The sequence below is a fragment of the Sporosarcina sp. 179-K 3D1 HS genome (assembly GCF_047228905.1).
In the GTDB taxonomy this organism is placed as follows: Bacteria; Bacillota; Bacilli; order Bacillales_A; family Planococcaceae; genus Sporosarcina.
In genome coordinates this window covers 346,030-403,700 of the sequence record NZ_JBFEGI010000003.1, presented here as the reverse complement: position 1 = coordinate 403,700, position 57,671 = coordinate 346,030, and the positions used below count along the sequence as shown (strand labels likewise).

The following is a 57,671-nucleotide window of genomic DNA, read 5'->3' as shown; positions in this document are numbered from 1 at the left end:
CGATTGTCAATCAATTGCTGAAAGAACCCATTTTACAGGTGAAGGAATTGGCGACGGACAGCAAGGCAACCGAAAAACTGGAGCTGTTCCAGCAAATTTTCGGCATTGACGAAGATGTTGAAAAAGAAAAAGAGATGCTTGCAAAGCAAGCGAAAGAGCGGCTGAGAGCCAGGGCAGAGAAAAACGTAATCGCACAACCCGGTTTAACGTTTTAACATGTATCGGCGGAAGCCCCATTTCTACAAATAAAATCCCTTGATTCCGGAAACGTTACAAGTTGAGAGGAACTTATGTTTTCTTCAGTTTGACGGAGAGCACTTCCGCTTCTCGGAAAGCTCGATTCAAAATCCGGACACAATTATGCAGAAGTGTAATTGATAAAGTTGGTCTATAGGGGTGTTTCTGCTAAACTAAAGTTGTGCAGAAACACCTTTTTATTATGGTTTGAAATAGGGATGGTCCTGTTGCGCGGAAATAAAGGCAAAATCGAACCCTTGGCCTTAATTTCTGCAAATCGAACCCTTCGAGTTCGAGGGCTGTGCCTTAATTTCTGCAAAGGGCGCAGAAATACGGCAAATCGAACCCTTCGCGGTTCGATTCGTAATTGATTGGAAAGGCAGTGGGGTCATCTTGGCAGATATTACGATGGCAAGGCTGCAGGAATTGACGGTTATTTTGTATGCTGTAGGCCTGGTCTTTTATTTTATTGATTACTTGAATAAAGACAAAGTGGCACATCGTAGTGCTTTTTGGATTGTCATGGCCGTTTATGTGTTGCAGTCCGCCTATATTGTCCTAACGATTATTGAAACGAAAAGATTCCCGGTTCTATCATTAGTCGAAGGTATTTATTTTTACGTATGGCTTTTGATTGCCTTATCCATTATTTTGCATTTGTTTTATAAGGTGGGTCATGCGGTCTTTTTCTTGAATGTCCTGGCATTCACGTTCATGACCATCCATACATTCGCCTATGATCAGCAACATCAAAGCCCGATCGGTGAAGCTCTCATATCGGAATTGTTATTTATCCACATAACGTTCGCCATTTTGTCCTATGCCGCATTTGCAATGTCATTCGTTTTCGCGATCCTCTATTTGCTAGTCTACAAAATCTTGAAAAAGAAGAAGTGGTCCAAGCAATTCAATCGACTCCCTTCATTGCATCAAGCTATCATAGGAATGAAGGTGTCCATCTATACGGGGATTCCCATTTTGCTCGTCAGTCTCATTTTAGGAGTTCGATGGGCATGGATTGCATTGGATGACTGGACGATATTTGATATGAAAATACTCGGCTCGTTTTTCTTGATTGCAGTCTATGGGATGGTATTGTATTTCAATCGCAGTGGCAGACTGACTTCAAATGATTTTGCCTGGGCGAATATCATCGCTTTTCTTTTTGTCATCGTTAACTTCTTTTTAGGCAGTAAACTATCGCAATTCCATTTTTGGATGTAAGGAAGGAAGAGTATATTGAGAAAAATTATTGTAGGTTCCCGACGAAGCAAACTAGCACTAACCCAGACCAATTGGTTCATCGATCAAATGAAGGCGGCCGGCGCGCCGTTTGAGTTCGAAGTAAAAGAGATTGTGACCAAAGGGGATCAAATCCTGGATGTCATGCTATCGAAAGTAGGGGGCAAAGGGCTCTTCGTCAAAGAAATCGAGCAAGCCCTTTATGACAAAGAAATTGATTTTGCGGTACATAGCATGAAAGATATGCCGGCCGTTTTGCCGGAAGGGCTGACTATCGGCTGTATTCCACCTCGTGAAGATGCACGTGATGCGTTCTTATCCAATGATCACGTGAAATTTATGGACTTGCCGGTCGGCGCTGTTGTAGGAACGTCCAGCCTGCGCAGAAGCTCCCAGCTTCTCTTGTTGCGTCCTGACCTTGAAATCAAATGGATCCGTGGCAATATTGATACCCGTCTGAAAAAAATGCAGGATGGGGAGTATGATGCCATCTTGCTCGCTGCGGCGGGGATGAAACGTATGGGATGGAGCGAAGATTTGATTACCGAATACATGGACTTCAAAGACTGCATTCCGGCGGTAGGTCAAGGTGCGCTTGCCATTGAATGTCGTGCAGATGATGAGGAACTGCTCGCAGAACTTGCTCGCCTGACCGATAAAAAGACATGGCTTGAGGTCGAAGCAGAACGGACTTTCCTTCACGAGATGGACGGTTCTTGCCAAGTTCCGATTGCAGGTTTCGCGAAATCCGATGGCCAAGAAATTGAATTGACCGGCTATATTGCCACTCCGGATGCGGTGGAAGTATTTAAGACAACAGTCCGGGACCAAGACCCGGTCAAAGCCGGAAAAGAAGTTGCCCGGATTTTACGTGAGGAAGGCGCCGGCGAAGTGATTGAGAAAGTGAAGGCGGAGATGGATGCGTAACGGACGACCTTTGGAAGGGGAGCTCGTCATCTTCACCGGGACGCCAAAATCGTTGGACGTACTGGATCAGGTGAGGCGATACGGCGGGACCTCCGCCTCCTTTCCTTTGATTCAAGTGGAGGAAGTAATTGAACCGACAGATGAACTGCGGCTGAATGCCTGCTCTTTGTATGACTGGCTCATTTTCACGAGTCAAAGTGCGGTTGCAGCATTTGGTGCAAAGATGGAAAGACATTCGATTTCTTCGGAGAGCATTCCTGCGAAGATCGGGGCGGTCGGCAGCAGGACGGCTGCAGCATTGGAAAAACTCGGGTTCACGGTTGATTTTATACCGACTATCTTTAGTGCCGATGTTTTCGTGCGGCAATTCAGTCCATCTGAATTCGAAACCCGAAGAATACTTTTTTTACGCGGTTCGATGGCTAGCGCGACGATCAAAGAGGAATTGCCGTTTGAAGTGGATGAATGGACCGTTTACTCAACTGAGCCGACAGTCGAGTCAATCAATGAATTATTGGAAGCTTTGCGACAAGATAAGCCAAAAAGCGTCCTTTTTGCCAGTCCTTCCGCTGTGGAAGTTTTTGCAAGAGAAATCGTGCCTCGCATCGGTTGGGAAGGTTATGTAATCGCAGCGATCGGACATGTGACGGAAGCGGCACTCCTGGCAGCCGGTGCAACCGTCCATGTCAGGCCGGATACATACACGTTAATGGATCTCGTCGATGAATTGGCGAAACGAAAGGAAGTTATGTGATGACAAATTTACAATTCAGAAGAAACCGTCGCTTGCGCAGCTCTAAAACGCTACGGGCGATGGTGCAGGAAACCGTTTTGCGAACAGAGGATTTGATCTACCCTCTATTCGTAGTGGATGGGGAGAATATTAAAAATCCGGTTGTTTCCATGCCTGGCGTATTTCAGTTTTCGCTGGATCAATTAGGGGCAGAAATAGATGAAGTCGTTTCGTTAGGCATTCCATCTGTCATTTTATTTGGCGTTCCTTCTGACAAGGATGCCGTTGGTTCCGGTGCCTATCATGATGAAGGGATTGTGCAGCAAGCAACTCGTTTCGTGAAAGAACGCCATCCGGAACTGATTGTCATTGCAGACACATGTTTATGCGAATATACCGACCATGGACATTGTGGTGTAGTGGAAGGGGAGAAAGTCCTCAATGATCCGTCTTTGGAACTGTTGGCGCGCACAGCGGTGAGCCAAGCAAAGGCGGGAGCGGATATTATCGCGCCATCCAATATGATGGATGGATTCGTTGCGGCAATCCGCCAAGGACTGGACGAAGCGGGCTTCATTGACACACCGATTATGTCCTATGCCGTCAAATATGCGTCCGCTTATTATGGGCCATTTCGGGATGCGGCCGATTCCACTCCGCAATTCGGAGATCGGAAGACGTATCAAATGGATCCAGCCAACCGAATGGAAGCCTTGCGTGAAGCTGAGTCGGATGTGGAAGAAGGCGCCGATTTCCTGATCGTCAAACCGGCTCTGTCTTACCTCGATATTATGCGGGATGTAAAAAACTCCGTGTTATTGCCTGTCGTGGCGTACAATGTAAGCGGCGAGTACGCAATGGTGAAGGCGGCTGCCATCAATGGTTGGGTGGAAGAGAAGAAAATTGTTTTGGAGACATTGACAAGTATGAAGCGTGCAGGGGCGGATCTCATTATGACGTACCACGCCAAAGATGTGGCACGCTGGTTGGAGGAGAACTAATTGGGAAATCGTTATGAACAATCGAAGCAGGCTTTTACGGAAGCCGTAAATTTATTGCCGGGCGGAGTCAACTCGCCGGTCCGTGCGTTCAAATCGGTGAATATGGATCCGATTTTCATGCAGAGCGGAAAAGGGGCTATGATTACAGATATCGATGGAAATGAATACATCGATTACGTCCTGTCATGGGGACCCCTGATCTTGGGACATAGCGATCCGGACGTCGTGGCGGGAATCAAGCGCATCGCGGAAACGGGGACAAGCTTTGGAGCACCGACCTTGGTTGAGAATGAACTTGCGAAAATCGTCATAGAACGTGTGCCTTCCATTGAAATGGTCCGCATGGTATCATCCGGTACGGAAGCGACGATGAGTGCATTGCGGCTGGCACGGGGCTATACAGGGCGCAATAAAATCCTGAAATTTGAAGGCTGTTATCATGGCCATGGGGACTCCTTGCTTATTAAAGCGGGATCCGGCGTAGCAACATTGGGTCTTCCGGATAGCCCGGGCGTTCCGGAAGGCATCGCAAAAAATACCATTACAGTTGCGTATAATGATATGGAAAGTGTCCAAGCCGTTTTCGATCAATTCGGAGATGACTTGGCAGGTGTCATTGTAGAACCGGTTGCAGGAAATATGGGGGTTGTTCCTCCAGAGCCTGGTTTCTTGGAAGGATTGCGTGAACTGACGGAGAAAAATGGCACGCTTCTCATTTTTGATGAGGTGATGACAGGCTTCCGCGTAGGTTATAACTGTGCACAAGGCTATTTCGGTATCACACCGGACTTGACTTGCCTCGGGAAAGTGATCGGCGGTGGTCTACCGGTAGGCGCATATGGCGGCAAGCGTGAAATCATGGAGCATATCGCGCCGGCAGGATCGGTCTATCAGGCAGGAACGCTATCCGGGAATCCACTGGCGATGACTGCGGGAATTGAAACATTGAAGAAGTTGACACCGGCTTCTTATGACTATTTCATGAAACTCGGCGACCAATTGGAATCCGGTTTCCGTGAAGCGGCGACGAAATACAACATTCCGCACACGGTAAACCGTGCAGGTTCCATGATCGGCTTCTTCTTCACGGATGAGAAAGTGTCCGATTATGACAAAGCCAAAACATCGGACTTGGAGTTGTTCGCGGAATATTATCGCTTGATGGCTGAAGAAGGCATCTTCCTGCCACCATCCCAGTTTGAAGGCATGTTCCTTTCAACAGCTCACACGGAAGAGCATATGGCTAAAACCGTGGAAGCATTCCATAAAGTCTTTGCTCAGTTGGCGAGATAATAAACAACAGCTATCCTTTTTTATAAGAGGGTAGCTGTTTTTATTGTGAGTTCATAACTTCGCGAGAGCGCCATAACTTCGGTCGTGCGCTGATAATTTCGCGTAGGCGCTCATAACTACGCGTGAGCGCTTATAACTTCGTGCGTCCGCTGATAATTTCGCTGGGGCGCCCATAACTTCGCGCAGGCGCCGATAACTCCGCACGAACGCTCATTCTATCCACTCCAGCTCCCGGATCCACAACTACTCTTCTATTGTCATTCCATGCCGCATACAATAATCAGTGAATGAAAATGAGGAGGGACGAGATTGGATAAAAAAAAATGGACGATGCAGGAGAACTTTATGTTTCCAGCGGAAGCGGGAATGCCTGCGGAGGCAATTTCGTTAAAGGTCACCCCAGGATTTATGGAAGAGAGATCGGAACAGGGGGTCCGTCTGTCGGGGATTTACCATATCGCCGCGAAAATCAGATTTACAGAGGAGGAGCCAATCCAAGAAGCGGAAGGGCTGGATGCAGCGGTTCTTGTAGAGGATGTCGAGCTGGATGGGAATAAAGGCTATTTTGAGTATGCGGTCCCACTTCATATTGATCTCCCGCCTGAAGCCAAGAGCCCGATTCATGTGACAGCTTCTCATGAGCGAAGCGAATGGGACGGACAAGGCTCGATCGGTATCGTTTGGGAGGTCGAATGTGAATACAATCAAGCTCTCGCTGAGGCAATCGAATCTTCTTCCTTGCATCATGCAACAGCGGAAGCTGTCCAGATGACGGAGGAGGAGCCTGTCACATCTCCGATTGCCATGTCGGAAGAATCTCTTGAAAAGCCTGGTTCTCACAAGGAGGCTGCAACCTCTTTAACGGAATCAATGAATGACAGTGCTTCTTATCAGGAGTCCAATGAAGCCCTGTCATTCATTGCCGGATTGAAGGATGAATACTCTACGACCCTCTTCCGATTAAATGATATTTTTGTAAAAAAGGAAAGCTAAGCCGCATAGACCGACCAACAGAAGAAAGTCTCCAGTCGTCGGAACAATCAATAGCCGGATCAGTTGGAATGCACAGAGTGGAATAATGATCCCTTTGCAATAAAACCTTGTCTTCCGAAGCCAAGAGGGCAATAAGTACGGGTTATATCCTTTTCGCATCACACCATCCTTTCATCTTTATTCAGCGAAATTGATTCCATACTTGACGTTCCGCGCCCGTTTCCGTACAATGATTGTAACTGCATATCATTGCGATGAACGGGAGAGTACGCAACATGGTTTAGCAAAGAGAGGGCACCAATGGTGAGAGGGCCTGTAAATCAATTGCCGAATGTCACCCGCGAGCAGTTTCCGTGATAGGATTATTCCAGTAGCGGAAGCCGGTTTGAAGCCGTTATCCGAGATTGAGGTGTACTTTTTTAGTACACGAATTAAAGGTGGTACCGCGAAATAACTCCTTCGTCCTTTTGAAGACGAATGGAGTTTTTTTATTTCCAAAAAATCAAAGGAGGAATAACAAATGGCAAATGATGAATTAACGATGCCAACGAAATATGATCCCCAAGCGATTGAAGCAGGTCGCTATGAATGGTGGCTCCAAGGTAAATTTTTTGAGGCGCAGCCGGATAGTGGAAAGGAACCGTATACGATTGTCATTCCTCCTCCGAATGTCACCGGGAAACTTCACCTCGGACATGCGTGGGACACAACATTGCAAGACATCCTGATCCGGATGAAGCGAATGCAAGGATACGATGCGCTCTGGTTGCCTGGAATGGACCACGCGGGCATTGCGACGCAAGCGAGAGTGGAAGAGAAATTACGTGCAGAAGGGAAAACGCGCTACGATCTCGGCCGTGAAAAATTCTTGGAAGAGACATGGAGATGGAAAGAGGAATATGCAAGCCATATCCGTGAGCAATGGGCTAAACTTGGCCTCGGCCTCGACTATTCCCGGGAGCGTTTCACGTTGGACGAAGGTCTTTCCCGTGCGGTCCGCGAAGTGTTCGTCAAGTTGTATGAAAAAGGGTATATTTACCGCGGCGAATACATTATCAACTGGGATCCCGCCACGAAAACGGCACTGTCCGATATCGAGGTCATCCATAAAGATGTGCAGGGTGCCTTCTATCATATGCGCTATCCTCTGGCTGACGGCACGGGCAGCATCGAAATTGCGACAACCCGTCCGGAAACGATGCTTGGAGATACCGCGGTTGCGGTCCATCCGGAAGATGAGCGCTATAAGCACCTTATCGGTAAGATGGTAAAATTGCCGATCGTCGGCCGGGACATTCCGATTGTAGCGGATGATTATGTTGATATGGAATTCGGAAGCGGCGCCGTGAAAATCACGCCTGCCCATGATCCGAACGACTTCGAGATCGGCAATCGCCACAATCTTCCTCGAGTGCTTGTCATGAACGAGGATGGCACGATGAATAAATTGGCTGGCAAGTACGAAAGTATGGATCGTTTTGAATGCCGGAAGCAAATTGTGAAAGATTTGCAGGATATGGGTGTTTTATTTGAAATCGAAGATCACTTGCACTCGGTCGGCCATTCGGAGCGAAGCGGTGCTGTAGTTGAGCCTTATCTATCGACGCAATGGTTCGTCAAAATGCAGCCGCTTGCCGATGAAGCGGTCAAATTGCAGCAAGGCGAAGAGAAAGTCCACTTCGTTCCGGAACGTTTTGAAAAGACCTATTTGAACTGGATGGAGAACATCCATGATTGGTGTATTTCCCGTCAGCTTTGGTGGGGCCACCGCATCCCGGCGTGGTACCATAATGAAACAGGCGAAGTGTATGTCGGCCACGAAGCACCTACGGATAGCGAAAACTGGACGCAGGATAATGATGTCCTCGACACTTGGTTCTCCTCTGCACTTTGGCCGTTCTCCACGATGGGCTGGCCGGATGTTGACAATGAAGAATTCAAGCGGTACTATCCAACCGATGCCCTTGTTACAGGGTATGATATCATTTTCTTCTGGGTGTCCCGGATGATTTTCCAAGGCCTTGAATTTACCGGAAAGCGTCCGTTTGACGACGTCTTGATTCACGGCCTCGTCCGTGCAGAAGATGGCCGGAAAATGTCCAAATCGCTTGGCAACGGGGTAGATCCGATGGATGTCATTGACCAGTATGGTGCGGATGCGCTCCGTTATTTCCTATCAACTGGGTCTTCACCAGGTCAGGACCTTCGATATTCCAATGAAAAAGTGGAAGCTGTCTGGAATTTCGCGAACAAGATTTGGAACGCTTCCCGTTTCGCCCTCATGAATATGGATGGCATGACATATGAGGAAATCGACTTGTCTGGTAAAAAATCCGTGGCGGATGCTTGGATTTTGACACGTCTCAATGAAACGATCGAGCAGGTAACCAAATTGGCCGATAAATACGAGTTTGGTGAAGTGGGCCGTGCTTTATATAATTTCATTTGGGATGATTTCTGTGACTGGTATATCGAAATGGCCAAACTCCCATTGTACGGGGAAGACGAAGCGGCGAAGAAAATGACCCGTTCCGTTCTGGCACATGTACTCGACCAAACGATGCGTCTTCTACATCCGTTCATGCCTTTCATTACCGAAGAAATTTGGCAGAACTTGCCGCATGAAGGCGAATCCATTACAGTGGCCGCTTGGCCGGTTGTGGATCCCGCATTGTCCGACAAAACACGCGCAGCCGATATGAAGCTGCTCATGGACATCATTCGCTCCGTCCGGAATATCCGTTCGGAAGTGAATACACCGTTAAGCAAGAAAGTGCCGCTTTATATTTCCGCCAAAGACGACGCGACCGTTGCCGTGTTGGAAACGAACGAGAAATTTATCGAACGGTTCTGTAACCCGGAAACACTAACAATCGGAAAAGACATTACCGCTCCAGGGAAATCGATGTCTGCCGTTGTCACTGGAGCCGAATTGTTCCTGCCGCTGGAAGGCTTGCTCGATATTGAGGAAGAGCTCGCCCGTCTGACGAAAGAACTGGCGAAATGGGACAGTGAAGTGAAACGGGTCCAAGGCAAATTGTCCAATGAACGTTTCATGTCCAAAGCGCCTGAAAAAGTCGTCGCGGAAGAACGCGCGAAAGAAAAGGACTATCTAGAAAAATACGCTGCCGTTGAGCGCCGTATGCAGGAATTGAAAGAAATCTAATGAAAACATCCTGTCCCTTTATAGGGATGGGATGTTTTTCGTTTATTTAGAAAACAAGCTATTTCTCACAGTCTATGGTAGAATGAGAGGGCTTACAGTTTGCTGAACATTATGAAAGAAAGAGGGGATGTTGAATTGATTAATTATGGGACTATTCGTGAATTGAAAAAAAGGTATGAGAACAAAGAGATCTCGCCAGTAGAAGTGACGAAGCAGATGCTGGATCGTATTCATCAATTCAAGGACCTGAACGCTTTTATTACTATTAATGAAGAACAAGCGCTGCGGCAGGCGGAACTGTCGGAGAAAAAATATGCACTAGGCGAACAAATCGGATTCCTGGAAGGGATTCCAATTTCGTATAAAGATAATTTATATACTGACGGTTTGCGCACGACGAGCGGTTCGCACATCGATGAATCGTTCGTTCCGGATGTAAACGCGGGCGCTGTGGAAATCCTTCAAAGCGAAGGGGCGGTCAATCTCGGAAAGACAAATATGCATGAGTTTGCATTTGGCATTACGTCCAACAACCCTTTCTACGGACCGGCTAAAAACCCATGGAATCCAGAATACACACCGGGCGGTTCAAGTGGAGGCTCCGGTGCCGCGGTTGCCGCCTCTTTGGGAGTTGCGTCCATTGGCACGGATACGGGCGGCTCCATTCGTATCCCAGCGGCAGCATGCGGCGTAGTCGGATTAAAGGCGACGCATGACCTGATCGCTTCCTCAGGAGTGAAAAATATTTCTTGGACGCTGGATCATGTCGGGCCACTCGTGAAAAATATGGACGACCTTGCCGTTATGATGGAAGCACTGACAGGGGAAGACTATGCGGGTTTCCTCAATGAAGATATCCGCGGCTTACGAGTCGGCGTACCGAATAATTACTTGAATGAGCAGATGGATGAAGAAACTGCTGCACTCTATGAAAAATCGTTGGAACAGCTCAAATCTTTGGGCGCGGTGTTGGTGGAAGTAGATATTCCATTCACGAACGACGATCTCGGCCTATTGACGGTACTTGCCGTGTCAGAGGCGGGCTATGTCCATGATGCTTATATTGATAAGCCAGAGTCTCGTTTTGGAGCGGATGTCGGGGCCGTCTTGAAATCGAGCCGAGATATTTCCGCTTTGCAGTACATGCAGGCGTTAAAACGCAAAGAAGAAGTGCAGGAGCAATTCGAAGAGTTGTTCACGAAAGTGGACGTCATCGTATCCCCAGTAACACCGACATCCTCGCAGAAAATCGAAGTGGAAGAAGTGACGATCCATGAGCAGGCGGAAGATATATTTAGCGCGATGATCCGTTATCCATCCGTATTCAATATGACGGGACAACCAGCTTTATCGATTCCGCTCGGTTTCGGGGCAAATGAATTACCAGTCGGTCTCCATTTCGCGGCAGCCTCCTACTGCGAGCCGATCCTAATGCGTGCCGGCTTTGCATATGAACAGAACTTCCTGAAAGAGTTTTATGCCAAACGCGATCAAATGTTGGCGGCAGCACCGACATTATCTTAAAATAAAGAGCCATTCCACTGGGCACTCAGCCTGGTGAAATGGCTTTTTTCATTTCTGATAATAAATCCATTGTCCTTCTTCGAACTTGCGATCGCACTCTCCGGCACGACGCAAATACTCCAGATGGGCAATTGTTTCCCCGATGGCGAAGCGTGTTTCATGGACCGTCAATTGCATCTTGAACAAGCGACCGCAAGCCTCGTAGACCGTCGTAGCGTCGGTAATTGAACGCAATGTATCTTCCAAGCGGTCTTCGTGGTGCCGGATGATCTCATCGATCCGTCCATTGGCTCCGTGAAATGGTTTGCCGTGGGAAGGGATGACGAAATCGATATCCAGTCGCTTGATGCTTTCCAAAGAAGCCAAATAGGATTGCAACGGGTTATCATCCCCATGAAACCAATAGGAAATATTCGGTGTGATTTTCGGTAAAATGTGATCGGCGGAGATTAGGACACTTTCTTCCGCATTGTAAAAGCAAACCATGCCGTCCGAATGTCCAGGTGCATGAATGATTTCATATTCATACCGTCCAATGGGCAGCTTTTCACCTTCCTTGAAATAATGGCCAATGGTCGGGTACGGTGTGACGAGCGATGTAAACTCACCGGTGTTTCCGACCATTTCCCGTGCCATATGCTCGGGAATGCCTGACGTTTTATAATGCCCGTACAGATTCTCGACATAAGATTCTTCCCAGACAGTGAGGGCGGAGCGGGCGTCTATTTCACTCATGGAAACGCGCGCTCCGGTCCATTGCTGCAACTGGCCCGCATGGCCGAAATGGTCGGGATGATAATGGGTGATGAATAGGTCGGATACTTTCTTATTACCGATCCGCTCTTTCCATACATTTTGGGTGTATGTATTGTTCAAGCCGGCATCGATGACCGTCCAGCCGGTCTCTCCTTCCGCCATAAAACAATTGACGTGATTCAGGCGGAATGGCAAGTCAATCCGCACCGTCTCGATTCCAAGTTTCTCTAACATTCAATTTCCTCCTTAATTGGTAAGTTCCCGCTTTAGATAATCCATCAACCTTTCGGCGACGGAAAAATCATGTGTTTCGTACAAGGACCGTGCCCCGACGGGATCTTCGATTTCATTCAACAACCAACGGCCGTCCGGCAATAAAAGAAAGTCGATGCCGATATAATCACTTTTCAAGGCTTGTGTAATGGTTTGTACCTCATTTACTTGTAAATCGTTCAATTCGTATTTGGTAACGGATCCGCCGAGCGTAAAGTTGGATTTGAATGAATCATTTCCTTTTCGCAAGACAGCACCGAGCACTTCATTGCCAAGCATGAACACCCGGACATCTTGTGCATTGGATTCGACATAAGGTTGCACGATAATAAGGCACTCCCCGAACTGACGGAAAAAGGCTTCGGCATCATTTGGAGAGTGGCAGAGGAAGACCTCGTTCCCGCCATGCCCATCGACTGTTTTCAAGACAGATGGATAGGATGTGACATCGTCGCTGAAACGGATTTTCCTCGTCGGTACGGCGGGTATCCCGAGCAAGGTCGCCAATTCGAATGTCTTGAATTTATCGTTTGCAATCCGATTCACTTCAGACCGATTGAAAACCCGGATCCCTTCCGCTTCCCATCGGGCAGATTGGTCAGAGTTCCGCCTTCGGGACAGGATAAAGTCAATCGGTTCTTCCGGCAAGTCGTCACGCGTCCACAAATCCAGACAGATTCCGGCACTTTCTGCTTCATTCATTAAATCCTCGATAAATGCCCGGTTTCGTTCTGCATCCATTGAAGAGTAGGCTATTAAACCTCTCATTGCAGTTTCCTCAATATATAGGCAATCATGGCATCTGCAACATTGATGCCCGTTACATTGTAAATATTGCGAATATGGGCGGCGGCGTTCACTTCACAGACGAGGGGCTCTTCATTTTCCCCATACAGAAGGTCGACGCCTGCAAATTCGGCACCCACCGCTTTCGCCGCCTGCATTGCGATCTCTTGTTGCGCCGGCGTTAGGTCCACTTTTGTGGCACTGCCTCCATTCGTAATATTAGCGCGGAAATCAGTTTCAGATTTGCGTGCCATGGACGCGACAATTTCATCCCCTACGATATTCACCCGGATATCCCGCCCCCTGCTCGAAGCGACGAATTCTTGGAACACATAGTCGACGCCCCGCAAAGCATCCGTCCATTCAAAAAACTGTTCTTCCGTTTCAACCAAATAGACTTTCATTCCAAAAGATCCATGGCCTTCTTTAATGACCATCGGCAAACCAATTTCGTTTAGCACCTTTTCATAATAGCCCGATTCCCGGATAGAGAAGGTGGGATAGACTTTTGGCGCAATAATTGTTTTCGGCATCGGCAAGCCATACTTCGCCAGCTGTAAATATTGTTTCGCCTTATTGTCGCAAGTTTCGATGACATCCGGATCATTGAAGACAGGAATCCCCATATTTTTCAGAAACGAGGCAAGTAAAATATCCTTATCAAGAAAAACTATAAAATCAGGAAGATCCGTGAGGCCATTCTGCAAGTCCATCATCACTTCATAATTTTTTTTCGCGACAGCGAATATGCCAGCCCGTTCCGCCGCTTCACGCAGCAACTCTGCCTGATCGCTGAATTTATCGTTCGTCAGGCTCCCGTTATAGATTACCCAGCATGTACTCATTTGGCAGTCCCCCGACCATGCTATACTTGTAAAGTGTCTACACTATTGATTTTACCATATGGAGGGTTTCGAATGATTCCTAAATTAGATGAGTATAAAAAGCGTTGGAACATAGCAAGCGAAAACATGGTGAAACCCGGGTTGGAAAGTATTCGGGCCGCCTTGCGAAAAGTCGATGACCCGCATAAGAAATTGCAAGTGATCCATGTTGCGGGAACGAACGGCAAAGGCTCGACAATTGCGTTCATGGAAGCGATTTTGCGGGAGCATGGCTTTACGACCGGTGTATTTTCATCACCAGCGATTGTCGATATCCATGATCAAATCCGGCTAAATGGAGAGCCGGTGTCTGAAGAGGAGCTGAATCAATCGTTCCAATCCATGAACGAAGCCGGGCTGAGCGGAATGCTGACCGATTTCGAACTGCTCACCGCAGCCGCGTTCGTTACTTTCGGTCGCGTAAACCCCGACTTTGTCCTATTGGAAACAGGCATGGGAGGAACTTTGGACAGTACCAATGTCGTTGAGCCACTCGTTTCGGTCATTACATCCATTGCGTTGGACCATACAGCCATCTTAGGGGATACGATTGAAGAAATCGCAGTCCAAAAAGCGGGTATCATCAAACCGGATAAACCAGTTGTCACGGGCCCTTTGCCGATTGAAGCGATGAAGGTAGTTGCAGATATAGCCCGAAAGTCGGCAAGCCGGCTTTTAGTCTACGGAACGGATTTCTCCATGGAAGTCGAAGAGGTGGAGCGCTTCCATGGTACTGATATTTTTCAATTATCGGGCCGGAAGATGAAAGGACCTCACCAAGCAATTAACGCAGCGGTCGGCATCCAGTCGTTATTGACTGCCGGCGTCCCACTTGTAGAAGACAAAGTGAGCCGTGCCATAGCAGAGACCGGGCTGAAAAACCGGTTCGAGGAAGTGGCGCCGAATATCTTTGTTGATGGCACACACAATCCAGCTGCCGCCAAAGCGCTCGCCGAGACGATCCGGGAGACGTTTCCTGGAGAGAAAGTGGATTTTATTATCGGCATGTTGAAAGGAAAAGATGTACGAAGGACGCTCGATGAACTAATGCCTGTCGCGGCATCATTTTCTTTCCTGACCTTTCCGCATCCGCAAGCAGAAACCCCCGAGACGATGATGGAACAATGTAAACATCCGAATAAACGAGTGATAAATGAAGTTGGTAAGCATATACTACTACAACACGAAAACGGAAGAAAGAAAATAGTCACAGGTTCACTTTACCTTTTAATGGGTCTTTATAATCAAATAAGAGGAAAATAAGTCAAAATCTATAGTCGATAGATAGAGGTTATGATAGTATCATCTTACATTCATTATTGCCTATATTCGGAAAAATCAAAAGAGGGGTGGGTTGTCGATGGAAAATAGGGAAATGTCCGTTGTACGCAGTTTTTTCATATGGCTACTGCTAGTTCCTGCAGGTTCTATTTATCTATTTAAGAATCAACCACCCGTCGACCCGAATTGGTTAGCCGTCTTCCTATTTACCGCACTTGGGTTCCTTAGCATTTACTCCACGAAAAATCACAGGGGAAGACCTGTTTTTCTAGTACTATGGCTGACGATTCCTGCCTTTTTGTTGTACGGCATTTTCGTAGAAATGATGATTATGCAATTGGCAGTAACCGCGTTCCTCATTACGGATAAAAGCGAACGTTCGTTATGGTATCACTTTTTCTTTAATTCGTCAGTCGTATTTATCTTATCTATCACTGCTGCTGGCGCTTACCATATTGCTGGAGGCCAAATCGGTTCCGAGGCATTTTGGCCGACCGCATTTGCCGTTTTTGTTTACCAATTGACACACGCCGCCGTACATGACGGTATTTTGAGTGCATGCGGTCTTCTGAAGCGCGATCCATTGTCTTTTACAATGTTGGAAAATGCACTGATTCTTTCCAGGTTTTTTGTCATCATTCCGCTTGCCCTTTCTTTATATTTTTTAATTCAAACTATTGGTATGGGTGCGTTTCTGCTTCTCGGTATTCCCTTTTTTCTTATCATGATTGTTGTTCGGCTATACACGGACAACGAAAAAAGCAATTTCTACTTGAGAAAATCGGGAGCTATTGGACGTGAGCTATCGAATCTATTGGATGAAAATGAAATCATGGACCATTTCGTCAAAAAAGCTGCTAACCTCTTTAAAACAGAGTATGCCATGCTGTTCGACAATCACAAGAATTGGCTGAAAATTGCACGGTACTTCGATCGCAATCAGTATGTCGATGTGAACTTTGCCCCATTGGCGAGGGGACAGGGCATAGCTGGAAAGGTGTGGCAGAAAAATAAGCCCGTTATTTATCAAAACCGGGATGAATGGAATTATTTTACGATTAATCGGGCAGCACAAGACATGCAAAGCATGGTCGGAGTGCCGATCAACCGCAACCAAGAAACGGAAGCTGTGTTGCTATTGGCAGCCAAGAAGAAGCGGGCCTTTAACGACAACCAACTGAAAATACTTGATTTACTCTGTTCCTATTTCACCGTATCGATCGAAAAAGCACGCTATATGAACGATGCAAAACTTATTAGCGAGCGGTGTGCCTTGACGAAATTATACAATTATCGATTTCTGGAAGAGGAACTTGAGCGGGAAATGAAGAAAGTGAATGAGGGGAGCCTTACAGATCTCTCCGTCATCATGCTCGATATCGACCATTTCAAGAAGGTGAATGACACGTACGGGCATCAGGGCGGCAATGATATTCTTTGTGGGCTGGCGACCTTGCTGGCGACTGCGGCCCCCGAAGGTTGCACCGTGGGTCGATACGGTGGAGAGGAATTCGTCTTCATCATGCCGGGCTGGTCGAATGAAGAGACCTATGGATTCGCGGAAAACTTACGGTCGGATATTGCCTCTAGCGTTTTTCGGATTCAGTCGGATTTAAGTGAGGAAACGACGGCAGTGGAGGCGCAAATCACATTGAGTATCGGCATCTCATCTGCACCTCAGGATACGGACGAAGCCATCACCTTATTGCGCTGTGCAGACCGGGCATTATATATCGGTGCAAAACAGGCGGGACGAAATCGTGTAGCAACCTATCGGAAATGAAGGCCAGGGGGAATGGAAATGACGAAGAACAAACAGTGGTTTATATTTTTCGTATGGTTGGTAACCGTCCCATCGTTTTCTTTTGTTGCATGGCATAATTTCCCTTCCCGTAGTATTGATCCGGTCACCTTCCTGCTAATCTTTACAATCCTCATTTCTTTGGCCTTATTTCCCGTCTATGTGAATGAAATTAACATCACATTGGACCGATGGGTGATATTCGCGGTATTTTTCATGCACGGCGCGTTCATAGAAATGATAATGATGCAAGTCGTGTTAGTGTTCGTCCAATGGCGGACAAAATCGACTTTACCGCCTTTGTCGCGATTTTTCCTTAATTCATCGATGTTTGCGGCGATTTCCCTTGTAAGCGCTTCCGTTTTCCATTTCGTGGGCGGCACGTTGGGGTTCTCGGAATTTTGGCCGCTTGTCATGGCGGGCATCGTATATGCGGTCGTCTATACATTGTCGAATAGCGCACTTCTGGTACTGTTCTCCAAGCTGTCTGGAAGGCCTGTCCTAACCATGAAGAGGGCGATAGCCTGGGATTTTTTGATTACGATGGTATTATTACCGCTAGCTATTTCGTTCTGTATTTTATCAATGCGCCTCGGAAATATAGCAATTTTCCTGACCGGGGTCCCGTCTATCCTCATATTGCTCGTTGTACAGCTATATCATAAATCGGATCGCCTACAAGCGAAATTATCTTCTGCGACAGAAATTGGACACGAATTGGCAGGGCGGCTCAGGACGGAGGAAGTGTTCGAGACATTCATCCGGAAGCTGAGGGATGTCCTTCATTATGACCAAGCGTACTTATTTGATTTTTATGACCAGAAAAAAAGAACGTTTTTACATTGTTCCGATACGGGATTGCTAAAAAACGATACGTGCGGATTTACAGAAAGTCCCGCCGAACTATTCGGAGGACTGATCGATTTAGATGAAATCCGCATCTATCCGAATCGAAAAGCGGTGGAAGCATTGCACCCATTAGCTTTCGAACCGACAACGAGAAGTGTACTGACAGCGCCGATCCATTGGAAAGGGAAAACAGAAGGGGTGCTTATGGTAGCCTCCGATCGCCCTTATTTTTTCGGATCATTGGATAAAGAAATCATCCACCTATTGACCGGTTATTTTGCGACTTCCGTAACGAAAGCGAAACTATATGAGCGGACAGTGGAAAAAAGCGAACGGTGCGGATTGACCAAGCTGCACAACCTACGGCATTTATTAGGGCGTTTGGATGAAGAACTCGTCCGAATCAACGAAGGAGAAATCCAATCTCTTTCGGCCATCATGATGGACCTCGACCATTTCAAATCGATCAACGACACATACGGACACCAAAGCGGCAACGATATTTTGGTCGAATTCGCTAACTTGCTATGCGGATTTGCGGAGGAAGATCACGTGTTGGCACGCTACGGGGGAGAAGAATTCGTGTTGGTCATGCCGGGCATGGAGAAAGGGGAAGCCGTCCATCTAGCCGAGGCCATCCGCCAAAAAGTCGCGGACCATACCTTCCGCATCATCCCTGACCTTTCGGAAGACCAAGAACCCCTAGATGTTCATATCACCCTCAGTTTAGGCGTCGCTGCGATTCCCGAAGACGGTGAAGACGGAAACGGATTGCTGCGAAACGCGGACCGTGCGTTGTATATTGGCGGGAAGCAGGCGGGGAGGAATCGGGTGGGGGTTTATGGGGAGGGGTTGGTGGGGAGTTTGGTGGTTGGGGTGGAGTAAGTGGAGAAGCGGGCATTGGTGGGGCGCTCATAATTCCGCTAGAGCGATCATATTTCAGGAAAGGCGCTCATAACTTTGTTTAGCTGATTATAACTCGTGGGGAATGCTCATATGTTCACGTGAGCGCTTATAAATGTAGAAATTCGCTCATATAATTGGATAAGCGCTCATAAGAGGCAATGGCAGGCGTGATTATCCAAACGTAAATCAATTGGAAAAGATCGGGAGAACCGGTCTTTTTTTATTTTATAACTAATTTCCTAACACTCATGTTTTTTCGTGACAAAACTCATCATATCTATGATAATAGTATTAATAGATAGTAGAAGGGAGAGAGACGGACAATGCTGAATCATAAGAAGTTGCAATGCCAAAAAGGGCTGACTCTTGTTGAAATCTTAGCTGCCATCGTTATTCTTTCCATTGTTCTATTATCCTTCTCCAGTTTTTTTCTCCAATCCGCAAAAAATACGAAATATAATGAGAAGAAATTGACGGCCATCGAGATTGCGGAAGAAGTTGTGGCGGATATACGAACTATTTCTGATATTTCATCCCTAGATAACTTTTCTAAAATATCAACCGATCCTAATCCTATAGAATATGAAAACAATACAACTTACCTACCGCACAAAGTAAAGGTGAAGGTGGAGGATGGACCAGTTGGGAACCTAATGAAAGCAACCATAACAGTGTCCAGCGACGAAAACAGAAAACAATTCACGACCGAGATGTATTTTGAGTAGGGGTGATAGGATGAAAAACGAACGGGGCCTCACACTTGTCGAATTACTTGCCACCCTAGCCCTTATTGGTGTTATTTCTGCATTGATTATTGGAGTTCTCATCAACGGCATGAAAGCCTCGGAACGTTCCACTACCAGTCAACGATTGCAACAGGAAGCGAATTATATAACCGAGGTTGTGAGAAACGAATATTTACAATCGTACTATGATTATCTTGATGAGATAGAATTTAAGGTAGATGGAGATGCACTATTTATGAATGAAATCAGAATTTCTGAAGGGTTTTCTTATGAGAATCTATCTATCGTTGATGATACTTTTAGCTTGACGCTTAGTGAAAGGGACTATTCTTATGTTATAGAAACTACTTTCAGTAAACTAAATTAAATTGAAGAGAGGAGGAGTTTCCATGCAGAAAAATTTGAATGAGTTGGGGAACGCACTACTGCTGGTGCTTATGGTAATAGTAATCTTTTCAGTGCTCGGATTAGGTTTAATAACACTAAATGTTTCTGCGACAAAACAATTTGCCAAAAAGGAAGAACAGGTGCAAGCCCGTCACCAAGCTGAGATGGGGGTATTGCATTATAAGGCGGAGATTGATAAAGCTGTGAATGGATATATTCCCGAACTGTATGATGAAAGTGGTAACCTATATACCGAAGAAGATATTAGACAAAAGGTTTGCAGTAAAATAAAAGGAATCTCCAAACCAGAAAAAGAGGATAATTCATTTGAATATCATACAAAAGCCAAGACCGGCGAATGCAGTACGGGGCCAAATAACGGATTGATATATGAGTTTGCTAGTATTGGAAAGGCGGGAGATACAAATAAGGAAATCGAAGCGAAAATAGTAGTCGTTCCGGAGCCTGCCGCATTACCAGCCTTAGAAAATCCGGGAGAGGAAGATCATTCTAATGATAATTCCTTACCGTTCGAACAGCCTAAGATTCCCTCGGATACGAAGCCTAAATCGAAACTCCCGCCAAGCAATACGAAGGATAAATTTATAGTAATTAATGAAAAGGTTACTACTCATAAAGATAACCGTAAATATAATGGGACACTCATAATAAATGTAGAACCTGATAAAGATGCTTTTGAAATTAAAGGAGGGAAAAGTGATAACTTATACGTTGGAGGAGATTTTTATGTAGGAGGGAATGTGCATGTTCAAAACCACGCCTGCATGGTAATAGGCGGTAATATGACTGTTGATGGGTCTTTTAACTTTCAGGGAAACCCTGAATCCAACATAATTATTATTGGGGACGCTTATTTCTCTAAAATGCCAACATATAAAGAAAAAATAAATTTTCATGTAGTCGGAAAAACATATATTGGAAAACCTCCAATAGAGTACACAAGTGGGCTTAAGAACACTGATGCCTTAAAAAGCAGTTGCTACCAAAATTCCGGATTGCCAAATACCGCGGACCCTGACCCAAACCCTAATCCACCTACCCCACCTATACCATTGCCTGGGTCTTGGACTGTGGAAGGTTCTGTTAATGCAGAGTACAAATAAGGATTTAGATTAAAAAGGGGCTGATGATATGCTCACGTACATTTTCATACTACTAGCCGCCATCATCATCTTCCCCCTGCTATTCACTTTGGTTGCCCGGGGTGTTGTGCGGAAGTCGTCTTTATGGATTGCCCTATCCGGCTTGAACATCGCAGTCATTGGCACCTTCATCCAACAGAATTTCTCCCTTTATTACACAATCCTTGCCATGGCGGGATTGGTGTTTGCCATTTCTGTCCTATTGGAAAAACGGCGGGGACAGGAGAAGGCGGAGAAACCGTCACATGAATCGAAGGAACCGACCGTTGTGTTGCCGACTGAACCAATTCTAGTAGAAGATGAAGCTGCCGCGACGACGGCGGGCGAGTTCGATGACGAGTTCGCGTTGACTCCGCTGGAACATGATTTGGATCGCTGGATGGCGTCGGAACAAAAAGAGGTATCCGGGGAACCGGTGAGGAAGGAGGGGCAGGATGAACAATAAACGTTTTGTTCAAACCTTATTGGCGGTCTCGGTCACAACAGTTTTCTTTTACGGATTCTCTTCCGTCGGCGCGCTTGCGTATACGAAGATTGTGTCACCCGTGAAAAAGTTCACGGAGCAAACGTATATCGGGCCTTTCGATGTGCGGGGATTGGATGAACATAGCGCGAAGGACAAGCTTGTTGGTGATTTTGCGGAGTTGCATAGCAAGCTTGGCGCACAGTTGACGTATCAGGATGCGACCGTTGAGCTGCCGGCTGATTTGATCGCCTATGACGTGGATAGAACGATCGAACTGGCTGTTCCGGGAGAAGAAAACTCGATTATTGCAGAAGTATCCCGGGATGGTCTCCAAACCGTATTGAATCAGCAGTTTTCCTTTATACCTTGGGTGGAAGATGATATCGAAGCGATTGCCGAAGGGATTGAAAACGAGTTGAAGACCGGCATCATCCCTGTCAACGTACATATCACCGACTATATGGATTCCACCATAGCGGAAACGGAGATTGCTTCCTTTTCCCTTCAAGGGATCCAACTCACCCCGGCATTGGAACAATTGGTGAATGAGCTTGATGGGACATCCATCGAATTCAATACGGCATTCTCGCTGTTGGACTTCGCAAAACTTGACGGGGCGGTTGTAGCGACAAACGCGGATTTGACAATGATTGCCTCTGCCTTCTATGGAGCAGTTTTGCGAACGAATCTGGACGTCGTCGAACGGAATATTGGCAGGGAGCTGAACCCTTCCATTCCGGCCGGGTTCGAGGCGGCAATCAACCAGCAGCTTGGACTCGATTTCATTTTCCGGAATCCGAATCATGCGCCGATGGCCATCCAGATGGAAATGGCTGGCGATACGCTGACAGCCACTATTACCGGACTCCCCCTTCACTATACATACGATCCATATGTAGCCAAAACGGCGGACTTCGAACCGAGGACTGTCCGACGTTTTAGTGCAACGGTTCCAGTTGGCCAAGTACATTATGCAGAAGAAGGACGGAAAGGGATGGAAGTGACTGTGAATCGGATGGTCTTGATCGATGGTGAAGTGCTGGAAGACATACTCATCTCCACGGACTTCTATGCACCACTGCCGATCGTCGAAGTCCATCCGCTTCAAAAAGAAGAGACACCATCCGACGATAATTCGGAACAGCATGCGGGAGTGGAAGGAAGTGCTGATGGGGAGCCGAATCTAAATAATTCCGATCCTGATAGTTCCGACTCCGAATCAGACAGAACGAGTTCGAAACATGGTGGAACAGGGAATGGGACTAACAATGAAGAAAATAATGGCTCCGGCGATGTCTCCACCACCAAGCCCGGCAAAACAAATGGAAACCATCCAGTCGCCCCGCCAGTGAAAGATGGAAACCAATATGACAAAGGCGGAAATCTCATCAAATAGAAAGAGGGATGGAGATGGCAACAACACGTAAACGATTAGGGGATTTGCTTGTGGAATCCGGTTTAATCACCGATGATCAGCTCCAGTCCGCTCTGGTGGAAAAGCCTCGCGACCAGAAGCTTGGGGACTTGCTGCTGCAACGCGGGTATATTACCGAACAGCAACTGATCGAGGTGCTCGAATTCCAGCTCGGCATCCCGCACATCAACTTGTTCCGGTATCCGTTCGATCCGAAGCTGTTTAACGTCGTACCGAAAGAATTCGCGAAGCGCAATCTGCTCGTACCGTTGAAAGCGGAAGAGGATAAACTTTTTGTCGCCATGGCGGATCCAATGGATTATATTACCGTCGACGATCTCCGCCTGTCGACTGGCTTCCAGATTGAGACGGCTATCGCCTCCAAGGATGATATTTTACGGACTATCTCGAAATATTATGAAGATGAAGCATTCGACGAGTTATTCGTCGAGCAACCAATTGATGAGGGCGACCAACAGGACGAGTTGACAGACCTTGATTCACCCGTTGTCCGCCTTGTCAATCAACTCATGGCTTCCGCGATCACGCAAAAGGCCAGCGACATCCATATCGATCCGCAGGAGAATCAAGTCGTGATCCGCTTCCGGATTGACGGTCTTTTGAAAACAGAGCGTTTCTTGCCGAAACATATGCAGGCAATGATCAGTGCCCGTATCAAAATCATGTCGAAACTGGACATTACGGAACACCGGGTTCCCCAAGATGGCCGAATCAAGACGACGGTTGACTTTAGGCCAATCGACCTCCGTGTGTCCACGCTGCCGACAGTCTTTGGCGAGAAAATCGTCATGCGGATTCTGGACTTGAGCAGTTCATTGAACGATTTGACGAAACTCGGATTCAATCGCATCAATATGGAACGGTTTCTCGAACAGATTGCGAAACCGAATGGCATTGTCCTCATATCGGGACCGACCGGCTCGGGGAAATCTTCGACACTATATGCGGCGTTGAACCGGCTGAATACCGAAGAAGTGAATATCATCACCGTCGAAGACCCGGTTGAATATCAGCTGGTAGGGATCAATCAAATCCAGGTAAATGCCAACGTGGGGCTGACATTCGCAGCCGGACTGCGGTCTATTTTACGGCAGGACCCGGACATCGTAATGGTCGGTGAAATCCGGGATCGGGAGACGGTCGAAATCGCGATTCGGGCGGCTCTCACAGGGCATCTCGTGTTAAGCACAATCCATACGAATGACTCGATCGCTTCGATTACCCGGTTGCTGGACATGGGCGTCGAGCCATTTTTGGTGACGTCGTCATTGAATGCAATCGTGGCGCAACGGCTCATCCGGCGCGTCTGTCGAGACTGCCGGAATCAGATGGATGCGACCGTCCGGGAAAAGGAGATTTTCGCAAAGCGAGGTATTGAAATTGAAACCGTCATGCGCGGATCGGGCTGCCCGTCTTGCAATATGACGGGATACCGAGGCCGGATTGCGATCCACGAAGTGCTCGTCATAAATGATGCGATGCGTGACATTATCAATAACAGCGGATCGATTGCCCAGTTAAAAGAAGTGGCCGTTCAGAATAAAACCATCTTCTTGATTGATGACGGATTGTTGAAAGTGAAGCAAGGGATCACGACGACGGAAGAAGTGTTGCGCGTCGCATTGATCGAATAGGGGTGAGGACAATGAAGCAAGTGATCGATAACTTATTGACAGCGGCGTTCCAATCCAAGGCATCCGATATTCATCTGACGGTCGGCGTGCCTCCGATTTTCAGAGTGCATGGCGATTTGAAGCGCTATGGGGAAAGTTCGGTGGATGAAAATTTCACTGGCTCCGTGGCACAATTGACGATACCTGAAAAGATGTATGATCAGTTCAAGGAGCACGGTCAAGTCGATTATTCGTATGAAGTACAGGGTGCTGCGCGGTTCCGGGTGAATGCGTTCCAGCAGCGGGGCAATACTTCCCTCGCGTTCCGGACAATCCCGACTCAAATTCCGACCATCGAGGATTTACAGATGCCAGGGATATTGAAAACTTTATCGGAAACGCGCCAAGGGCTTATCTTGGTAACAGGTCCTACAGGGTCAGGGAAATCGACAACATTGGCGGCGATGATCCGGTATATCAATGAAACGATGCGCAGGCATATCATCACGCTGGAAGATCCAATTGAGTATGTCCATCTGCATGGAGCGTCCATCATCGACCAGAGGGAAGTCGGCTTTGACACGGATTCCTTTGCGGATGGTTTGCGTGCTGCATTGCGGCAAGACCCGGACGTTATACTCGTGGGGGAGATGCGGGACCTTGAGACGATTTCAACCGCCATCACCGCCGCAGAAACCGGCCACCTCGTCTTCGCGACGCTGCATACATGGAGCGCCGCGTCCACGATCGACCGGATTATCGACGTGTTTCCACCGGGACAACAGGCCCAAATTCGGATACAGCTTGCGGGCGTATTGACCGCCGTCATTTCACAGCGCCTCTTCCCGACAGCGGATCGGCGAGGGAGACGGGCGGCGACCGAAGTAATGATTAATAATCCGGCGATCGGGAATTTGATTCGGACCGAAAAAGTGCACCAGATTCCGAACGTCATCCAGACGAACCGGGGATCGGGCATGCATATGATGGCGGCTTCCGTCAAAAACTTTTTGGATCAAGGCATCATCACCTATGAAAATGCCAAACCGTACTTGGAAGGTGAAGAGTAAAGATGGCCCGATATCGTTATGAGGGGCGGGACTATCGGTCGGTCCGGACAGGCGTCATCGTGGCTGCAGATAAAAGGGAAGCGGCGGAGAAGCTGAAAAAGCAAGGGATCCGTGTGACCAATTTGACGGAACAAGCCGAAACCATGTTGACGAAAGAGCTTACGATCGGCAAGCCGGTGAAACGGGCACAGTTCATCATGTTCCTCCGCCAATTTTCTACGTTATTGCGGGCGGGCGTCACGATTGTCGATGCAATCCGGATTCTTTCCGTCCAGGTGGAATCGAAGCCTTTCCGAAAAATCCTCGTCGCAGTTGGGGATGATCTGCGGGCGGGAGGTGCCTTGTCCGACGCCTTCGCAAAACATCCGAAGGCGTTTGAGCCATTAGTCATCAATATGGTGCGGGCGGGGGAACTTTCGGGAACGATCGACGACTCGCTCGACCGACTGGCGATCCATTTTGAAAAATCGTATCAGACGAGGCAGAAGGTCATGTCGGCATTGTCCTATCCGATTGTCGTCGGTATTGTGGCGATTGGGGTGGTAATCTTTCTTTTGACAACAATTGTTCCAATGTTCGTCGATATGTTTGATAGCATCGGAGGCGAATTGCCGTGGTTGACGCAATTTGTCATGAAGGCGAGCGAGGTTGCGGTGCGATATTGGTACTTATTCGTTTTGTTTGCTATTGCTGCAATAGTCAGCATCATGCTCGTTCGTAATAATAAAGAAGGAAAGCTGGTACTCGACACATTCCTATTGCGGTTGCCGATTTTCGGGGATATTGTGAAGAAATCGGTGCTCGCGACAATGACCCGGACATTAAGTTCGCTGTTTTCCAGCTCGGTCCCGATTTTACAGGCACTCGCCATGGCAGAGAAAGTGGTGGAAAATGAAGTCATTTCCCGGGTAATTGCCAAATCGCGGGAATCATTGGAACGGGGAGGTTCATTGACGGAGCCGATGGACGGGCATTGGGCATTCCCGCCATTGATTCCCCATATGATCGCCATCGGGGAACAGACTGGGTCGTTGGACTCGATGTTGGCCAAAGTGGCGGACTTCTACGAGAAGGAAGTCGATGCCTCGACCGACCGGTTAAAGGCGTTGATTGAGCCGTTGATGATCGTATTGTTAGCGGGACTTGTCGGGACTATTGTACTTGCAATTTTATTGCCGATGTTCGGGATGTTTGAAAACATCGATTCGTTATAGTAGGACATTCGATAGATTTAGTTAAAAAGACATAAATGCGGTTAAATTTTAGTTTGCTAGTTTCCTCTTCGTGGTATAATAGTAATGTAAAGGAAGTAGAAGACAATTAAGGAGGAAATGATATGAAAAAATTCATGCAGAAACGTTTGAAGAATGAAAAAGGGCTGACGTTGGTCGAGCTATTGGCGGTTATTGTTATCTTAGGGATTATTGCTGCGATAGCGGTGCCGGCGATTGGGAAAATCATTGATAATACCAAGGATAAGGCTATCTTAGCTGATGCTTCAAATATTCTATCAGCAGCTAAGTTGGCTATGGCCGAAGGATCTTGTGAAACCACTACGACTTGTTCTAAAACTGATTTAGCTGGTTTAGTAGAAGGATTAGATAGTAATGCTGATTTTTCAGCAACTAAGGATGCTACAACTAATGAATGGACTGTAAAATATAATAATTTTGCTAATATAAAAAATGCAAAGTTTAAAACGGATATAGGTGCAGATAACACAACCAAAGAAAGCAATTTAAATAAATTAATGGGAAATAAAAAAACTGAACCCACAACAGAGTAATTAACGATTACGAGGAGTTGACCCCATGTCCCTATTCACCCGCCGCAAACGTCCGGCATCCCTGACAATTGAAGAAGATGCCATCCGCTTCGTGCGGTTGAAGTCGCTGGATCCGCTCGTGGTCGATGTGGCGGAGGAAGTTCCGCTTCCTTTGAATGCCGTGGCGGAGGGGAAGATTATCGATTCAGGGACGCTGGCGGCAATTTTGGAGGGCACGGTGAAGGAGTGGGGCATCGCGAAGCGTCCGGTACAGTTTCTTGCACCGGATTCTTACGTGATCATCCGCAAGGTGGGCTATCCGAATGACGTGAAGGAAGAGGATCTGAAGGGCTATTTCTTCATTGAAATCGGCTCGACGCTTTATTTGCCTTTCGATGATCCGGTGTTCGATGTGGTCAAGTATACGCCAAGCACGGACACGAACGAGGCGATCATCATCGCTTCGAAGGAAAGTGTCCTTACCGGGTATGAAAAGGTGCTGGAAGATGTAAAGCTCGATCCGCTTGTGGCGGATATCGCGCCGCTTGCGTTGTACCGCCTCGCTTACGCGCAGCACCGGTTCACGGGCAAGGAGCATGTGCTCATCGCGGATCTGCGTCAGGACAAGATGACCGTTTCGATTTTCCATGAGCATTTCCCATTGTTCATGCGACCAATAGAATTGGAGAGTTCCTTCTTCCCGAGTGCACAGGACAGTGACACCGTTTCTATCGGGTCCATTGTCGGCGAGCTGGAGAAGCTGATTAATTTCTACCGCTACAATCTGTGGAACGGCACCGCTTCCATCACCCATATATTAATCAATGGGGATTATATATCCATGAACGAGTTGCTGCAGCTCATCCGCGATCGGCTGGATGTGCAAGCCTCGACTTTACTGAAACGACCATTACAGCTTGCGACGGGGCAGTCCCTGCCGGCCGCCTTCAATCGGACGATCGGCTTGGCGCTAAAAGAGGTGTAGCGATGTTAGTCGATATTAATCTATTGCCTGAAAAGGAGAGGGAGCGTTCGACGCTTCTATTAGCCGCACTGGCCATTCTCGGTGTGGCTGTTTTGTTTTGGGCAGTTTTATATTTCATTTCCAATGCGATGGAGAAGGAGACGGCCGTGCTGGAATCGCAACAGGCCGCTTTGCAGCAAGAGCAGCAGGCTGTCCGGGATCTTCTCCCCGTTTCCGACCATCTGGATGCGCGGAAGCAGCTTGACTTGACGGTACAGTGGGCAGAAACGGTACAATTCGACACCGTCCCTCTGTTGGAAGATATGATCCATGCGTTGCCGGAACGCGGTTTTTTCCGTTCCTTTGAATTCACGGCGCCGAACTCGGCTACGGTCGTCGTCCAGTTTGACGCCAAACCGGAAGCCTCCCATTATTTCTCACGGTTGGCATCTTCAGAATCGATCGAGCACCTCGTCTTGGATTCGGTGACGGCTGAAACGGTGACGGAGGAAGAATCGGATGTCACCCATGATGTCATGCCCCGATTCCTAGCCACGTATTCGATTACGTTCGTCGATGAGCGCAATCTCGCGGAGCAACCAGTGGAAGAATCGGCAGACGAGATGGAAACGGACGCGGAAGGGGGCGGAACAGTTGAGTAGTTGGTCGAAACGCCAGAAGGAGGGGGGCCTCCTATTTTTGGCCATCGTTTTCCTTATTGCCCTTTGTACATATTCCTACTTCCTCATTTACGCTCCGGCGAAAACGGCGAATGAACAGATGAAACAAGCCATTGCCAATGAACGGGATGTCCTTTTTGCACTACGGAAGCAGGCCGCGGGACAAGCGATTTCGAATGAAACCGCGGGGGGGACGCAGCCGTTGCAGCGGAAAGTACCTGTCAAGCCGCTTGAGGAGGCTGTTCTGTTACAGATCGAGCGGGCGGAAATCAAATCAGGCAGTTTTGTGCATGATGTGACGTTTACCAATAGCGACTATGTCATAGAAAATCCCCCCGAACATGTGGAACATGTCAATCGGCTGTTGACGGAAGTGTATTTGGAGGCAGCTTCCTATTTGGATGTCCAGCGTTTCATCGATGAGATTGAAAAGATGGAACGAATCTACGTCATCGAGTCCATTACAATCGACGCACCGGAAGAACTCCGAGAAATGGAAGCGGAACAGGAGCCGATGAAGATGACGGTTGCGTTCAATGCGTTCTATCGCGGCGACCTCATCGAGCTGGCTCCGGAAGCGCCGAAGACGGACGCTCCACTGCCGGCTGAAAAGGTCGATCCGACGCCGTTCAATAACGGAGTGGCTGAAGAGGAAGAAAAATGACGGTTCTCTGGACATCACTTTTCTTCGTCTATGGTCTCGTCTTCGGCTCCTTCTTCAACGTCGTCGGCTTACGAGTTCCGAAGAAGCAGTCGATCGCCTCACCACCATCGCATTGCACGGCTTGCGACAGGCGGCTTGGTATGCTCGACTTAGTTCCGGTGTTTTCCTATCTGTACCTAAGAGGAAAGTGCAGAGGATGCGGGACGAAGATCAGCGCCATTTATCCGTTCATGGAATGGGTGACAGGGGTGCTGTTCGGTCTATCATATTATTTACTCGGCTTCAGTGAGGAATTGATCATAGCACTCCTCTTTATGTCGATGCTTGTCATCATTACCGTATCCGACCTTGCTTATATGCTCATTCCGAATAAAGTACTCCTGCCATTCGCTATGATGCTAGGTGTTCTTCGGCTATTCATCCCCTTAGCTCCATGGTGGGATGCGTTCCTGGGGGCCGCAGTCGGCTTCTGTGTATTGTTTTTGATCATGGAGCTGTCGAAAGGTGGCATGGGAGGCGGCGATGTCAAGCTGTTCTTCGTCCTTGGTCTCGTGCTTGGGACGAAGCAGGTGCTGTTGACCCTGTTTCTCGCGTCCGTCATCGGTTCGATCGTCGGCATCCTATTCCTAAAAAAAACGAAACAGGGGCGGAAGACGCCGATCCCGTTCGGTCCTTCCATCGCGCTTGCGGCCGTTCTGTCCTACTTCTGGGGGGCCGATTTTGTCAGTTGGTATAGTAGTTTGTTTTTTTAAGTCATAAAATTTCCTTGGACAAGGCGACATACGTCTTGTTCTTTTTCATCCCCATTTTGTTACGGTTACTTATAAAAGCGAAACCGCTTGGTCGAGGCTAAGCGATGGAGCTGAATACCGTAGAACGGGGTGGATGGGAATGAAATTCGGAAAACGCTATTCCAAGATGACCGTTTTTGTCGCGATGCTGCACGGGGTGCTCATCGGCATTGCTGCAGTCGCGGTTATCGGGTTTTTAATGGTTGGTACCAAAGGCAAAGAAACGGCCGGATCTGCAACGCAGGAAGTTCCGACGGGCGGGCCGGCTCCTGTCGAAACGACGGCGCCAGCAGAGGAGCAACCGATCCGCATGTACGCGAAACAGCATGGCGCCTTTTCATCGAGCGAAGCCGCGTCCGCCTTCATCGCGGAACAGCCTGCACTCGCCAAAGCAGCCATTATCCAGGCGGACAACCAATTTTACGTCTGGTCGGCTATCGGTTTAAAGGAGAGTGAAATCGAGGCAAGCGAAGCGGAAGGAACGTACCGCAAAGCTTTTTCCGTGGAAACGGCCGCGTGTCAATCGGTTGGTGCTGGTCAATTGAAAACGATCCTGACCGAAACCGATATTGGCAAAGTCAAAACTTTGGCGAGCTCGGAAAAAGGGGCGAAAGAGGACAGCCAGGCCAAGGTGTTTTCCCAAAATATCTCGGCGATCACAGCTTTTACGGAAGACTTGCGGATTGTTCGGCTCCATCTGCTTTCCCATTACTCGCATACGGATAAATGCGCCAAAATTTCGTTTTAACGCGGAAAAACAGGGCAAAATGGAATTGTTGGCGTTTGGACACAAATCATTTATCCGATATGATAGGGCAAAGGAGGTTGGAGCCTATGAAATTCACAACTTTACAACCGGTTATTTTAGCATCGGGGTCACCGCGCCGAAAAGAATTGCTCGGACTTCTCGGAATCCCTTTTGACATAATACCGAGTGATGTGGCAGAAGACATCGCTGTCGAAGGCATGAATCTGAAGCAATATGTCGAAACATTGGCCAAGGAAAAGACGATGGCGGTCGCTCAATCGCATGAATCGGCAATCGTCATCGGTTCGGATACGATCGTTTCACTCGGGGATCGGCTTTACCCGAAACCGCAAGACGCCGATCAGGCAAAACAATTCCTCCGGGAACTTTCGAATAAAACCCATAATGTCACAACGGGAGTTGCCATCTACGTCAATGGGGAGATCGATATGTTTTCCGTAGAGACGAAAGTCACTTTCCGGGATTTGGACGACGAACTCATAGATACCTATGTCGCGTCAGGAGATCCGATGGATAAGGCAGGCGCCTATGGCATTCAGACGGCGGGCGCCCTGCTAGTGGAAAAGATAGAAGGGGATTACTATGCGGTCGTCGGTTTGCCAATCGCCGAGCTGACCGCCCATTTACGGAGGCTCGGATTACTGTCCATAGGGGGCTCTGTCATTGACCGTTGACCTTGAACACGACTTGGACGTTGACCACGACCTGGAACCGAAATTGATGATCCGAGATGTACATATTGCGGATAGGCCGCGTGAGCGTCTTATCCGACAAGGGGCTTCGAGCCTCTCCAATCAGGAGCTCATCGCCATCTTGTTGCGGACCGGCACGAAAGAGGCGTCTGTTTTAGTGTTGGCCAATCGGATCTTATCCTCGTTCGATAAGATCCAAGATTTGAAAGATGCGACGATTGAAGAGATGATGGCCGTAAAAGGAGTCGGCAAAGCGAAGGCTGTCCAACTGTTAGCGGCTGCCGAAATCGGTAAACGATTGTACCGCAAACATTCGGAAGGCCGGTATGTCATCCGGTCCCCGGAGGATGCCGCCTCTTACCTCATGACAGATATGGCCTCCTTGAACCAGGAGCATTTTGTCGCCTTATTCCTAAATGTGAAAAATGAAGTGCTTCATAAGCAAACCGTTTTTATTGGGAGTCTGAATTCGTCCATCGTCCATCCGCGCGAAATTTTCCGCGAAGCCGTCAAACGTTCAGCCGCTTCGATTATCGTTTCGCATAATCATCCTTCCGGGAATCCCTCTCCTTCGCCAGAAGATATTGAAGTAACGAAACGGTTGATCGAAGCGGGGTCAATCATGGGCATCGATGTGCTCGACCATGTCATTATCGGCGACCATGCGTTTATCAGTTTAAAAGAAAAAGGATATATGTAGCAATTCCGCCAGTGGAGCAGCCCTGTTTCCACTGGCGCTTTTTTGGGGGTATAATGTAGGGGGAACAGTGGAAAGTGGAAGTTCTTGGACTGCGATACTAGGCGTTCGTTCATAGAAACAAGATAGGATATATGTGACACTGTGAATTTGTTCTCCATTCCGTTATAATGTGGTGTATGATTTTAACTTGATTCAGCTGAAGCGTCTCCTTCCATAATTGGTGGAGTTCTGAATGAAGATATATAATATAACCAAAGGGTTTCATTCACCCAGCTGAATCAAGTTAAAGCCTCCGGCGGATGTCACGGATTTTGAGGGGAGTCAATTGCGCAAGCGCAATTCAAAATCCGGACGCAATTACGCCGGGGCGTAATTGATGAAGGCCGTAAGAGTACGGTTTAGGAGAAAGGAAGAACATACTTGTTTGGATTTGGATCAAAAGATGTTGGGATTGACTTAGGAACTGCGAACACTTTGGTTTTTATAAAAGGGAAAGGCATTGTTTTACGTGAGCCTTCCGTCGTTGCGAAAAATACAGTGACCGGTGAAATCGTGGCCGTCGGTAGCGCCGCGAAAAATATGATCGGCCGGACACCAGGCTCCATTGTAGCCACACGTCCGATGAAAGACGGGGTCATCGCTGATTTCGAAACGACAACTGCGATGATTGAGCATTATATGAAAGAAGCGATGAAGGCGTCCGGTGGTAATTGGAAAAAGCCGAATGTCATGATTTGTGTACCGTATGGCATTACGTCCGTAGAACAGCGTGCTGTCATCGATGCGTCACGCCAAGCGGGTGCCAAAGATGCATTTACGATTGAAGAGCCGTTTGCTGCTGCGATCGGGGCAAATCTACCAGTTTGGGAACCTACCGGTAGTATGGTCGTCGATATAGGGGGGGGTACGACGGAAGTCGCGGTCATCTCACTCGGCGGCATCGTGACGAGCGAATCGATCCGCGTCGGTGGCGACACGATGGATGGTGCGATAATCAGCTACATTCGCAAAACGTACAATCTTACAATTGGTGAACGGACAGCGGAAGCAATCAAAATCGAAATTGGTTCGGCCAAAGTGTCGGGGAAATCGGAGAAGATGGAAATCCGGGGACGCGACCTCTTGACTGGCTTGCCCAAAACGATTGATATCAGTTCCGATGAAATCGTTGAAGCGCTGCGCGAATCAATTGTCCAAATTATCGACGGCGTGAAAAAGACGCTGGAAACGACACCTCCCGAACTATCGTCCGACGTTATGGAGCGGGGCATCGTGTTGACAGGTGGGGGAGCACTTCTCGAAAACCTGGATAAAGTCATTTCGGATGAGACGAACATGCCTGTATTCATCGCCGAAGACCCGCTTGACTGTGTCGCGATCGGCACGGGGAAAGCGTTGGATAATATTGATATCATCAAAAAAATGCAAGCGAGATAATTGAGGGAGGAGTAGGGCAATGCCGCGATTTTTTTCAAATAAACGATTGATTTTATTGCTCGTGGGCATCATTGTCCTCGTGGCATTAATATCATTCTCCTTACGAGACCGGCAAAATGCCTCCCTACCGGAGCAAATTGTAAATGATGTCGTCGGCTTTGGGCAGTCCCTTTTTTCGAAGCCGACGCATTATGTTACGAACGTCATCGGAAATATAGATGGAATATTGAATACATATGAAGAAAACAAACGGTTGAAAGCGCGTTTGACCGAATATGCCGAAAATCAGGCTGCTTTGAAGGATGTGCAAGCCGAAAATAAACGCTTGCGCGACATCATCGGCAAAGAAGAGAATTTGCGTGCCTACGAACCGGTCCATGCGACGGTCATCTCCCGAAATCCTGACCAATGGGAAGAGAAAATCATCATTGACAAAGGCGCAGTCCATGGAATCAAGGAAAATATGGCTGTCATCACTGCCAATGGATTGATTGGAAAGATCATCTTAGTGAATAAGTTCACCTCAACCGTGGAATTGTTGTCAACTGAAAATCGGAATTTTCGAGTCGCTGCCGTCATCCCGGGAGAAAAGCCTGCCTTTGGCTTGATTGAGGGGTATGATCGGACACGCCGTGAATTGATTATGAAACGGATTGATTCTTCCTTTGAGGTTGAGGTGGGGCAAAAGGTAATATCCTCCGGACTGGGCGGCATCTTCCCGGCCGGTCTTCTCATCGGGGAAGTGACAGAAGTGTCGACCGATGATTATGGCTTGACGAAATTGGTGTATATTCGTCCGGCGGCTGACTTTTCGATGCTGGATCATGTGATGGTTGCGAAGCGCCAAACCGAAACGGTTGATGGAACCGACGGGAACGGGACGGCAGGTACGGAGGGGGAGGATGGATCATGAGCCGGTTCATCATCCCTCTTATTGCCGTCCTTCTCTTTTTTCTGGAACCGGTATTCAGCCTGTTTTCGCCGATCGAGCTTGGAGGGGAGCGCTATACGCTCGTTCCTCGGTTCGTCATCATTTATCTCATTTTCATCACCGTTTTCTACAGCCGACAGCGTGCAATCGTGTATGGAATCATTCTCGGACTCTTGTATGATATGTTTCACATTGATATTATTGGGTTATATGCATTTCTCTTTCCGTTAATTTGTTTTATTGCATCCTTGATTATCCGTCAGGTGCATCAGCATATGATGACGGTCATTTTATTGATATTATTTCTCATTGCGGTTCTTGAATTGCTTTCTTATTTTTTTGCCGCATTGGTTTCATTGACGTCGATCGGGTTCGACGAATTCATATCAAGCCGGCTAGTGCCGACGATGATCGCCAACTCGATATTCATCGCCCTTTTCGGTTGGCTATTTAAAAATTTGATAGATAAGAGGATATTGCAACGGCAGGGCGAAATTCTATGAATGAAGGGGACTGCGGGGTGTCGCAAGTGACGAAGCAGCAATATGTGACGATCAAAGGGACGAAAGATGGCCTTGTCCTTCGTCTTGATGATAAATGCGCGTATTCGGACCTGATTTCAGAGCTCCGCAATAAAGTGCAGGACAGTGCCTTGGAGGGACTTGCGGAAGTGCGGGTCCATACAGGCAACCGCTTTTGCACTGAGGAGGAATTACGGGAGATCATGGACGTCATTCAAGAATCTCCGAATCTACGTGTCTCGAAAATTAAAAGTGATGTGATCACGATGGAAGAGTGTAATCGTAAAGTGATGGAGCAGCAATCGGAGACATTTGTCGGTATCGTCCGTTCTGGTCAGGTGATCCAGGCGGATGGCGATTTGGTCGTCATTGGCGATGTCAATCCGAATGGACAGGTCATTGCAGTGGGCAATATTTTTGTCCTCGGACGTTTGAAAGGAATGGCACATGCGGGGGCGAACGGGAACGAGCAGGCAGTGATCGCCGCTTCCTGGCTCGAAGCCACCCATCTTAAGATTGCCGATAAATTGGAAACGATGACAGATGAATTAACGATCTTATCTGAACATCCGGAAATGGAATGCGCTTATTTGCATTCGAACGGATTTATTGCCATCGATCGCCTGCAGGAATTACGGAATCTCCGGCCAGGTCTATCATCGTTCAAAGGAGGAAGCTAATTTGGGAGAAGCGATTGTAATAACGTCCGGTAAGGGCGGCGTCGGCAAGACGACGACCTCGGCAAATCTCGGGACAGCGCTGGCTCTTCAAGGCAGAAAAGTGTGCTTGGTCGATACGGACATCGGTCTGCGGAACTTGGATGTCATCCTGGGGCTGGAAAATCGAATCATTTATGATTTGGTCGATGTCATTGAAGGCCGGTGTAAAGTCCATCAGGCGCTTGTCAAAGATAAACGGTTTGAAGATGGTTTGTTCTTATTGCCGGCCGCCCAAACAACCGATAAAAATGCGGTCACTGCCGAACAGATGAAGGCTTTGATCACCGAATTGAAGCGCGATTATGATTATATTTTAATAGATTGTCCCGCGGGGATTGAGCAAGGCTATAAAAATGCGGTCGCCGGTGCGGATAGCGCCATTGTCGTCACGACGCCGGAAATCTCGGCTGTCCGGGATGCCGACCGGATTATCGGATTGCTGGAGGCGGAGGATATTGAACCTCCTAAGTTGATCATCAACCGGATTAAACGGCAGCTCATGAATTCGGGGGATGCGTTGGATGTCAATGAAATTACGACCCATCTTTCCATTGATTTGCTTGGAATCATATTGGACGATGAGAATGTCATCAGCTCGTCGAATAAAGGGGAACCGGTCGTCATGAATCCGGCCAACCCTGCAGCGATCGGCTACCGGAACATCGCGCGCCGCATCCTCGGCGAATCAGTTCCGTTAATGTCCCTCGATACGGGAAGACCCGGATTCCTTGGGAAATTAAAATCCATTTTTGCTAGATGAAGATAGAACCTTCGACTGACGGTCGGAGGTTTTTAAGTTCCTGGCTCCCGTCTTGTAGGGAGTCGGTTTTTTAATTCCACCTACTATTCCAGCTACCCCCGTCATATACTGAAAAAAACGGGTGGTGCGGACGGATGAAATGGAGGACGAAGTGGGTCTTGGCAATCCTGTTAACGATCGGGGTTTACGGTGTCGCCAAGATGGAAAGTCAGGGGGTTATCCAAAAACCCGTCACGCCATACGTCACTTCCGGTAAAGATTTTGTTGCTATTAAGAAATGGATCGCTTCCATGGTCGGCGATCCGGATACCGATACCATTGCTGTCATGGCGGGTGATCCTCATCAGGAGCAACCGTTTTCAGGCTATGATTCCATGCAGCCGTACAAGAATGGTGTCATTGTTTCTTATCCGCAATCTTTACCAATCGAAGCACAAGGGAATGGGCTCGTCGTGTTCACCGGATTTACCCGGCAATCCGGAAAGACGATAACAGTTCTCTACGACGATGGAGATGAGGTGACGTACGGCTTTGTCGAAACCTTTTCGAAGTTGCCTTACACGACTGTCAAGCGAGGGGACACGCTCGCCATGATGGGAGAAGGGACAGTCTTTTTAATGGTGAAGCGTGACGGCGTACCGTTGGATGCCTCCCTGATGCCGACCTATTTTTCAGGAGAAGGCAAATGAGAATAAGGCTTCATCCGGTGTTATTACCATTTTTTCTTTTTCTCATCGTAACGGGGGGCATTGCCATGTATGCCCTCCTTTTCATTTCCTTGCTGTTCCATGAAGCGGGACATCTGTTGGCGGCGAGGTTTGTCGGCATGCGGGTCCGCTCTTGTACGATCATGCCATATGGCGGGGAATTAATTATTCCGGATCGGCAGTTGGCGCCAAAGCGGGATCAGCTCCTTGTCGCTTTAGGCGGTCCGGCGGCCACGTCTTTCCTATTACTGGTAACTGTGGTCATTCCGTTTCCGGGGAATGAGCAGATGATGTTCATCCAACAGGCATTGCTGTACCTTAACTTATTGCCGATTCTTCCATTGGATGGCGGACAAGCGCTATGTGCAATGCTTGAAAAAGAGGAGAATCGCTATCAAATCCGGTCTTATTTTTTGATTCATTCCATTTTCTTTTTATTCGTAGCAAGTACCATCCTTTCCGTTAATCTGCCGGAAACCATTCCCTATTTGCTGCTCTCCCTGTTCCTTCTCTTACAAAACATCTCGGCGTTTCGGTTCCGTAAATATGGAATGGCTTATGAACGATTGAAAAGGAACCGCTTGACGTAAAACTTTCAATATGGTAATATTCAAATGTTATTGTTTGTAGCACCCGTGCTACAACCGCACTGAAAAGGTACAAGCATCCGTTTTCGGATCACCTCGGAAGGCGAGTCTGAGTATAAAGGGGAGGTGCAGGGTATGTACGCAATCATTGAAACTGGCGGAAAACAAGTCAAAGTGGAACAAGGTCAGGAAATCTTCATCGAGAAATTGGTAGGTGAAGCTGACGAAGTCGTCACTTTCGACAAAGTCCTATTTGTAGGCGGAGATGACGTGAAAGTCGGTGCTCCATTCGTAGAAGGCGCAACTGTAACAGCTAAAATTGTGAAACAAGGGCGCGGTAAGAAAATTACGGTATACAAATACAAACCGAAAAAGAACTACCACAAAAAACAAGGTCATCGTCAACCATACACGAAAGTCGTCATTGACGGGATCAATCTGTAATTTGACATGATCGAAGTAACGATTCATGAACAGTCGTCCGGCCGGATTCGTTCGTTTGAAATGAAAGGCCATGCGGATTATGCGGAGCACGGCAAAGACCTGGTCTGTGCCGGCGCCTCTGCAGTTTCATTTGGCGCTGTCAATGCGGTGATCGCCTTGACGGGACTGACGCCATCCATCCAACAAGGATCGGACGGCGGCTACTTGCAAGTCGAGTTCCCGGAAGGACACGAAGCCGACCATGACATCCAAGTGATACTCAAAGCGATGGTCGTTTCCTTGCAGACGATCGAACAGGATTATGGACAGCATATACAGATACGATTTATCAAATAGGAGGTGAAACAAATGCTACGCTTGGATCTTCAATTTTTCGCATCGAAAAAAGGGGTAGGTTCGACAAAGAACGGTCGTGACTCAGAATCGAAACGTCTTGGTGCAAAACGTGCAGACGGTCAATTCGTTTCTGGTGGCTCGATCCTTTACCGCCAACGCGGCACAAAAATTCACCCTGGTGAAAACGTAGGTCGCGGTGGAGACGATACTCTATTCGCAAAAGTGGACGGCGTTGTTCGTTTCGAACGTTACGGCCGTGACAAAAAGAAAGTCAGCGTGTACCCTGTTGCACAGGAAGCATAATGATTGGAAAAGACCGCCTTGTGCGGTCTTTTTTTATTTATTGTTGGTTTGAATGAAATCTCGGAGTGCGCGGACGCTCATATTTCCTGCGGAACGCCCATAACTTTTCACAGGCGCTCATATCTTTTTCGGAGCGCTCATAACTTTTCACAGGCGCTCATATCTTTTTCGGACCGCTTATAACTCTACACAGGCGCTCATATCTCCGTCGGAACGCCCATAACTCCCTCCCTGCTCATATCTCACAACCAACCCAACCCCGTCACCTAATCCATCCTGCTTTGAAAAACCTCATCAAATCTTTTGGCGTAAAAAGGGAGGGTAATGCTATACTATATACATGTAAGAGTTGGCGGTGAAGGAAGATTGGAAAATAAACAGTTGTCTGTGGCAGAAACGTTAAAATTTGCAAGGCATGACTTTTTAAATGAACTTCAGTTAATTCTGATGCATATCGATCTGGGCCAATTACTCGAGGCCAAGAACACCATTCACGCTGCGACGGGGCGAATTCGTCAAACTGCCGTGTTGGATAAGTTGGGGCTCCCGAAAACGGCCATTTGGCTCAGTACTTTCAGCTGGCGGTTCGCTTCATTTACAACTACGGTGAGTTGCGATGTTCGGCATGCGGTCGGACATGTTGAGGACGAATTGCTTGTGGATTATCTGGAGGCGGTGTTCCAGGAAGCAGTGAAGCAGTTGGATGTGACGGCGGCTTATGAATTGCAGATTGATGTCCATGCTTCAAAGACAGATTGGTTCATCCGGTTCCAAGTCGATGGACCAGTGGGAAATCTGAGTCCTGCCCCTGTGCCAGTGGGTGCGTTTTCGGTCGACGAGTCAATTTCACATAATCAATGGATGTTCACGGTACGTGGACAATAGGAGGATATCAATCAATGTTTGTCGATCACGTAAAGGTATATGTAAAAGGCGGTGACGGCGGTGATGGAATGGTCGCATTCCGTCGAGAGAAATATATTGCCTACGGCGGTCCTGCCGGCGGTGATGGTGGTCGTGGCGGAGACGTCGTGTTCATTGTAGATGAAGGGCTGCGCACCTTGATGGATTTTCGTTACCAACGCCATTTCAAGGCGCCGTCAGGAGAAAACGGGGGCAGCAAAAATCAGCACGGCCGGGGAGCGTCCGATATGGTCGTCAAGGTTCCGCCCGGCACGGTCGTGACCGATGCAGAAAGTGGAAATATCATTGCGGATCTCGTGGAACATGGTCAAAAAGCGGTCATCGCGAAAGGCGGCCGTGGCGGTCGGGGGAACAGCCGCTTCGCCACTCCCCGAAATCCGGCGCCTGAACTGTCCGAAATGGGCGAGCCGGGCATGGAACGGGAAGTCGTCCTGGAACTGAAAGTGTTGGCGGACGCTGGCCTCGTCGGTTTTCCAAGCGTCGGCAAATCGACTTTGTTGTCGGTTGTGTCTGCAGCAAAACCTAAAATTGCTGATTACCATTTCACCACACTTGTGCCGAATCTCGGCATGGTGGAAACGGAAGATGGACGTGCCTTCGCATTGGCGGATTTGCCAGGCCTGATCGAAGGGGCACATGAAGGGGTCGGATTGGGTCATCAATTCCTGCGCCATATCGAACGGACTCGGGTGATCATTCATGTGATTGATATGTCTGGGCTCGAAGGTCGCGATCCGTATGAGGATTTTGTGACAATCAATGAAGAGCTGGAAAAGTACAACCTCCGGCTCACCGAAAGGCCACAACTTATCGTCGCAAACAAAATGGACATGCCTGACGCAGAAGAGAACTTGCAACGTTTCAAGGAAAAATTGGACGATGATGAGGCACAAATCTTCCCGATCTCAGCCCTCACCAGGAAAGGTTTGGATGATCTTTTATTTGCGGTCGCGGATCTCCTGGAAACGACACCTGAATTTCCTATTCACGAAATTGTCGAAGATGAAGAGCATTCGGTATTATACAAGCATGAATCGGAAACGCCTGATTTTGAAATTTCCCGTGATGACGATGGAGCGTATGTCTTGTCAGGATACACTATTGAACGCTTATTCAAGATGACCGATTTCAATTTCGATCAATCCGTCAAGAAATTTGCTAGACAAATGCGGGGGATGGGTGTAGATGATGCCCTACGGGAACGTGGTGCGAAAGATGGCGATATCGTCCGGATTCTCAACTTCGAATTTGAATTTATTGAATAACACAGTCCGATTGACTGTCCGTATCGGAAGGATTCCGATGAATTGCATCCGTGGACTGGCTATTCGTCGGACTTTTGTGAACCTCTATAGATAAAAAAGAAACTGTCCAAGGGGGATCGTGATGAAACATTTGGGGGAAGGGCATTTCTATTTGGTCAGGGAAGACGCATTGACCGAATCCATGCAGAAGATGCTGGAGGCCAAACGATTGCTTGCGAGCGGGGAGGAAACGACGATACAAGAGGCGACGAAAAGAGTCGGCTTGTCTCGCAGCGCCTTTTATAAGTATCGCGATACCGTATTTCCATTTGAATCGATCACGAGTGAGAGGATCGTGACTATCTTCATACAGTTAGAAGATCGGAAAGGCTCGCTCGCCACATTGCTCCGGATTATCTCGGAAGCGAAATGCAATGTATTAACCATTCACCAGACGATTCCGGTCCAAGCTCGGGCAAACATCACTTTGTCCCTCAATGTGACGGAAATGTCCATTAAACTGGAAGAGTTTTTGCAACGGCTCAAGGCGCCGGAATTCGTCGATTCCGTCGTATTGGTTAGTTCAGGCGCTATTTAAGCCGGGCTGGGGGTAGAATAAATTATTTGTACTGCCGTTCCGTCTTTTGGAGCGGCATTGTATTGATTGGAATAATTGGAGGATACAATTATGAAAAATTCAACATTTTCACCAACGGTCGCCTATTTGGGACCTGAGGGTTCATTCACCCATATTGCCGCGACCCATTTATTCGGGACAACGGGGTTGGTGCCACAGCATACGATTCCCGATTGTATTGAAGCGGTAGCAGCGGGCCATGTTGCGTATGCGGTCGTCCCGATGGAAAATGCGTTGGAAGGGTCGGTTCCCATGACAATGGATTATTTATTCCACGGAAGTGACCTGTTCATCAATGCGGAATTGTCCATCCCAATTGAACAGCATCTTTTGATTCATGAACGGCAGCTTGATCATGTCAATGAGTTGGAGTCCATCCATTCCCATCCGCATGCATTGGCGCAATGCCATAAATACTTGCAGAATCATTTCCGTCGTGTTCCGCTAATTCAAACGACTTCCACTGCAGCAGCCGCGAAATACATTAACGAACATCCGGAAGAGCGGATTGCCGCGATCGGCAACCGGTTGGCGGCCGAGAAATACGGCTTGCGGATTGCTGAAGAGAGCATCCATGATTTCCGGATCAATCATACCCGTTTTGTAGTGCTGTCCTTGCGTAAAGAAATTTTGGAATTGGAAGGAAAGTCAGAAAGCGGTAAAACGACATTGATGATTAAATTGCCGGATGAGGACCGGCCGGGTGTCTTGCATCAAATCTTGTCCGTCTTTGCATGGCGCCGTCTGAATTTGAGCAAAATTGAATCGAGGCCGATGAAAACCGGTTTGGGCAATTATTTTTTCATCATCGATGTCTTGGAAAATGAAGAACAGCCGATGATGAAAGGGGCGCTCGAAGAACTCGCTGCTTTGAATTGCTCGGTCCATTCGCTCGGTTCCTACCATACATATGAAAAGTCATCGTCACGCTAATCAAGCGTGGCGTTTTTTTATCTACCGGAACCGCGGCTGGCACCGTTTCCACCGTATACTGCAGCCTTCTTCTTCATATACATGGCAAGAGGGAGGTCCCGCCTTGCGACTTAAATTAGGCGTCACAAAGCAGGGCGTCTGTTCATACGATGAAATGATGGAAGGGGGAAATATGTAAGTGGATGTTCATGTTGTTGTTAAAGGGGATACCTTGTGGAAAATTGCTAGACAGTACGGGATCCCGTTTGAGGAGTTGAAACGGGTGAATGCACATCTGGCAAACCCGGATTATATCGTACCCGGCATGAAAATTTTCTTGCCCGCCACGCATGGAAAAAAAGGAGAGAAAAAGGCTCCTGCAAAGCCGATGGAAAAAGGGGTGGCTCCTACGCCGCCAGCTGCTAAACCACCGCAGAAAAAGCCGACCGCGCCTGCTGCACCGATTCCGTTGCCATCTGCGCCGGAAATGATGCCCGAGCAGCCGCCTGTCGCACCGCCGTCGCCGCCTGTAATTGAAATGCCAATGCCGCAGATGCCACAGATGCCGCAGATGCCACAGATGCCACAGATGCCACAGATGCCACAGATGCCACAGATGCCGCAGATGCCACAGATGCCACAGATGCCACAGATGCCGCAAATGCCGCAGATGCCGCAGATGCCGCAAATGCCACAAATGCCACAAATGCTGCCAATGCAGCCTTGCTATCAGCCGATTATTAGCATTCCTTGTGGTTGTCTTCCGATCTTTGATGCAGATTGCTATCCATTCATGCACGCCGGCCAGATTCAAGCAATGCAGGCACCACTTGTTCCAATGGAATCGATGCATGAAGTGTCGCCAGTGATGGATATGGATATGGATATGGATGAATCTCCGATGCTTCCAGAGATGCCAATGGCACCCGTCATGCCTGCCGCGTCCCCGCCGCCGATGCCTCGATTCGCTGCGGAAGGGTGGAAAATGCTCGAGTCACCAGATATCGACGCCGATTACACGACAGATATTGAATCCGCTTATTGCCCGCCGGAACAGGGGTATGTCCCGCAAGCCATATCGCCAGCCATGCAGCCTGAGCAATGGAGCTATCCTGTCATGCCAATGCCGGCAGCGATGCCATATCAGCATGGTTGCGGGTGTGGACATGGACATGGACATGGATGCGGGTGTGGTTGTGGAACAGGACACACCATGCCGATGATGTCACCGATCCACGTCATGCATCCGTGTTCTTGCCATATGACTGCCCATCCTTATGGGTATAATTGGTACGGAGACTAATAACCGGTGTATGGCACTGGATGAGCGATATAAACAAATAAAAGAAAATGTATGGAAGTGGGAAAAAGCCGGAAATTGTTTTTCGGTAAAGCGGTATCGCTCGATGTCTACCGCTATGAAAGTTCGATATATCCATGATCAATTACGCTCGATTGCTTTTCCGCATATTGTCCCGGTTATGCCGGAGGATGGAGAAAGCCCTCTTACTTTCATACAACCTTGGCTGGAGGGAGCAAAGGCCGTTAATTTCAAAAAAAGGGCAGACCGGACGGATTCCCTTGCTGCCCTCCAAGCCTTGCATGCCACAAAAAAGGAGCTTGATTGGCACGTCTCGCCTTATCTGCATATTCATCCACTCGTCGCAAAATGGGAAGATCGAATCGAACGTTTCCATGATATCCGAGGTGCATGTGAATCATTTATCGAGAAGGGATTAGTCGATGATATTTTGCTCTATGCAATCGAAGCGATGAGCATTATTCGAAAATCCTATATTGGAACGAAAGATCCTACGCTGCTGCATGGCGATGTAGTCCATCATAATATTCTTCGGGACCCTTCCGGCATGATCCGATTCATCGACTTTGACCTGGCTTGTTCGGGTCCGGCCGGAACAGAGGTTGCTCTGTGGATCCATCGGGTGCTACCTCAAATCGGGTACGATATTGAATTCTTGTTTGATGAACAGCCAAGTTTAAAGGAATTGGATCAGGACTTGTTGCCGCTCCTCCTGTATCCGAATGAACTGCTTCGAGAATGGCTTCATTTATTTACATTGCCCGCAGAAAGTAGGACCAGGCAAGCCAACCGGCTCGTACCGTTTACGCAGAACGCGCTCTCTCATTGGCCGAAACTATGGTATGATGTAGAACGGATCAATGTATGAGGAGTGAAGTCATGGCAGGACATTCCAAGTGGAAAAATATTCAGGCCCGAAAAGGTGCGCAAGATGCAAAGCGGGGGAAGATTTTCCAGAAGATGTCGAAAGAAATATACGTCGCTGCAAAAGCGGGTGGTCCGGATGTGGATTCCAACGCTGCACTTCGGTTAGCCATTGAAAAAGCAAAAAGCGCCAACGTTCCGAACGATGTCATTAAACGGGCAATCGACAAAGCGACAGGAGCGGGGGCAGCTGAACATTATGAAGAAGTCATCTATGAGGGGTACGGTCCCGGGGGCGTCGCCGTCTTGGTGTATTGCCTAACGGAAAACCGCAATCGGACCGCGCCGAATGTTCGGGTCGCTTTCAATAAAAACGGCGGAAGCCTCGGGGAAAGCGGATCGGTCAGTTATCTCTTCGATCGAAAAGGTCGTCTCTTTATTGAACGAACGGCGGAGACCGACGAAGATGCCGTCATGATGGCGGCACTTGAAGCAGGAGCGGAAGATATCGTGTCTACTGAAGAGGGGTTCGAAGTACTAACAACGCCTTCAGACTTTCTGAGTGTTAAAGGTGCCATGGAGGAAGAGGGGATTGAATTCGTTTCCGCGGAAATTGAAATGGTTCCTTCCATGTACAATGAACTTTCAGCAGAAAACGAAGAGCTTTTCGAAAAAATGATTGACGCACTTGAAGACGATGACGACGTTCAAGATGTTTATCATAATGCGAGTGAATAAGGTATGGGCTGGCCGGCGTTGATACATCAAGGGTTTGAAGTGGGTTATCATTGTTTTAACATGTAGAAATATCGGTTTTGTAACGATATACATGTAAAAATAAACCTGATTTTCTTATGACATTCAAAAAAGACATTTCCGTCAAGTATTGTTGAAAAACAAACTTAACAGGAGGTGTCTTTTTTGTTGTTAGTAGATGTTTTAAAAGAGTTTATTTATGACATTGAATCAAAGAACTATTCCCATCGAACCATAAGAGGTTATAGAAATAACAACTTAGCTTTCTTTAGATTCATAGCAACAGATTTTGAGATTGAGGAATTAGAAGAAGTTAGACCGATTCACATTAAGTCATACTTTACGTATTTAAAGGGATTGGGAAGGAAAGCAACTTAAATCAATGGGATATTAAAAAATATCAGATCATTTTTCGTGTATTGTATTGAGGAAGGTTATATTTCAGAAAAAAATAATCCTGCTTTAAAAGTAAATTGGATGAGGCAAGACAATCCAGTTATTCAAACATTTAATGATATGGAAATCGGAAAAATGATTCAAGTTTACAAAACAAATTCATGGATGAATATGCGAAATAAAATAATAATAATGTTCTTTGCAGATCTAGGAATAAGAGCATCAGAATTAATTGATATTCACCATTATGATGTTCTGGAAACAAATATAAAAATAACTGGAAAAGGTAGGAAAGAGAGATCCGTTCCAATATGCCCAATTCTTTAAAAAAATATTTTGAAATACGAAAGAATGAAGCAGGAATACTTTAAAGATAAACTTTTGACCCACAGTAATTATTTTGTCTCTTATAGGTGTCTAACGTTGACCGTAGAGGCTTTGGAGAGGGTTGTTAGGCTTGCGGGAGAGCGGGCAAATGTAAGAAGTCACATTAGATGCAGTCCTCATACAATACGGCATTACTTCGCACAAAAGATGTTGCAAGGATCAATGGACATCTACAGTCTAAGTCGCCTGCTTGGGCATAATTCCATTAACACAACAAAAATTTACTTGGAATCTCTACAGGATGAGGAAATTGTTGAAATGGGAAGGATGAGCAGCCCGCTAATGAACTTGGGGAGATCTAAAAAATGAATAGATTACCTGTAGCAAGTCATTTATCCGACGATCAATAAAAACCACTCTTGCAAACATACGCAAACCATAATAAGAGAATGGGATTGGAGCATAGGGCTAACTATTCTCTCTGACATTGTAATAGTGGTAGTGAGCGCAATAATCCTTAGCATGGTAGATGGCTTTATGACAATTCGGGCAAAGGCTCTTAATGTTTTCTACTCGATCCAAGTCATCTGAATAATCTCCCTGTAGAGAAAGAGGAACCAAATAGTGAGCCTCCATGAACAGCTTGTTTGTTACCTTAGAAAGAAAAGGAATATGGTTTTCGTCTATTGCGCAACGATACTCCGACTTTTTTAATGCAGCCCCCGCCTCCTTAGCGTTTCGAGGCCAACTTTCCCGTCCCTCTTTATCAATTATGGGTTTCTTACGAAGCCGAGGGACGGCAGTGTCTCAAACGCCTCGGCAAAATGGTAGTTAGTTAACAAGTCATAAAATTTTGGAGAACCGTTAAAACAATGACTGGTTCTCTTTTTAATATCACATTTGGATCATAATGTGCGAGAACAATAACATCCGCTAAGGTGTATTTTTAATGTCAAAAAAAGAACCGCTTAAGGCTCTTAGTAGTATTCTTCAATATTCTTAATGTTATCTAAGAAGTGGGATGCTATTTCGAAAAATGAAAAATTTGAATCCCCTATGATGTAAGTTATTGACCTTGATTCATCTCGGTTATTACCCGTACCGGAAACCGGTTTAACGTTGTTGTTTTGGATAAGCGCTTTCGCTAGTTCGATTGCTAGTTTTTTATTATCGTCCACATTGGTTACCTCCTGTTTAATTGTATTTCATTGCTAAGGGAGTTATGACGAGTTAGCAGGACATCTCTCTCCCTCTGTCGAAATGTGGATGAAAGGGAGGGGATATTGAATGATTAAAGAAAATGGATTTGCTAAAGCGGCTAAAATCGGATTATTCGCCCTTAATCCAACTTCGTATTTAATAAGCGAGGCGCTGACTACTGCAATTGGAAAATCTAAGCGCCTTAACGATAGCGGTACTATTGCTGAGTTAGAAGAAGAAGCAGCAAGACAAGAATTAGCTAACCGGATCTCTGAGTCACAAGCCAAGGTTGCACAAGAACTTGCAATTGCTAGACGGATAGAATCTGCTGACGAGGTAGAAATTGAGGAATACTACGATCTTAGCGGAGATGGCAATATAGGATTAAACGCTAACGAATCAAGTGCAAGTTTAGGGATAAATGGCGCAGGTAGGAAAATAACCAAAAGAATCTATAGGTTTAAAGGTTGGAATGAGGATTCTTTGGGAGTGTTAAACGAAGAGTTTATGAAGGAAAATGTTGAGAAGTAAAATAGAATATATTTCATGGTAACAATTTCGGAACGACCCCTGCGGGCGTTCTTTTTGTTTATCCATATTTAGAGAAAAGGGGCAAATATCAGTACGTACATCACTTCTAATCAACTCTTGCTCTTTTTTTTGGATTGCCTCTTTGAAAAAATCCTTGTTAGCGACCTCCATTTTTTACCTGATGGCAGCACTCGATAAAAAAAAGGGTTATATGAACGGCGAACGTCCGAAAGAGCCGTTGATGCGGGAGCAGTTTACGAGCGTTTTGATGAAGGTGGTAGCGGATTTAGAGAAGGAATAAGATAAAAAGCGACCCGTCCGATCATGGATAGGTCGCCTTTTTATTTTACTGTAGTAAAACGCATTTTTACATTTTCATTCAATGTTTTTCCGGATCTGGAAAGGATATCTTTGATATACAACGTATACGTGCTGTCCGCTCTATACGAACCAACAGGGGCAATGGTGACCTTGCTGGATTGTAAGTCTGTGCTTCGATCTATGATAAATAGTAAAGGTACTCTGTTGCCAGTAGAATCTGTAACGTAAATATTTTTCTCTAGGATTGTTTTAATATCAAAATCCGTATTGAATGTAATGGTGAATTCTTTATTTAAATCTACGTTTGTTTTTGGCTCCCACGACTTGAATCCATCGTTTACATCTGGGTCCTCACTGTCTTCAATCGGGGTGTTTGGATCGATTGTAAAGTATAGATCTTTCAAGAAATCGGCATGTTGATAATTTGTTATAGATCTAAAGTTCCCGGCAAAATCCCTTACGTATATACTCTCTAAATACCAGTTCCCATGCTCGGCATATCGGCTAAGCTCATTACTGTCAAATATGTAAGTTTTGGAAAGTTCCTCGTATTCGTCGACGTATATATAAGTAGAGAAGAAGTTATTATTACTTGGAGATTTAAAATCAAAAGAAAAGCTTCGTATACCAGAGATATCATCATAAGCTTTTACTTGAATCTTCACTTTACTACCAGGTTTAACGACCGGCGTCAAAATCTTTACTTCCTCAATAACAGGTGGAGTAGAATCACCTACTGCATAAGCAAACGAAGAATAAAAGGCGAATAACATCAGAACAGCTAAAAGAAAGCTCCATGTTTTTTTCAAAAATTTCCCTCCGTATTTATTTTGAATAATCATATTACATTTGGAAGGGATTGGCTATAGGATTTTTTAAAATCTGATTTCTGTTGTTTATGTAATGTGTTGTTTCACTGGTGCGAACAGTGGGCTATCGGTTCTCTAAGAGTTGGCGCTCAGAGGGAACACGCATGACATCTTTTTTTCTAAAAATGTACTGTAGTATTTCACCACAGTAGAAAAAGACAATTAAAAAAGCATTCGTCCACAATGGATAGGGTGCTTTTTGTGCGCTCGAACTCTATATTCCAAATCCCAACATCTCTACTCACTCGCAGTGTAATAGATATCTTGCACATCATTATCGTCTTCGAGAGCGTCGATCTTTAAACGTTGTTACAACAAGGTTTCTATTCAAAATTTCCGTGCAAATACTGTTGGACTGTTGATTCCTCAGGAATGGGGCTGTCCGGGAAAGCTGGATGGCCCTTTTCTAATCAATGAAGTTCTTCGCTATTTCCATTGGGGGTGGGTGCAAAGCTATTTGAGTGCGCTGATAAAATGTGGAGGACTGCTCATAACTTCTCGCAAACGCTAATAAATCTCGGGGTCCGCTCATAACTCCTCGTCAGCGCTCATAAGTCGCGAGAATCGCTTATAACTTTACGCAGGCGCTCATAAGTCGCGCGGACCGCCTATAACTTCACTCCAGCGCTTATAATTCGTGGCAACCGCTTATAAATCCTAAGCAGCGCTCATAACCCCAAACGGATAGTCTATCATCGATTTATGAAACAAGATGGAAAGTGCGTTCGTATGGTATAATAAACGCTACATTGAAAAATGTGTTCAGAATACCTCATTTATAGGGGGAGAAATTGGTGTACGATTACATAAAAGGGATTGTCACCCGAGTGACACCCGAGTATATTACGTTGGAGCAAGGCGGGGTTGGCTATCAAATCCTGACGCCGAATCCGTATGCTTTTCATAAAACAGAAGAGATGCAACAAGTGTTCACTTATATGCATGTGCGGGAAGACACCCAGATGCTTCTTGGCTTTAAGACGCTTGAGCAACGGGAACTGTTTAAAAAATTGATCACTGTTTCGGGGATTGGGCCGAAAGGGGCGTTGGCCATCTTGGCGAGTGGGATCCCTTCCCAAGTGATGGGCGCCATTGAACGGGAGGATGAATCATTCCTCGTCCAATTTCCTGGCGTTGGTAAAAAAACGGCTCGCCAGATGATCTTGGACCTGAAAGGCAAGCTGCATGATCTCTTTACGGAAATTGAACTGCCGGATGAAGAAGTCACATTATTGACAATGGCAGAAAACGGCGCATTGGATGAAGCGATGCTTGCTCTCGAAGCACTTGGTTACTCGCAGCGGGAAATGGCGAAGATCAAACCGAAGCTTGAGAAAGAGGAACATGATACGGAAGGGTATATGAAATTGGCCCTTCAGCTTTTATTAAAACAAAAATGATGGATTTTGAATGTGGAAAGGAGCACGGACGATGGAGGAACGGGTGCTATCGGCAGAAGTGACAAATTTCGATGAACGCTTTGAACAATCGTTACGACCCCAATTCCTGAGCCAGTATATTGGACAAGAGAAGGTGAAGGATAATTTGGGCATCTTCATCGAAGCGGCAAAAGGACGGCAGGAAAGCTTGGATCACGTTCTGTTATACGGTCCTCCTGGCCTCGGGAAGACGACGTTAGCGAACGTCATTGCGAATGAAATGGATGTAAATGTCCGCATGACGAGTGGACCCGCGATTGAACGGCCGGGGGATCTGGCAGCTGTCGTCTCGTCACTTGAACCGGGAGATGTGCTGTTCATCGATGAAATCCATCGGTTGAACCGGTCGATCGAGGAAGTGTTATATCCTGCGATGGAGGATTTTTGCCTGGATATCATTGTCGGAAAAGGTCCTTCTGCCCGTTCGATCCGGCTCGATTTGCCTCCATTCACCCTAATTGGCGCAACGACTCGTGCCGGGGCTTTGTCGGCGCCGTTACGCGACCGTTTTGGCGTGCCGCTCCGGTTGGAGTATTATGATGTAGACCCTTTGAAGGAAATCGTCATCCGCAGTTCCCAACTGTTTGAAGTGGATATCGATGGACAAGCTGCAATGGAAATTGCCCGCCGTTCTCGCGGGACTCCGCGGATAGCGAACCGGCTGTTGCGTCGTGTCCGTGATTATGCGCAAGTACGGGGCCCCGGCTCGATTACATTGGATATCGCGAAGGAAGCACTTGAAATGTTGCAAGTCGATTCTCACGGTCTCGACCATATCGACCACAAGCTGCTGACCGGGATGATTGAACGGTTCCGCGGTGGACCGGTCGGGATCGATACGATTTCGGCGAGCATCGGGGAAGAATCGGTCACGATCGAGGATGTTTATGAACCATATTTGCTACAAATTGGTTTTATTCAACGGACCCCGCGTGGGCGGGTTGCAACGCAGCTTGCATACGACCATTTCGGCTATCCATATCAAACAGAATAGGAATATAAAATACGTCCCGCAAAAAAAGTCGCTGACAGACGTTAAAATTAATCCTAAAGAGGAGACTTTATAGAGTATGGAAGTAAATGATTTTGATTTTGATTTGCCTGAACAACTCATTGCCCAGACCCCTTTGAAGGATCGGACGGCGAGCCGCCTCATGGTGCTGGACAGGAGTACCGGGGAAGTGGCGCACCGCCATTTTCGTGACCTTGTCAACGAGTTGGAAGAAGGGGATCTGCTCGTCTTGAACGATACACGTGTCCTCCCCGCCAGGCTGATGGGAGTAAAAGAGGATACGGGTGCTTCAATCGAAGTACTATTGTTGAAGGAAATCGAGAATGATGAATGGGAAACTTTGGTGAAGCCTGCGAAGCGGGTGAAAGTCGGCACGATCGTAACATTTGGAGATGGGCGTCTCAAAGCACGCTGCACCGGTATTTTGGAACAAGGCGGCCGAACATTCCAATTTCTATACGACGGCATTTTCTTTGAAATTTTGGATGCGCTTGGCCAAATGCCGCTGCCTCCTTATATAACGGAAACATTGGACGACCAATCCCGTTACCAGACTGTCTTTGCGAAAGAGCGGGGTTCGGCAGCCGCCCCGACTGCGGGCCTTCATTTTACAGAAGAAATTTTGAAGGACATCAAAGCGAAAGGGGTTGGCATCGAGTTCATCACGCTGCATGTCGGTTTGGGTACATTCCGGCCGGTAAGTGTGGATTCGATCGAGGACCACACGATGCACTCCGAGTACTATCAGGTGTCGGAAAGTACAGCGGATGCAATTAATGCCGCAAAGGAATCGGGCGGGCGCATCATCGCTGTCGGCACGACTTCCGCTCGGACACTTGAAACAATCGCTTCAGTGCATGAAGGTAAAATTGTGCCTGCGAGCGGCTGGACATCCATTTTCATTTATCCCGGCTATGAATTTAAGATTTTGGATGGATTGGTGACGAATTTTCATTTGCCGAAGTCGACGTTGATCATGTTGGTCTCCGCTCTATCGACAAAAGAACATGTATTAAACGCATATCATCAGGCGGTTCAGGAAAAGTATCGCTTTTTCAGTTTTGGGGACGCGATGTTCATTAAACCGCCAAAGAGGAAGGAATCATAAAGATGGCAGCAATCACATATGAGCATATTAAAACTTGTAAGCAGACAGGTGCCCGACTTGGCATCGTCCATACACCGCATGGATCGTTCGAGACGCCTGCTTTCATGCCGGTAGGTACACAAGCCACTGTCAAGACGATGTCACCCGAGGAATTGAAGGAAATCGGAGCGGGTATCATTTTAAGCAATACGTACCATCTATGGCTCCGTCCTGGTCACGACATTATCAAAGAAGCGGGCGGACTCCATGCCTTTATGAATTGGGATCGTCCAATTTTAACCGATTCCGGTGGCTTCCAAGTGTTTTCATTAAGCGAATTCCGAAAAATTGAAGAGGAAGGGGTTCATTTCAGGCATCATTTGAACGGCAGCAAATTATTTTTGAGTCCCGAAAAGGCGATGGAAATTCAAAATGCGTTAGGGTCCGATATTATGATGGCTTTTGACGAATGCCCGCCATTTCCCGCAACGCATGAGTATATGAAAGCAAGCGTAGAGCGCACATCCCGCTGGGCGGAACGTTGCCTGTCCGCTCACGCGCGTCCGGAAGACCAAGCTCTCTTTGGAATTGTCCAAGGTGGGGAATACGAAGATTTACGTACACAAAGTGCAAAGGACCTGATGTCCCTTGATTTCCCGGGATATGCGATTGGTGGCCTGTCTGTCGGGGAGCCCAAGGATGTTATGAACCGTGTGCTCGAGTTTACGACGCCTTTGTTACCGCAGGATAAGCCGCGCTATCTCATGGGAGTCGGATCCGCGGATTCGCTAATCGACGGGTCCATCCGTGGCATCGATATGTTCGACTGTGTGTTGCCGACAAGGATCGCGCGTAACGGAACGCTGATGACCAGCAATGGCCGTGTCAATATTAAAAATGCCCAATACGAGCGGGACTTTGGACCTCTCGATGAAAACTGCAGTTGCCATGTCTGCCAAACGTATAGCCGGGCCTATATCCGCCATCTCATCAGAGCGGGCGAAACATTGGGTATCCGTTTGACGACGTATCATAATCTGTCATTCCTCTTGAATCTAATGGAGCAAGTTCGGGATGCAATCCGGAATGATTGCCTTGGTGATTTCCGGGAAGAGTTTTTTGAGCGTTATGGATTTAATAAACCGAATGCAAAAAACTTCTGAATCTTGTATAATGAATCGAGGTTGAAAGGGGGATGACTCAATGGAAAATTTAGCAGGTTTATTGCCATTTGTAGCCATGTTCGCAGTAATGTGGTTTTTGCTGATCCGACCAGCACAAAAAAGACAAAAAGCGACAAAAGCCATGCAGGAAAATTTGAAACGTGGAGATTTGGTTATTACTATCGGCGGCCTTCACGGTACAATTGATGCTGTAGATGAAACTTCTGTTTTTCTAAAAGTAGCTGATGGTACAGTGCTTCAATTTGATAGACAAGCTATCGGGCGCGTAACAGAGTCCGCCTGATTTCGGCAGCCTCATCAAAGAGGCCAAGACCTGAGGAATGAATTCCTTTGGGCCTTGGTCTTTTTTTCTGTGTATAGCCCCAACTGGAGAATGGGTATCCTTCTTAGAAAAAGAGGAGGATTTTCGGATGAACGACTTGCTTGTCATCGGCTTCCGGACCGTGCTGCTCTATGTGTTGATTCTCTTGATCTTAAGGATCATGGGGAAAAGGGAAGTCGGTGAACTAGGCGTCATAGACATTGTCGTGTTTATCATCATGGCAGAAGTGGCCGCATTTGCATTGGACTCGCCGGATAAAAAACTGATTCAATCCATTGTTCCGATGACCATCTTGCTCGTCATTCAATACGGATCTTCTTTAATTTCATTGAAGAGTAAGAAGTTCAGGGATTTGGTGGACGGTGATCCTTCTCTCATTATCGAACATGGCAAGATACTTGAAAGTGAAATGCGGAAGCAGCGCTATAATCTAGATGATCTATTTCAACAACTGCGCGAACAGCAAGTGGGGTCTATCCATGAAGTCTCTTACGCCTACTTGGAACCGTCCGGAAACTTATCCGTTTTTAAGCATGATGATGTGCAACCCGTCCTGGCTCTCATTTCGGACGGCGTTATCCAGAGCCGGCATGTGAAATTAATCGGGCAAACGGAAGAGTGGCTGGAAAACGAGCTGCAGGGATTGGGCGTGTCCGATGCCAGCCATGTGTTTTATTGCTCCTATGAAAACGGGAAATTGCAATATCAATTAAAAGAACAGTATCAATGATGTTTTAACAATTTACGGAACAATAAAAAATCACGCTTCTTCACTTGTCCTGTCAGAACGAGGATCACCAATAGGAAAAGTGATGTGACGATGCATTCCATAAGAAGATTGGATCCACCTACCGGGATGAATAACGGACGCATGATGACTGTCATGATAAATGAGGCGTAGGGTAAGACAAACATCGTGAACCCCGTGTTTGTTGCTTTGTTTTTACGCAAGGTCGCAATATGGAGAAACGATGTGACGAGGACACCGAAACCGATGGCGAGCACCGCTCCCGTCTCCTGTAGCCCGGGTTGCGACGCCAGGACGAACATGACTCCCAGTTTGGCGATGCCTCCATAGACCGAGTTCATCATTCCCGCCTTGGCATCGCCCGTAGCCTGTAAAATGGAGTACAGGGGACTTTGAATATAATAAAAGAAAAAAACTGGGGCGAGGATGGCCATATATTTGCCCCCTTCTGTCACATGGAACAATTTTTCCGCGAGGTCCTGACCATGTATGAAAAAGACAGCCGCCGCCGCTGTGCCGGTCAAAGCCGATAAACGGAGCGACAAATGGATCCGTTCCTTCAGTTTCCCTTTGTTTTTGGAAGCCGCTGCCCCGCTGACCGCAGGGACGAGGACGACTGCAAGCGCGTATGGAATGAAAGACGGGAACAGGAGGAGAGGGATGAGCACTCCTGAAATAACCCCATAGAGTGATGTTGCGGCGAGTGCAGTGACGCCTGAAACAGCCAATGCGCGCAGGAAGATGATCGGTTCGAGAAACCACGTGAATGTTCCGAATAAACGGCTCCCCGATGAGGGAAGCGCAATGGACAACAGCGGCTCAAACGGATAGCGGGCCGGTTTTTCTTGTATAGGGGGAACCCGTTTCTTCCGTTGCCAATACTTGAATAATAAGTACAGGACGGAAAGTATCTCCGCCAACAGCGTAATCAACATCGCATAGGCGGCATTTATTGCTGAATTATCGGCAACTAAAACATAAGGCAGCAACCAGGTGATCAAAGCAATCCTACAAATCTGCTCTAAAATTTGTGACCAAGCGGTTTCTTCAATCCGGGCAATCCCTTGGAAGTAACCTCGGATCAGCCCGCCGATTGCGGCTATGGGCACGATAGCGATTCCTACATAAAGTGTTAAGGAAGAGGCGGCATTGCCAAGCAACGTCTCCGATAAATAAGGGACAAACAAGACAGATGCCGGAATGAACACTGTTCCGGTCAGAATGGTAATAAAGGTTGCCGTCCTCATGACAGCCGGCAATTTTGCGCTTTGCCCTTTGACCTCCAGCTCGGCGATCACTTTGGCAATGGCGATCGGAACACCAAGTTGAACAAGCGAGAGGAAAAAAATGAAAGCGGGATACGCCGTCATATAGATTCCGACCGCTTCTTCCCCCGCGATCCGCATGAATTGCATCCGGTATACAAAACCTAATAGTTTTGATAGAAAGACTGCGGCCATGAGCACGACCGTTCCACGGATAAATGAAGACAACTTGAACAACTCCTTCTCATTTCCGATCATTTCATATACAATAAATGTATGCAGTCTGTGAGGCACTTACGACTATTTGGGAGGGGGATGGGTCGATGCCGATTCAGTTTGAACAACAATTCACGCATATGTTGCCAGCGCTTGATAGCAAGAAGAACGAACTGCATTTATATGGGTATACTTCTGTGACAGAAAAGGATATCTGGACTTATTGCGTCCGCAAAAAATGGCGTAGGAAGGATGTTGCCTCCATGCGAGTCTTTGAAATCGCCAAGGATATCCTCCGCATTTCGCCCGCTGAATTTATGACGTTCACCCAAATAGAAGAGCAACGTGACAGTAGTTGGTTCTCGGATTTGAACAGTGAAGAGCTACAGGCATTGCTTGCTCCACAAAAAGTCGAAAAAAATTAATGAAAAAGATGCACGTCCATTTGACACGCGGATGACCGTGTTTCATAATGGACGTGTTGCGCTTTTTTAACTTAATTTATCCGGTCGGTTCGACAGGAATCAGGCTTTTATGACATAAGAAAGGCCACGGTGTGTTAGATTAACATTATCCATGCCTGTCGTTCTTGCGATTTATTGAAATAGAATGCTTGTGTGTTGGAAGAGAGTGCATCTTATGCACGCTTCAAAGAATGAGGAGGAAATGGTTTTATGAAAAGAAGAGGCCGGATTGTTGCGTTCCTATTGTTACTCGTCTTATTCGGGTCAATGATCGGATCGACCGCCAATCCAATATTGAAAGATGTCAAACTAGGTCTAGACTTGCAAGGC

Annotated in this window: 63 protein-coding genes, 1 pseudogene and 2 other annotated features (2 of these 66 only partly in view); of the genes and pseudogenes, 57 read left to right on the top strand and 7 right to left on the bottom strand. The window is 47.2% G+C overall.

The genetic code is table 11. The annotated features are described in order from the left end of the window. The 9 genes from hemA to AB1K83_RS07110 all read left to right on the top strand — a co-directional run. Positions 1 to 215 carry the 3' portion of a glutamyl-tRNA reductase gene (hemA, locus tag AB1K83_RS07150; protein ID WP_413057465.1) on the top strand. 1,150 nt of this gene lie to the left of the window's left edge, so the window shows 215 of its 1,365 coding nt (coding positions 1,151-1,365); the start codon falls outside the window, past its left edge; the stop codon is at positions 213 to 215. 415 nt (positions 216 to 630) lie between these two features. Further along, a complete protein-coding gene (gene ccsA, locus AB1K83_RS07145; RefSeq protein WP_413057464.1) occupies positions 631 to 1,461 on the top strand; it encodes a cytochrome c biogenesis protein CcsA in 831 nt (276 codons plus the stop codon). Between the two features lie 15 nt (positions 1,462 to 1,476). Next, positions 1,477 to 2,406 carry a hydroxymethylbilane synthase gene (gene hemC, locus AB1K83_RS07140; RefSeq protein ID WP_413057463.1) on the top strand — a complete coding sequence of 310 codons (930 nt, stop codon included), beginning with the start codon at positions 1,477 to 1,479 and terminating at the stop codon, positions 2,404 to 2,406. Continuing rightward, positions 2,399 to 3,160 (top strand): uroporphyrinogen-III synthase, encoded by a 762-nt coding sequence (locus tag AB1K83_RS07135; RefSeq protein ID WP_413057462.1) that lies wholly within the window; start codon positions 2,399 to 2,401, stop codon positions 3,158 to 3,160. Before hemC ends, AB1K83_RS07135 begins: the two co-directional genes overlap by 8 nt. Then, positions 3,160 to 4,140 (top strand): porphobilinogen synthase, encoded by a 981-nt coding sequence (hemB, locus tag AB1K83_RS07130; protein ID WP_413057461.1) that lies wholly within the window; start codon positions 3,160 to 3,162, stop codon positions 4,138 to 4,140. The genes AB1K83_RS07135 and hemB overlap by 1 nt, the downstream gene beginning before the upstream one ends. Further along, on the top strand, positions 4,141 to 5,433 hold the full coding sequence (hemL, locus tag AB1K83_RS07125) for a glutamate-1-semialdehyde 2,1-aminomutase (RefSeq protein ID WP_413057460.1): 1,293 nt from the start codon (positions 4,141 to 4,143) through the stop codon (positions 5,431 to 5,433). Positions 5,434 to 5,742: 309 nt separating this feature from the next. After that, positions 5,743 to 6,426 carry a hypothetical protein gene (locus tag AB1K83_RS07120; protein ID WP_413057459.1) on the top strand — a complete coding sequence of 228 codons (684 nt, stop codon included), beginning with the start codon at positions 5,743 to 5,745 and terminating at the stop codon, positions 6,424 to 6,426. A 245-nt stretch (positions 6,427 to 6,671) separates the two neighbouring features. Further along, positions 6,672 to 6,896, top strand: a binding site (T-box leader). A 50-nt stretch (positions 6,897 to 6,946) separates the two neighbouring features. After that, positions 6,947 to 9,592 carry a valine--tRNA ligase gene (locus AB1K83_RS07115; RefSeq protein WP_413057458.1) on the top strand — a complete coding sequence of 882 codons (2,646 nt, stop codon included), beginning with the start codon at positions 6,947 to 6,949 and terminating at the stop codon, positions 9,590 to 9,592. Positions 9,593 to 9,691: 99 nt separating this feature from the next. Further along, complete coding sequence (locus tag AB1K83_RS07110; RefSeq protein WP_413057457.1) at positions 9,692 to 11,116, top strand: amidase; 1,425 nt, start codon at positions 9,692 to 9,694, stop codon at positions 11,114 to 11,116. A gap of 48 nt (positions 11,117 to 11,164) precedes the next feature. Here AB1K83_RS07110 and AB1K83_RS07105 read toward each other — a convergent pair whose 3' ends face one another. Genes AB1K83_RS07105 through AB1K83_RS07095 form a run of 3 tightly spaced genes read right to left on the bottom strand, consistent with a single transcriptional unit; the run spans position 11,165 to position 13,776 of the window. Continuing rightward, on the bottom strand, positions 11,165 to 12,106 hold the full coding sequence (locus AB1K83_RS07105) for an MBL fold metallo-hydrolase (protein WP_413057456.1): 942 nt from the start codon (positions 12,104 to 12,106) through the stop codon (positions 11,165 to 11,167). A gap of 12 nt (positions 12,107 to 12,118) precedes the next feature. Beyond that, positions 12,119 to 12,913, bottom strand: a complete 795-nt coding sequence (locus AB1K83_RS07100; RefSeq protein ID WP_413057455.1) for an ATP-grasp domain-containing protein — start codon at positions 12,911 to 12,913, stop codon at positions 12,119 to 12,121. Next, on the bottom strand, positions 12,910 to 13,776 hold the full coding sequence (locus AB1K83_RS07095) for an ATP-grasp domain-containing protein (protein ID WP_413057454.1): 867 nt from the start codon (positions 13,774 to 13,776) through the stop codon (positions 12,910 to 12,912). Before AB1K83_RS07095 ends, AB1K83_RS07100 begins: the two co-directional genes overlap by 4 nt. 72 nt (positions 13,777 to 13,848) lie before the next feature. On the opposite strand from AB1K83_RS07095, the gene AB1K83_RS07090 reads away from it, so the two are divergent. The 38 genes and pseudogenes from AB1K83_RS07090 (at position 13,849) to AB1K83_RS06905 (ending at position 47,052) form a co-directional block, all read left to right on the top strand. Then, a complete protein-coding gene (locus AB1K83_RS07090; protein WP_413057453.1) occupies positions 13,849 to 15,078 on the top strand; it encodes a bifunctional folylpolyglutamate synthase/dihydrofolate synthase in 1,230 nt (409 codons plus the stop codon). 97 nt (positions 15,079 to 15,175) lie between these two features. Then, positions 15,176 to 16,879, top strand: a complete 1,704-nt coding sequence (locus AB1K83_RS07085; RefSeq protein ID WP_413057452.1) for a sensor domain-containing diguanylate cyclase — start codon at positions 15,176 to 15,178, stop codon at positions 16,877 to 16,879. Between the two features lie 18 nt (positions 16,880 to 16,897). Continuing rightward, positions 16,898 to 18,631: a GGDEF domain-containing protein gene (locus tag AB1K83_RS07080; protein ID WP_413057451.1), complete on the top strand. Its 1,734-nt coding sequence runs from the start codon at positions 16,898 to 16,900 to the stop codon at positions 18,629 to 18,631. A gap of 344 nt (positions 18,632 to 18,975) precedes the next feature. Continuing rightward, positions 18,976 to 19,377: a type IV pilus modification PilV family protein gene (locus tag AB1K83_RS07075; protein WP_413057450.1), complete on the top strand. Its 402-nt coding sequence runs from the start codon at positions 18,976 to 18,978 to the stop codon at positions 19,375 to 19,377. Positions 19,378 to 19,387: 10 nt separating this feature from the next. After that, positions 19,388 to 19,765, top strand: coding sequence for a type II secretion system protein (locus AB1K83_RS07070; protein ID WP_413057449.1), 378 nt, complete (start codon positions 19,388 to 19,390; stop codon positions 19,763 to 19,765). 22 nt (positions 19,766 to 19,787) lie between these two features. Further along, positions 19,788 to 20,909 (top strand): hypothetical protein, encoded by a 1,122-nt coding sequence (locus AB1K83_RS07065; RefSeq protein WP_413057448.1) that lies wholly within the window; start codon positions 19,788 to 19,790, stop codon positions 20,907 to 20,909. A 28-nt stretch (positions 20,910 to 20,937) separates the two neighbouring features. Next, positions 20,938 to 21,393, top strand: a complete 456-nt coding sequence (locus AB1K83_RS07060; protein ID WP_413057447.1) for a hypothetical protein — start codon at positions 20,938 to 20,940, stop codon at positions 21,391 to 21,393. Beyond that, positions 21,383 to 22,810 carry a VanW family protein gene (locus tag AB1K83_RS07055; RefSeq protein ID WP_413057446.1) on the top strand — a complete coding sequence of 476 codons (1,428 nt, stop codon included), beginning with the start codon at positions 21,383 to 21,385 and terminating at the stop codon, positions 22,808 to 22,810. Before AB1K83_RS07060 ends, AB1K83_RS07055 begins: the two co-directional genes overlap by 11 nt. 14 nt (positions 22,811 to 22,824) lie before the next feature. After that, entirely contained in the window at positions 22,825 to 24,483 is a 1,659-nt protein-coding gene (locus tag AB1K83_RS07050) for a GspE/PulE family protein (RefSeq protein ID WP_413057445.1), read from the top strand. 11 nt (positions 24,484 to 24,494) lie between these two features. Beyond that, the gene (locus tag AB1K83_RS07045) at positions 24,495 to 25,532 is read left to right on the top strand and encodes a type IV pilus twitching motility protein PilT (protein WP_413057444.1); all 1,038 of its coding nucleotides are present in this window, start codon (positions 24,495 to 24,497) and stop codon (positions 25,530 to 25,532) included. A gap of 2 nt (positions 25,533 to 25,534) precedes the next feature. Then, positions 25,535 to 26,746 (top strand): type II secretion system F family protein, encoded by a 1,212-nt coding sequence (locus tag AB1K83_RS07040; protein WP_413057443.1) that lies wholly within the window; start codon positions 25,535 to 25,537, stop codon positions 26,744 to 26,746. A gap of 122 nt (positions 26,747 to 26,868) precedes the next feature. Beyond that, entirely contained in the window at positions 26,869 to 27,318 is a 450-nt protein-coding gene (locus tag AB1K83_RS07035; RefSeq protein WP_413057442.1) for a type II secretion system protein, read from the top strand. Positions 27,319 to 27,343: 25 nt separating this feature from the next. Beyond that, positions 27,344 to 28,282: a type IV pilus biogenesis protein PilM gene (gene pilM / locus AB1K83_RS07030; RefSeq protein ID WP_413057441.1), complete on the top strand. Its 939-nt coding sequence runs from the start codon at positions 27,344 to 27,346 to the stop codon at positions 28,280 to 28,282. Between the two features lie 2 nt (positions 28,283 to 28,284). Beyond that, positions 28,285 to 28,923, top strand: coding sequence for a fimbrial assembly protein (locus tag AB1K83_RS07025; protein ID WP_413057440.1), 639 nt, complete (start codon positions 28,285 to 28,287; stop codon positions 28,921 to 28,923). Next, positions 28,916 to 29,605: a pilus assembly protein PilO gene (locus AB1K83_RS07020; protein ID WP_413057439.1), complete on the top strand. Its 690-nt coding sequence runs from the start codon at positions 28,916 to 28,918 to the stop codon at positions 29,603 to 29,605. The genes AB1K83_RS07025 and AB1K83_RS07020 overlap by 8 nt, the downstream gene beginning before the upstream one ends. Next, positions 29,602 to 30,357 carry a prepilin peptidase gene (locus tag AB1K83_RS07015; protein ID WP_413057438.1) on the top strand — a complete coding sequence of 252 codons (756 nt, stop codon included), beginning with the start codon at positions 29,602 to 29,604 and terminating at the stop codon, positions 30,355 to 30,357. Before AB1K83_RS07020 ends, AB1K83_RS07015 begins: the two co-directional genes overlap by 4 nt. Positions 30,358 to 30,496: 139 nt before the next feature. After that, a complete protein-coding gene (locus AB1K83_RS07010; RefSeq protein ID WP_413057437.1) occupies positions 30,497 to 31,144 on the top strand; it encodes a hypothetical protein in 648 nt (215 codons plus the stop codon). Positions 31,145 to 31,230: 86 nt separating this feature from the next. Further along, entirely contained in the window at positions 31,231 to 31,839 is a 609-nt protein-coding gene (locus AB1K83_RS07005; protein ID WP_413057436.1) for a Maf family protein, read from the top strand. Positions 31,840 to 31,885: 46 nt separating this feature from the next. Further along, entirely contained in the window at positions 31,886 to 32,557 is a 672-nt protein-coding gene (gene radC, locus AB1K83_RS07000) for a RadC family protein (protein WP_413057533.1), read from the top strand. A 420-nt stretch (positions 32,558 to 32,977) separates the two neighbouring features. Next, positions 32,978 to 33,994, top strand: a complete 1,017-nt coding sequence (locus tag AB1K83_RS06995) for a rod shape-determining protein (RefSeq protein ID WP_413057435.1) — start codon at positions 32,978 to 32,980, stop codon at positions 33,992 to 33,994. A 19-nt stretch (positions 33,995 to 34,013) separates the two neighbouring features. Continuing rightward, positions 34,014 to 34,907, top strand: coding sequence for a rod shape-determining protein MreC (mreC, locus tag AB1K83_RS06990; RefSeq protein WP_413057434.1), 894 nt, complete (start codon positions 34,014 to 34,016; stop codon positions 34,905 to 34,907). Next, the gene (gene mreD, locus AB1K83_RS06985; RefSeq protein WP_413057433.1) at positions 34,904 to 35,428 is read left to right on the top strand and encodes a rod shape-determining protein MreD; all 525 of its coding nucleotides are present in this window, start codon (positions 34,904 to 34,906) and stop codon (positions 35,426 to 35,428) included. The genes mreC and mreD overlap by 4 nt, the downstream gene beginning before the upstream one ends. Continuing rightward, a complete protein-coding gene (gene minC / locus AB1K83_RS06980; protein WP_413057432.1) occupies positions 35,425 to 36,126 on the top strand; it encodes a septum site-determining protein MinC in 702 nt (233 codons plus the stop codon). The genes mreD and minC overlap by 4 nt, the downstream gene beginning before the upstream one ends. 1 nt (position 36,127) lies before the next feature. Next, the gene (minD, locus tag AB1K83_RS06975) at positions 36,128 to 36,925 is read left to right on the top strand and encodes a septum site-determining protein MinD (protein ID WP_413057431.1); all 798 of its coding nucleotides are present in this window, start codon (positions 36,128 to 36,130) and stop codon (positions 36,923 to 36,925) included. Positions 36,926 to 37,059: 134 nt separating this feature from the next. After that, positions 37,060 to 37,614 (top strand): peptidoglycan DD-metalloendopeptidase family protein, encoded by a 555-nt coding sequence (locus AB1K83_RS06970; RefSeq protein ID WP_413057430.1) that lies wholly within the window; start codon positions 37,060 to 37,062, stop codon positions 37,612 to 37,614. Then, positions 37,611 to 38,222, top strand: coding sequence for a site-2 protease family protein (locus tag AB1K83_RS06965; RefSeq protein ID WP_413057429.1), 612 nt, complete (start codon positions 37,611 to 37,613; stop codon positions 38,220 to 38,222). Before AB1K83_RS06970 ends, AB1K83_RS06965 begins: the two co-directional genes overlap by 4 nt. A gap of 42 nt (positions 38,223 to 38,264) precedes the next feature. Then, positions 38,265 to 38,340 (top strand) — a sequence feature (ribosomal protein L21 leader region). Positions 38,341 to 38,354: 14 nt separating this feature from the next. Beyond that, the gene (rplU, locus tag AB1K83_RS06960) at positions 38,355 to 38,663 is read left to right on the top strand and encodes a 50S ribosomal protein L21 (protein WP_413057428.1); all 309 of its coding nucleotides are present in this window, start codon (positions 38,355 to 38,357) and stop codon (positions 38,661 to 38,663) included. A gap of 6 nt (positions 38,664 to 38,669) precedes the next feature. Then, complete coding sequence (locus AB1K83_RS06955; protein WP_413057427.1) at positions 38,670 to 38,999, top strand: ribosomal-processing cysteine protease Prp; 330 nt, start codon at positions 38,670 to 38,672, stop codon at positions 38,997 to 38,999. Positions 39,000 to 39,011: 12 nt separating this feature from the next. Continuing rightward, positions 39,012 to 39,302: a 50S ribosomal protein L27 gene (gene rpmA / locus AB1K83_RS06950; protein WP_413057426.1), complete on the top strand. Its 291-nt coding sequence runs from the start codon at positions 39,012 to 39,014 to the stop codon at positions 39,300 to 39,302. A 324-nt stretch (positions 39,303 to 39,626) separates the two neighbouring features. Next, complete coding sequence (locus AB1K83_RS06945) at positions 39,627 to 40,187, top strand: Spo0B domain-containing protein (protein ID WP_413057425.1); 561 nt, start codon at positions 39,627 to 39,629, stop codon at positions 40,185 to 40,187. A 14-nt stretch (positions 40,188 to 40,201) separates the two neighbouring features. Next, entirely contained in the window at positions 40,202 to 41,491 is a 1,290-nt protein-coding gene (obgE, locus tag AB1K83_RS06940; RefSeq protein WP_413057424.1) for a GTPase ObgE, read from the top strand. Positions 41,492 to 41,612: 121 nt separating this feature from the next. Further along, positions 41,613 to 42,068, top strand: a complete 456-nt coding sequence (locus tag AB1K83_RS06935; RefSeq protein WP_413057423.1) for an ACT domain-containing protein — start codon at positions 41,613 to 41,615, stop codon at positions 42,066 to 42,068. A gap of 90 nt (positions 42,069 to 42,158) precedes the next feature. Beyond that, a complete protein-coding gene (pheA, locus tag AB1K83_RS06930; RefSeq protein WP_413057422.1) occupies positions 42,159 to 43,040 on the top strand; it encodes a prephenate dehydratase in 882 nt (293 codons plus the stop codon). A 178-nt stretch (positions 43,041 to 43,218) separates the two neighbouring features. After that, positions 43,219 to 44,322: a LysM peptidoglycan-binding domain-containing protein gene (locus AB1K83_RS06925; RefSeq protein WP_413057421.1), complete on the top strand. Its 1,104-nt coding sequence runs from the start codon at positions 43,219 to 43,221 to the stop codon at positions 44,320 to 44,322. Beyond that, complete coding sequence (locus tag AB1K83_RS06920) at positions 44,297 to 45,208, top strand: phosphotransferase (RefSeq protein ID WP_413057420.1); 912 nt, start codon at positions 44,297 to 44,299, stop codon at positions 45,206 to 45,208. Before AB1K83_RS06925 ends, AB1K83_RS06920 begins: the two co-directional genes overlap by 26 nt. Before the next feature lie 11 nt (positions 45,209 to 45,219). Next, positions 45,220 to 45,942, top strand: coding sequence for a YebC/PmpR family DNA-binding transcriptional regulator (locus AB1K83_RS06915; RefSeq protein ID WP_413057419.1), 723 nt, complete (start codon positions 45,220 to 45,222; stop codon positions 45,940 to 45,942). Positions 45,943 to 46,125: 183 nt separating this feature from the next. Continuing rightward, positions 46,126 to 46,338 carry a site-specific integrase gene (locus tag AB1K83_RS06910; RefSeq protein WP_413057418.1) on the top strand — a complete coding sequence of 71 codons (213 nt, stop codon included), beginning with the start codon at positions 46,126 to 46,128 and terminating at the stop codon, positions 46,336 to 46,338. A 99-nt stretch (positions 46,339 to 46,437) separates the two neighbouring features. Next, positions 46,438 to 47,052 (top strand): annotated as a pseudogene (locus AB1K83_RS06905) (tyrosine-type recombinase/integrase). A gap of 99 nt (positions 47,053 to 47,151) precedes the next feature. Here AB1K83_RS06905 and AB1K83_RS06900 read toward each other — a convergent pair. Both AB1K83_RS06900 and AB1K83_RS06895 read right to left on the bottom strand, forming a co-directional pair. Continuing rightward, complete coding sequence (locus AB1K83_RS06900; protein WP_413057417.1) at positions 47,152 to 47,319, bottom strand: HNH endonuclease; 168 nt, start codon at positions 47,317 to 47,319, stop codon at positions 47,152 to 47,154. A gap of 341 nt (positions 47,320 to 47,660) precedes the next feature. Next, positions 47,661 to 47,861, bottom strand: coding sequence for a hypothetical protein (locus AB1K83_RS06895; RefSeq protein WP_413057416.1), 201 nt, complete (start codon positions 47,859 to 47,861; stop codon positions 47,661 to 47,663). A 109-nt stretch (positions 47,862 to 47,970) separates the two neighbouring features. Between AB1K83_RS06895 and AB1K83_RS06890 the strand changes: the two genes are divergently transcribed. Both AB1K83_RS06890 and AB1K83_RS06885 read left to right on the top strand, forming a co-directional pair. Continuing rightward, positions 47,971 to 48,414, top strand: coding sequence for a hypothetical protein (locus AB1K83_RS06890; protein WP_413057415.1), 444 nt, complete (start codon positions 47,971 to 47,973; stop codon positions 48,412 to 48,414). Positions 48,415 to 48,556: 142 nt separating this feature from the next. Next, positions 48,557 to 48,715: a hypothetical protein gene (locus tag AB1K83_RS06885; RefSeq protein ID WP_413057414.1), complete on the top strand. Its 159-nt coding sequence runs from the start codon at positions 48,557 to 48,559 to the stop codon at positions 48,713 to 48,715. A 40-nt stretch (positions 48,716 to 48,755) separates the two neighbouring features. On the opposite strand, the gene AB1K83_RS06880 is transcribed toward AB1K83_RS06885, so the two are convergent. Further along, entirely contained in the window at positions 48,756 to 49,544 is a 789-nt protein-coding gene (locus AB1K83_RS06880) for an Ig-like domain-containing protein (protein ID WP_413057413.1), read from the bottom strand. Positions 49,545 to 50,398: 854 nt separating this feature from the next. On the opposite strand from AB1K83_RS06880, the gene ruvA reads away from it, so the two are divergent. The 6 genes from ruvA (at position 50,399) to AB1K83_RS06850 (ending at position 55,378) form a co-directional block, all read left to right on the top strand. After that, positions 50,399 to 51,004 carry a Holliday junction branch migration protein RuvA gene (gene ruvA, locus AB1K83_RS06875; protein WP_413057412.1) on the top strand — a complete coding sequence of 202 codons (606 nt, stop codon included), beginning with the start codon at positions 50,399 to 50,401 and terminating at the stop codon, positions 51,002 to 51,004. Positions 51,005 to 51,035: 31 nt separating this feature from the next. Beyond that, on the top strand, positions 51,036 to 52,037 hold the full coding sequence (ruvB, locus tag AB1K83_RS06870; RefSeq protein WP_413057532.1) for a Holliday junction branch migration DNA helicase RuvB: 1,002 nt from the start codon (positions 51,036 to 51,038) through the stop codon (positions 52,035 to 52,037). 76 nt (positions 52,038 to 52,113) lie between these two features. Then, entirely contained in the window at positions 52,114 to 53,163 is a 1,050-nt protein-coding gene (gene queA / locus AB1K83_RS06865; protein WP_413057411.1) for a tRNA preQ1(34) S-adenosylmethionine ribosyltransferase-isomerase QueA, read from the top strand. A 2-nt stretch (positions 53,164 to 53,165) separates the two neighbouring features. Next, the gene (gene tgt, locus AB1K83_RS06860; protein WP_413057410.1) at positions 53,166 to 54,305 is read left to right on the top strand and encodes a tRNA guanosine(34) transglycosylase Tgt; all 1,140 of its coding nucleotides are present in this window, start codon (positions 53,166 to 53,168) and stop codon (positions 54,303 to 54,305) included. Between the two features lie 40 nt (positions 54,306 to 54,345). Next, positions 54,346 to 54,609: a preprotein translocase subunit YajC gene (gene yajC, locus AB1K83_RS06855; RefSeq protein ID WP_413057409.1), complete on the top strand. Its 264-nt coding sequence runs from the start codon at positions 54,346 to 54,348 to the stop codon at positions 54,607 to 54,609. A 127-nt stretch (positions 54,610 to 54,736) separates the two neighbouring features. Then, entirely contained in the window at positions 54,737 to 55,378 is a 642-nt protein-coding gene (locus AB1K83_RS06850; protein WP_413057408.1) for a DUF421 domain-containing protein, read from the top strand. On the opposite strand, the gene AB1K83_RS06845 is transcribed toward AB1K83_RS06850, so the two are convergent. After that, the gene (locus AB1K83_RS06845; protein WP_413057407.1) at positions 55,372 to 56,889 is read right to left on the bottom strand and encodes a putative polysaccharide biosynthesis protein; all 1,518 of its coding nucleotides are present in this window, start codon (positions 56,887 to 56,889) and stop codon (positions 55,372 to 55,374) included. The genes AB1K83_RS06850 and AB1K83_RS06845 overlap by 7 nt on opposite strands. A gap of 95 nt (positions 56,890 to 56,984) precedes the next feature. Here AB1K83_RS06845 and AB1K83_RS06840 point away from each other — a divergent pair, with 95 nt between their 5' ends. Then, positions 56,985 to 57,302 carry a post-transcriptional regulator gene (locus tag AB1K83_RS06840; protein WP_413057406.1) on the top strand — a complete coding sequence of 106 codons (318 nt, stop codon included), beginning with the start codon at positions 56,985 to 56,987 and terminating at the stop codon, positions 57,300 to 57,302. A 249-nt stretch (positions 57,303 to 57,551) separates the two neighbouring features. After that, on the top strand, positions 57,552 to 57,671 hold the beginning of the coding sequence (gene secDF, locus AB1K83_RS06835) for a protein translocase subunit SecDF (RefSeq protein ID WP_413057405.1). Its footprint extends 2,148 nt past the window's final position; 120 of the gene's 2,268 nt are visible here — the first part of the coding sequence; the start codon lies at positions 57,552 to 57,554; its stop codon lies beyond the right edge, outside the window.

Coding starts and splice junctions, on each gene's coding strand:
- AB1K83_RS07095 (WP_413057454.1), bottom strand. CDS start 13,776: ATGAGTACATGCTGGGTAATCTATAACGGGAGCCTGACGAACGATAAA.
- AB1K83_RS06965 (WP_413057429.1), top strand. CDS start 37,611: ATGAGAATAAGGCTTCATCCGGTGTTATTACCATTTTTTCTTTTTCTC.
- AB1K83_RS07135 (WP_413057462.1), top strand. CDS start 2,399: ATGCGTAACGGACGACCTTTGGAAGGGGAGCTCGTCATCTTCACCGGG.
- queA (WP_413057411.1), top strand. CDS start 52,114: ATGGAAGTAAATGATTTTGATTTTGATTTGCCTGAACAACTCATTGCC.
- AB1K83_RS07100 (WP_413057455.1), bottom strand. CDS start 12,913: ATGAGAGGTTTAATAGCCTACTCTTCAATGGATGCAGAACGAAACCGG.
- AB1K83_RS06935 (WP_413057423.1), top strand. CDS start 41,613: ATGAAACATTTGGGGGAAGGGCATTTCTATTTGGTCAGGGAAGACGCA.
- AB1K83_RS06970 (WP_413057430.1), top strand. CDS start 37,060: ATGAAATGGAGGACGAAGTGGGTCTTGGCAATCCTGTTAACGATCGGG.
- AB1K83_RS06945 (WP_413057425.1), top strand. CDS start 39,627: ATGCTATACTATATACATGTAAGAGTTGGCGGTGAAGGAAGATTGGAA.
- AB1K83_RS06920 (WP_413057420.1), top strand. CDS start 44,297: ATGGGTATAATTGGTACGGAGACTAATAACCGGTGTATGGCACTGGAT.
- AB1K83_RS07010 (WP_413057437.1), top strand. CDS start 30,497: ATGAAATTCGGAAAACGCTATTCCAAGATGACCGTTTTTGTCGCGATG.
- AB1K83_RS07025 (WP_413057440.1), top strand. CDS start 28,285: ATGTTAGTCGATATTAATCTATTGCCTGAAAAGGAGAGGGAGCGTTCG.
- AB1K83_RS07055 (WP_413057446.1), top strand. CDS start 21,383: ATGAACAATAAACGTTTTGTTCAAACCTTATTGGCGGTCTCGGTCACA.
- AB1K83_RS07050 (WP_413057445.1), top strand. CDS start 22,825: ATGGCAACAACACGTAAACGATTAGGGGATTTGCTTGTGGAATCCGGT.
- AB1K83_RS07015 (WP_413057438.1), top strand. CDS start 29,602: ATGACGGTTCTCTGGACATCACTTTTCTTCGTCTATGGTCTCGTCTTC.
- AB1K83_RS07060 (WP_413057447.1), top strand. CDS start 20,938: ATGCTCACGTACATTTTCATACTACTAGCCGCCATCATCATCTTCCCC.
- pheA (WP_413057422.1), top strand. CDS start 42,159: ATGAAAAATTCAACATTTTCACCAACGGTCGCCTATTTGGGACCTGAG.
- AB1K83_RS07005 (WP_413057436.1), top strand. CDS start 31,231: ATGAAATTCACAACTTTACAACCGGTTATTTTAGCATCGGGGTCACCG.
- obgE (WP_413057424.1), top strand. CDS start 40,202: ATGTTTGTCGATCACGTAAAGGTATATGTAAAAGGCGGTGACGGCGGT.
- rplU (WP_413057428.1), top strand. CDS start 38,355: ATGTACGCAATCATTGAAACTGGCGGAAAACAAGTCAAAGTGGAACAA.
- tgt (WP_413057410.1), top strand. CDS start 53,166: ATGGCAGCAATCACATATGAGCATATTAAAACTTGTAAGCAGACAGGT.
- AB1K83_RS07090 (WP_413057453.1), top strand. CDS start 13,849: ATGATTCCTAAATTAGATGAGTATAAAAAGCGTTGGAACATAGCAAGC.
- AB1K83_RS07080 (WP_413057451.1), top strand. CDS start 16,898: ATGACGAAGAACAAACAGTGGTTTATATTTTTCGTATGGTTGGTAACC.
- rpmA (WP_413057426.1), top strand. CDS start 39,012: ATGCTACGCTTGGATCTTCAATTTTTCGCATCGAAAAAAGGGGTAGGT.
- AB1K83_RS06890 (WP_413057415.1), top strand. CDS start 47,971: ATGATTAAAGAAAATGGATTTGCTAAAGCGGCTAAAATCGGATTATTC.
- AB1K83_RS07040 (WP_413057443.1), top strand. CDS start 25,535: ATGGCCCGATATCGTTATGAGGGGCGGGACTATCGGTCGGTCCGGACA.
- AB1K83_RS07105 (WP_413057456.1), bottom strand. CDS start 12,106: ATGTTAGAGAAACTTGGAATCGAGACGGTGCGGATTGACTTGCCATTC.
- yajC (WP_413057409.1), top strand. CDS start 54,346: ATGGAAAATTTAGCAGGTTTATTGCCATTTGTAGCCATGTTCGCAGTA.
- ruvB (WP_413057532.1), top strand. CDS start 51,036: ATGGAGGAACGGGTGCTATCGGCAGAAGTGACAAATTTCGATGAACGC.
- AB1K83_RS06915 (WP_413057419.1), top strand. CDS start 45,220: ATGGCAGGACATTCCAAGTGGAAAAATATTCAGGCCCGAAAAGGTGCG.
- mreD (WP_413057433.1), top strand. CDS start 34,904: ATGAGCCGGTTCATCATCCCTCTTATTGCCGTCCTTCTCTTTTTTCTG.
- minC (WP_413057432.1), top strand. CDS start 35,425: ATGAATGAAGGGGACTGCGGGGTGTCGCAAGTGACGAAGCAGCAATAT.
- AB1K83_RS07075 (WP_413057450.1), top strand. CDS start 18,976: ATGCTGAATCATAAGAAGTTGCAATGCCAAAAAGGGCTGACTCTTGTT.
- radC (WP_413057533.1), top strand. CDS start 31,886: ATGATCCGAGATGTACATATTGCGGATAGGCCGCGTGAGCGTCTTATC.
- AB1K83_RS06955 (WP_413057427.1), top strand. CDS start 38,670: ATGATCGAAGTAACGATTCATGAACAGTCGTCCGGCCGGATTCGTTCG.
- AB1K83_RS06900 (WP_413057417.1), bottom strand. CDS start 47,319: ATGGAGGCTCACTATTTGGTTCCTCTTTCTCTACAGGGAGATTATTCA.
- AB1K83_RS06850 (WP_413057408.1), top strand. CDS start 54,737: ATGAACGACTTGCTTGTCATCGGCTTCCGGACCGTGCTGCTCTATGTG.
- AB1K83_RS07085 (WP_413057452.1), top strand. CDS start 15,176: ATGGAAAATAGGGAAATGTCCGTTGTACGCAGTTTTTTCATATGGCTA.
- AB1K83_RS07065 (WP_413057448.1), top strand. CDS start 19,788: ATGCAGAAAAATTTGAATGAGTTGGGGAACGCACTACTGCTGGTGCTT.
- pilM (WP_413057441.1), top strand. CDS start 27,344: ATGTCCCTATTCACCCGCCGCAAACGTCCGGCATCCCTGACAATTGAA.
- mreC (WP_413057434.1), top strand. CDS start 34,014: ATGCCGCGATTTTTTTCAAATAAACGATTGATTTTATTGCTCGTGGGC.
- AB1K83_RS07035 (WP_413057442.1), top strand. CDS start 26,869: ATGAAAAAATTCATGCAGAAACGTTTGAAGAATGAAAAAGGGCTGACG.
- AB1K83_RS06840 (WP_413057406.1), top strand. CDS start 56,985: ATGCCGATTCAGTTTGAACAACAATTCACGCATATGTTGCCAGCGCTT.
- hemB (WP_413057461.1), top strand. CDS start 3,160: ATGACAAATTTACAATTCAGAAGAAACCGTCGCTTGCGCAGCTCTAAA.
- AB1K83_RS07115 (WP_413057458.1), top strand. CDS start 6,947: ATGGCAAATGATGAATTAACGATGCCAACGAAATATGATCCCCAAGCG.
- AB1K83_RS07070 (WP_413057449.1), top strand. CDS start 19,388: ATGAAAAACGAACGGGGCCTCACACTTGTCGAATTACTTGCCACCCTA.
- AB1K83_RS07045 (WP_413057444.1), top strand. CDS start 24,495: ATGAAGCAAGTGATCGATAACTTATTGACAGCGGCGTTCCAATCCAAG.